This is a genomic window from Clostridioides sp. ES-W-0016-02, assembly GCF_020641035.1.
In the GTDB taxonomy this organism is placed as follows: Bacteria; Bacillota; Clostridia; order Peptostreptococcales; family Peptostreptococcaceae; genus Clostridioides.
Map to the genome: position 1 here is coordinate 230,686 of NZ_CP061362.1, position 57,671 is coordinate 288,356.

Consider the following 57,671-nt stretch of genomic DNA (forward strand, 5'->3'; position numbering starts at 1 on the left):
CTTTTTGTTTTACTGCTATTAAACATAATTCTTCTGTTTGTTGTTCTACCCAGAGTAAGGCTAATCCATTTTCTTTTACAGCTTCAACACATATTTCATGGTCCTGTTTTATAATATTTCTTAAATAAAGACCATTTATCTTTACTCTTAATAAATCCTTATCTTTTTGAGTCATATCAACATTCTCCTTTTTAAAGTTTATAATTATAAAACATGTATTTTTATATTATATTTTTGTTTAATAATTTAATAATGATGATATTTATTAATTATATGAATTTAAATAATTTGGAGAATTTGTTGAAAAACCATTATCATGATATTTTTATTATGAAATAAAAATATTGTTACTTATATAAAATGTAGTATAAAAAGAGCTATCTAAATCGAAAGATAGCTCTTTTTATATTATTCAAATTGTTCTAAAAAATCAATATAGACTTGTCTATATAAGTTTACTCTGTGAACTGCATTATATCCACGATCTTCAGTGTATATTTTGTTAAGAAATACGCCTTTACTCATATCTTCCCACATCTCATCTAAGAAAAAGGAATTACAAAGAGTAAATAACCATTTACCATTTTCTTTAATAGCAATTACATCTCTAATTTCTTCTTTAGCTTCTTCATATTCAATATTGCTAAATATAAATTTATATTTACTTTTTATCTGTTTTAATCCATTTAAATATTTAATGTCATCAAACATAATAAAGTATATTTATACACTAAAAACAAAGTTTATTTTTATAAATTAATAATTATATTATGTGTTTTATTGCTTATATAAAATATTGAGATATGATTTATATAGTGATATAATTAATTATAGGAAAGATATAGTTATTAAAACTATATCTACTCATTTTTTAAGGTGAGATTTGTACAACTTTTAAGTCTTCGGGTTGGTTAGTTTAAAAAGATAAACATTAAAAAAGGAGCTATTAAAAATGGACAGTATTGTGAATTATAAAAATAGAGGTGATTTTGGCAAGAACAATTACAGGGGGAACACAAGTGGGAAAATTATCTTAGACTTAAACAAAATATATAAATTTGACAAAATTAGTGATTATATGGCTGGTTCTTTTACAACAAAAGATGTAGCAAATTATTTAAACATATCATCAAATTGCTATGATTTGAACACTGGATTTGATTTAATTGACGATGACATTAAAGAAAGAAATGAATTTATTTTTTGGCATCCCCCATATTGGAACATAATAAAATTTTCAGGAAATGTGTATGGAAATGAAATACTAAAAAATGATTTATCTCATATAAAAGATTACTATGAATTTATAAGGAAATTAAATTTTTGTTTAACAAAGCAATTTAACACTCTTGATAAAGGGGGTAGAATAGCTATTTTAATGGCAGATGTTAAAAAGAATAAGAAGCTTTATTCCATGCTATTAGATATGACTAAACTTGGTACTATAGAGCAAATTATTATAAAGAAACAAAATAATTGTACAAGTGATAATAAAATATATTCAAACAATAATTTTATAAAGATAGCTCATGAATATGTCTTGATATTAAGAAAAGATAATCCTCTTATAGTCCCTTTTAGCATAACTAAAACAGATGTTTTTGATATAAGGGATAGCCTAAAAATAACTTGGAAAGATTTAGTTGCAAATGTTTTAGAAAGTTTAAATAAAAAAGCTTGTCTAAATGAAATATACTCTAAAATAGAAGGACATAAAAAATGTAACTCAAATAAAAACTGGAAAGAAAAAATTAGACAAACACTTCAAGAGAATAAAATCTTTTACAGAATTGACAAAGGAGTATGGGGGTTATTTTAATTAATTCTTTAATACATGTATATAATAAAAAAACTATCTATTTTAATAGATAGTTTTTTATTATATTAGACATAGTGAGTTAACTCAATTCATAGTGGTATTCATTTTCTCCTTTTACCTTTTTAAACCTAAATAAAGTATCTTTCTTTGAATATTCCATATAACTTCTATTACCCAAAATATCATACTTTTTGTTTAAAACAAGAGACTTAACAGCATCTCCATCTTCATCTAAAAAAACAATATACCTAAAATTAATTTTAGGTATTTCTTCATTAAATTCTTCCGCACATTTTGCGAAAGGTGGAACATAAGATGATTTTGATTCAAATATAGAAAATGAATAGTAAATACAAACCTTATTAAAATCTATATTTACTACATTAGCTAAATTAACGCTATTATTAGCTTCTATGCTGTTTGAAATAGTCTGTTCTAATTTATAATCTAATGTATGGGCCTCTTTAATTGCTAATTTTTTTTCATCTGCATTGTCAAAAAGAATAGCCATAGGAAGAGTCGACACCATAAAAATAATAAAAAACACTGCTGATGCAATTATATTTCCTTTTTTATTGTCTTCTTCAGAATTACAATTTGATTTTGGTTTTTCACAATTATTATCATCTAAATTCATATTATTCCTCCTTATTGGTACAGAGTATAAACTGTATCATTATTTTTATTTACCTTATTAAATTTAAAAGTAGTATTTTTAGTTAAATATTCTTTGTAACTTTTATTTCCTAATATATCATATGTTTTATCCAAAACCATAACTTTAACAAGCTCTTCTTTTTCATCTAAAAAAACTATATAATTAAAATAATCCTTTGGAATAGTGTGATTATAGTCTTTAATAGTAGATTTAAAATCTTTTATACTACTATATGATGGATAAACAGCAATCTTAGAGAATTTTATTTTAGCTAATTTCTCTAAATCAACAGCCTTATTAGCTTCTATCTCCTTAACTACTTCATCTTCTAACCTATAATCTAATTTATATATCCTCTCATTTTCCTCATATTTCATGTCAAAATGTTCTATTATATGATATACTAAATAAATAAATAATCCACCTATTACCATACAAATTAAAACAGTAATAACATCATCTTTACTGCACTTTAAATTTTTAGTCTTCATAGTTTGTTCCTCTCTTTTTTTTAAAATCAATCAAAAAACGTATTCCTTTTAGTCTTCCAGCATATAAATTTCTTCATTATTTTTATTTGAGTATTCTTTATGACTTCTATCTTTCAAAATGTCATATTTTTTACTCAAAGCTATAATTTTAACTGGCTGATTATCTCCATGTGAACTACTCCTTATTTCAATAAGGAGCTTCTTTTTATAGTCATATATAAGCTATACATTGCTCTTATATACTACCTATATGGGAAGTCCATACCCTATACTGCTACTCCTACAGAGTTACACAGCTACATATATCTTCTTTGGACTGCTTAATCCTTTAAATAGCATCTTTATTCCTTTTTTAGATTTTTGTTCATATAATCTTAATATATTAAATGCTCCTACGCTGTCTGCATTAAATAATGTTAGATTGTCTATATATAAGCCCCTTTTCTTTCTTTTATTCTTTGTTGCATACTTTTTACTTACTTTTGGTGCGAAAGGGCTTACTTGAGAAGTATAACTTTCTTTTATTTTAATTAGTTCTATACCTTCTTTCCTTAACTTATAAGAGAGCAAATTATATATTTTATCATAAGGTAATGAATGGAGCTTTTGATTATTTATTTTTCCTAAGTCTGCTTTTTCTCTTATGTTTTTTATATCTCCTATTACAACTTTATTTATATTATTAATAATGCAATATTTAACTATTTCTTTAGTTGCACTATGGAAATAATGATTTAATTGTAGTTGCTTTTTCTTATATAACCTATCTATTTGTTTAGTTGATTTAGAATATTTTATACCACTTGCTACTTGTTGTGAGTTTGATATACTTTGTAAGTGGCTTATTTTCTTGTTAAAATAATGACTTATTTCTAAGTATTTAGAACCACTTACTATAAAAGAAACTCCTTCATTATCGTAGCAAGTAAATAAATTAGAAATGCCAATATCAATAGATAAGTATTTTCCATTCTCTTTTTTTAATTCGATATTTTCCATATCATAAACAACATTAATCTGATATTTCTTATTTTTAAGAGGTTTAAATTCTATTGTTTTTATTTTACCTTCAACCTTTGAAAAGTTATTTATTTTCAAAGTTAAATATTTGGAATTGAAAGCAAATCTATCATTAAGATAATCTTTTTGTTGTTTAGAAATTGTAAAATTAATAGTATTATCATCTATTATTTCGAATCCATTATTAAGATAAGTAAAATTAAATAAATCTTTTTTATTTTTAAATCTTGGTGGATTAGGATTTTTAATCCCTTTTGAATTATTTAATTCAAAGAAACTTTTCCATGATTTTTGCAATTTATCTAATATGTCTTGTGCTGTTTGAGATGGTAAATTTTTAAACCAAAACTCATCTTTAAGTCTTTTCTTTTGCTCATACCAATTGGGAAATTCTGAAAACCCTAATTTTTTATAGTTTTTCTTTTCATAGTTAGCAATATTCCATAGCCTTGCAGATGAAAAAGCCAAAGAATTCAATACATTAAGTTCTAATTCAGTTGGGTTATAAATAATCTTTTTCGTTAAAAGCAAAATCATTTTCTCCTTTCTATTAATATTTAAAATATAATAAAATAACATCAATTCATTATAGTAGTATAAAAACAAGAACATTCATCTCATCAATAAATTGAGGAGGGTTCTGTTCTTAAGTTTTCTAAAAGTTTAGCTCATAACTCATTACTTTTTTTATACTCCATAAGCCTCTTTTTAACCACATTTTCAATATAATAATTATAAATAGTCTATTTTTTATAATTATTATAGCATATTTATTGACTATATAAAATGTATTATTATTTTTTATAGTTATATTAAAATATTAATACTTAAAAAATATATAAATATGCTAATTATAATACTTAAATATTCATTTAAAGTTATAGTGCCTAATTTATATTTTTCGATTGAAGTTAAACAAAAAAATGATAGAAATTTTAAATATAAATAAAAAGCTATTTAAACTAATTGATATATTTTTACTTATTAAAGAGTTGAAAAGAGACCAAAGTATACCTGTTTATGAATATTTATATTTTTTCTAAGTTTAATACTAAAAATTTAATTTTATATAATACGAAGTTCATATACTTTTTATATTTTATTGTTTATATAAAATATTGTTAGTTGATTTATTTAGTGATATAATCAAATTATCACTAAATATTTTTCTAAAATATATAAAGATTGAAAATAAATGATAAGGAGTATTTACTTGAGACATAATCAAGTAGAAAAATCATATGGGATACTATACAGAATTTGTTTTTGCAATAGAATTAAAAAAAGATACACCTCAAAATGTAATTAAAATATTAGAATATATGCTTGATATAGAAAATGACATCTTAGAATTACCAGAACATGATTTCTTCAATTGTTACAGATGGAGAATGCTTTTTCTTAGTGATAGTTATTATTTTAATGGGTTTACTAATTCTATATTTAAATTTAACAATATAACTGAAAGTTATTTTTTAACAGTAAGAAGTAATTTGAAAAATTATGATAATGAAATTACAAAATTCCTAAATTGGATAAAGCCATACATTGATGATACTGGGCATTCTTTTCTTGGATATATAAGGTCTGAGGAATGTGATAGTCCTAATTTAATTTATTATGATGAAATACTCCATCCTCAACGTATGTAGTATATGTGGTCTTAGAAATAAGGATGTAAAAAACTTAGCACTTAGAAAATGGATTTGCCCAGACTGTAATACACAACATGACAGGGATATAAATGCCAGCATAAATATACTAAAAGAAGGATTAAGATTAGTGGGGATGGAACAGCCCTTAGAGCCTACGAATGCTTAGTGCAAAAGTACTATCGAATAGGAATCTCCACCTTCAAATATTACCAAAGGTAGTTAAGGTGGAGTAGTTCAATATGATGAAATAAAATAATAAACAAAATAATTATTATAAACAGTATAATAACTAATACAATATGTATAAAGGAGTGTTAAACATGATATGTCCACATTGTGGAGAAAAAATAATTGAATTGCTTATATTTGAGGACCATATTAAATGCCCTCATTGTAATTATGAAGAAAAAGATATTTTTGTACTTAATGATGGGGACAAAAATAAACAGCATCTAAATAGAAAAAGTTAAAAATTATTTATGACAATTTATAGTTAATTCATTTAAAAAAGCTATCAATTAGTTTAGATAGCTTTTTTATTTATTAAAGAGTTGAGATAAGTCTGTCTATGAACATTTATCCCTTTCTCTAAATCAAACCCTCCACCTTCATTATAGATTCTATCAATAAAAGTCTCTTTAGTAATTTTATATTGGCAACCTACTGTAAATAACCATTCTTCATTTTCTTTTATTGCTATTACTTCTCTTGCTTTACCTTGTTTTTTAAAATATTTAATATCAAATTCTTCTAAGTACTTTTCCTTATCTTTTATGTATATAATTGAACGTTTATTCTTCTTTAATGCATATCTACATATCTCATCTGTTTGTTTTTTTACATATTCTAATAAGCTAATATCTCGCATTAATGCTATTAGACATAATCTTTCTGTTTGAGTCCTAACATATTTAAAGGTATCTGGTCTAATCAAGATTGCCCATAAACATATGCCTTCAGTTTGATTTTCTATATACATTAATTTATATGGATCTTTTATTATTAGTTCTATACAAATTTTTTCTGTTTTTTCTTTTATATATTTAAAAACCCATTCATTCTTATTGCGTTTATACAAATTTCTTCTGTTTGATTCTTTACATATTCTAAAGCTTCACCATCTTGTCTTACTGCTTCTATGCAAATCTCTTCTGTTTGATTTTTTATGTACTCCAAAGCCATCCCATTTTGTTTTACTGCTTCTATGTAAATTTTATTAACTTGATCTTTTGATAATAGCATACTTAAATGTTTAATTTTCATACCATCTTGTTTTACTATTTCTAAGTAATCTTCATACCTTTGATTTCTATCCAGTTTGAAATTCGATAGATGTGTTTTTATATTATTTAAAATTCTTTTGTCTTTATTCATTTTTTTGTCTCCTATTTATTATTTAATATAACATTATAAAATGGTTGGCATTATATTATAACTAAAATTAAATCTATATAAAAAAGCTATCAATTTCGATAGCTTTTTTCATTATTATTATTTATAATTTATAAAAATAAATTATATTGAAATATTTATAATTATTTAAAATTATTTTAATAAATTTATATTTATTTAAATAAATATAAATTTATTAAAATAATTTCTATTTAATAAAAATCTTTTAAAAAAATAAGATATATTTGTCTATGGAGATTAATACCTTTCTCTGCGTCAAACCCTCCACCTTCATTATAGATTCTATAAATAAAAGTTTCTTTATCAATATCTGTTTGGCAACCTATAGAAAATAACCATTCTCCATCCTCTTCTATTGCTATTACTTCTTTAGCTTCTCTCTGCTCTTTTAGATATTTAATATTGAATTCTTCTAAATATCTATCCTTGTCTTTTATATACTTAATTAAATGTCTATCTTGCTTTAAAGCTTCTTTACACCTTTCTGGAGTCTATTTTTTCCTTGATTCGATTTGCTCTTTTATATATTGAAGAGCAAGTCTATCTAACTCTACAAGATAATCATTTTTATGTTTATTTTGTTTTAACACTTCCCTAAGAATTGCATCTGTCTGATTTTTTACATATTGAAGTGCCATTATATCTTCTTTAATAGCCTCAAGACATATTCCAGGAGTCTGTTCTTTTACATATTCTAAAGCTAATCCATTTTGTCTTACTGCTTCTAAGCATATTTCTTCTGTCTGCTCTGTCACATACTCAAGAGCTAACCCATTCTCTTTTACAGCTTCAAAGCAAATCTCTTGAGTACGTTCTTTTAAGAATTCGCCTTCTAATTCGCTCCACTTTATATATTCAAGAGCACATCCACTTCGTCTTACTGCTATTAGATATAAATTATAAATTTGTTCTTTAGTTAAATTAAGTTCATCGAATCTTACCTCTTTGAGTAACAATCCATCTATTTTTATGGCTTCTATACACATCTCATATGTTTGTGTTTGTGCAAATTTCAAATCCCATGGATATTTTTTTATCCTATCTAAATCTACTATATTCATTTATATTCTCATCTCCAAAATTATTTTTTATAATATTTTATTTATATTTAAAACTGACCTGAAAAGATTAAGATAAATTTTTCTATTGATATTTATTTCTTTAACCTATAAGTTACTTTGCCCTCTTTATCCACTTTGTTAAATTTAAAAGTAGCATTTTTACTTAGGTATTCTTTATGACTTCTATTTAGTGAAATATCATATTTTTCATTTAATATCATAGTTTTAACCACTTTCTCATTTTCATCTAAAAAAAGTATATAACTAAATTTATTTTTTGGTGCTCCAGAATTAAAAGAGCTAATATTTCTTTTAAATCCCCCTAAAGTATCATAAGAAGAATGAACACTAATTTTAGAGAATTTTACTTTAGCTAACTTTCCCATATTAACAACATTATTAGATTCTATCTCATTAATAACATTATCTTCTAATCTATAATCTAATTTATATCTTAGCTCATTTTCCTCGATTTCATTTAAATTATCATCTATAATACTATTAATCATATAATTTGATAGCCCTAATAGTGCTATAGTAGTTAAAATTTGAATAGGTATATTACAATACATAATCTTATATTACACTCTCCCTTTTTTCTATTATTTTTAATATATTAAATTTAAATAATGTATAATTTTATAAGCCATTTAAAAAATCAAGATAAGACTGCCTATGAACATTTATCCCTTTCTCTGAGTCAAATCCTCCACCTTCATTATAAATCCTGTAAATAAAAGTTTCTTTGTAATGTTTATCTGACACCCTATTGTAAATATCCACTTATCATTTTCTTTTATTGCTATTACTTCTCTTATTTTACCTTGCCCCTCTAAATATTTAATATCAAACTCCTTTAGATATTTATCCTTATCTTTTATATATCTAATTGCATGTTTATTTTGTTTTAGGGCTTTAAGGCATATCTCTTCTGTTTGTTCTTCTACATATTTAAGAGCTAAACCATTTTGTGTTACTGCTTTCAAGGCATATCTCTTCTGTTTGATTTTTTATATGTGTAAGTATCATTCCATTTTCTTTTACTGCTATTAGACAAAGTTCCTCTACAGACTTAAAACGCCTGCTATGATTTTGTTTTTTCCCCAATAGTAAGAGCCATTGATTTTCTTTTACTTGATTCATATCTATTTTTTCCATTCACCTCTCCCTTTTTAATTTTATTTCATATAAATAACATTAATACGCTATTTTAAATTACAATAATTATACCATTTTTGTTGACTATATAAAATATTGCTATTAAATTTATTTAATGATATATTTAATATAGTAGAATAATAAAACTTGTAAAAGGAGATATATATGAATCTTTCTAAACTTAAATATCTGGTAGAAACTAATTTACCTATTTATTTAGGAGAAAAAATAGTTATTATTATTGATGTATTTGAATTATTTAATCTTGTTGAAGTTAAGTTTATAGACAATGATGAAACCTTTGTTGTAGATATAATCACATTAAAAGAAGAAAGTTATAATGATGAAGGAATACCTTTAAATTTAATAAAAAATGATTATGTTAAGTAGAGATAATGCTGGAGAATTATTATTAAATAAATTAGATTTAGAAATAAATGAACTGGAGTGGTTAAGATGACACATCTATAAAAAATGTTTATAAATATATTGAAAATTTTATTAATTTTAGATAGAATTAACCCTTTTTATTTCCTTAGGGTTATAGTATATTCGCAATCTATGTTAATATTCTGTATTCAAGAAGATAATATAAATTAAACCTTAGCACTATGTGTATTTGAACACAATAATTTATATTAAGATACTTTTTCAACTCTCTATTGAACCTTAAAGCTATGTGTAACAAAAAGAGTTATCTGGGATATTAGATAACTCTTTTATATCATTTAAATACCTTTAAGAAATTAAAATAGATTTGTTTGTGAGTATTTACAATTAATCAGTAATTTCTCAACATAACTCATGTCTATCACTCTTTTTTTAGATATTAACATAAATTTGTAAGTATGCCAACTACATATTAGATTATAATTAATTTTAGAAATGGCTTATTTAAATTGTTCTAAAAAATCAAGATATATTTGTCTATGAACATTTATTCCTTTCTCTGGATCAAACCCTCCATCTGTATTATAAATTCTATAAATAAATTCCTCCTTAGTAATATCTTCTTGGCAACCTACTGTAAATAGCCACTCTCCATTTTCTTTTATAGCTATTACTTCACTTGCTCCATCTTGTTCTTCTAAATATTTAATATCGAATTCTTCTAAATATTTATCTTTCTCTTTTACATATTTAATCGCATATTTATTTTGTTTTAGAGCTTCTCTACATATTTCATCAAACTGCTTCTTTACATACTTAAGTGCTCCGCCATCTTCTTTTACTGCTTCTCTACATATTTCATCTGTTTGATTATTTACATACTCCAAAGCTGATCCATCTTCTTTTACTGCTTCCATGCATATTTCATCTGTTTGATTTTCTACATATTGTAAAGCAAATCCTTTATTTCTTACTGCCTGCATACATATTTCTGGTGTCTGTTCTTTTACATACTTTAAAGCTAATCCATATTGTTTTACTGCTTCTAAACATATTTTTTGAGTTTGTTCTTTGACATATTGAAGAGCATATCCATTTTCTTTTACTGCTTCAATACAAATCTTTTCAGTTTGATTTTCTATATATTGCAAGACCATTGGTGATTTTCTTATAGCCTTTATACATATTTCATCGAGCTGTTCGTTTGAAAATTTACCTCTTAATTCATCCCATTTTACATGTTTTAAATACAAACCATTTTGTTTTACTGCTTCAAGGCATATTTTAGCAGTTTGATTATTTACAAATACTAAAGCCAATCCATTTTGTCTTACTGCCTCAACACATATTTCTTCTGTCTGTTCTTTTACATATTTTAAAGCATTTCCATTCTGCTTTACCGCTATAAGGCACATTTCCTCTGTTTGATTTTTTACATATTTAAGTGCATATACAGTCTCTTTTACAGCTTCAAGACATATCTCTGGTGCTTGGAATTTCACGTACTTTAAAGCCATTCCATTTTCTTTTACTGCTGTAAAATATAAATTATATATCTGTTCTTTAGTTAAATTAAGTTCATTAAATCTTATATCTTTAAGTAATCTACCATCTCGTTTTACTGCCTCTATACACATCTCATAACTTTGTTCTTCTGCATTTATCAAATCCCATGGATAATTTTTTATCATATCTAAATCTATACATTTCATTTAATCTTTCCTCTTTTCGGTTATATTTTATAATACTTTATTTTATTTATTATATTATTTTTCAATTATATTTATAATAAGTATATCATTTTTGTTGATTATATGAAATATTACAAGTTGATATATATAGTGCTATAATTAAATTTATTCTGAGTTAATTGATACATCTTTTGGAATACCTACATTATTGTTTTTAACTATTAGTTGGGATAGAATGACTTATGCCCTTAACACTACGTGTATTTAAAAGTTGAGATAATATTGTGTTTTATATAAATAATATAATATTTATAGTATTAATTAGTTATATAACTATAGTTAAGTGCATATAACAATATATATTAATAATAAGTATTTTCTTTTTGAAAAACTTCAAATCCATAAAGGCTCATTCTAAAACTACATTATTAAATATTAATTTAAAGAACTAATATTTTTATTGTAGAAAGGGAGGTGCTTTTATGCATTTATTCAGATTCTTGTACATAACTCTTAGTGGAGAAGACTTCTGGAGTTTTGCCATTTTGGTATATGTACTTTATAAAACTGTAAAACACTGCTTAAAATAGCAGTGTTTTTTATTACAGGTAAATAATTTATAATAAATTTTAATATTCTTGTTATTCTTTGATAACTATATTATATTTTATTGTTTATATGAATTATTGTAAATTTATTTATATAGTGCTATAATCAATTTATCAAAGATAGGCGAAATACTCTACCTTACTTGCGTTGAGGATGGAGATGCAAGCCTAAAACATTAGAAATAGAGATATAAAAAACTTAACACTTAGAAGGTTGGTTTGTCCAGGCTGTAATACACAACATGACAGGAATATAAATGTCAGTATAAATATACTAAAAGAAGGATTAAGATTAGAGCCTATGAATGCTTAGTGAAAATGGCTTATTTACAACTATCAAACCTTAACACTATGTGTGTTTAAATTAGGATAACTGACATAATGAGAAAGCTTCAAGAATAGATTAAACCTTAACACTACGTGTATTTAAACAATGCCAATAAAAGTGGTTAAAAAAAGCTATCTAAATTAACAGATAGCTCTTTTATATTATTTAAATTGTTCTAAAAAATCAACATAAACTTGTCTATGAACATTTATTCCTCTCTCTAAATCAAACCCTCCATCTGTATTATAAATTCTATATATAAACTCTTCAAGGTCTATGTCTTCTTGGCAACCTACTGTAAATAGCCACTTACCATTTTCCTTTATTGCCATTACTTCTTTAGCTTCTCCCTGCTTTTTTAAATATTTAATATTAAATATATTTTCATATTTTTCTTTATCTTTAACATATTTAATTGCATATTTATCTTGTTTCAACGCTTCTATACATATCTCTTCTGTTTGTACTTTAACATAATCTAAGGCCTCTCCATTTTGTCTTACTGCTATAAGGCATAGTTTATATATCTGTTTTTTAGTTAAATTAAGTTCATCCCACCTTACATCTTTAAGTAACAATCCATCTTCTTCTATAGCCTCAATACACATCTCATAAGCTTGCTTTTCTGCAAATTCCAAATCCCATGGACAATTTTTTATCCTATCTAAGTTCACTTCTCTCATTTAATCCACCTCTTTTTTATTTTTAACAATCATTATTAAAGATATATTTTTTAAAATTTATATAGTGATTATATTCTATTCCTTTTTGTTTTTTATAATTATTACGATAAATTAATAATATTTTTATTAATTTATTGAAATTATATTATTTTTTATTTTTTTATATTTTATTTTATAAAATTTAACTTTTTTTACTAATAAAAATTAATATTTTATAAAAACTCATATTACTATAAACATTCCTATTGATATTTATTTCTCTAATCTATAAGTTAATTCATTTTCTTTATCCACTTTATTAAATTTAAAAGTAACGTTTTTACTTAGGTATTCCTTATGACTTCTACTCCTCGAAATATCATATTTTTCATTTAATACCATAGTTTTAACCACTTTCTCATTTTCATCTAAAAAAAGTATATAACTAAAGTTATTTTTGGGTACTCCAGAATTAAAAGCCCTAATATCTCCTTTTTAATATTATTTTTTATAGAAATAGCATTAATATATTATTTGAAATCACAATAATTATACCATTTTTGTTGACTATATAAAATATTGATATTAAATTTATTTAATGATATATTTAATATATCAGAGGATTAATACTTATTAAAGGAGATAACTATGGATATCCAAACACTTAAACATAGAACGAAATTTAAACTGCCTATTTACTTGGGAGAAGAAATTATTACTGTTATTGAAGTGTATGAAGTATTTAATTTGATTGAAGTTAAGCTTAATGGAGAGGATGAAACATTTGTTGTAGATATAATCACTTTAAAAGAAGAAAGCTATAACGACAAAGGGATTCCTTTAAATTTAATAAAAAAGGAGAAAAATTATTATGTTAAATAGAGATAATACTGGAGAATTATTATTAAATAAATTAGATTTAGAAATATTTTTAAGTGATTTATTTTTTAAGTGTAAAAATGAAAATGAGCTTGAGTGGTTAGAGCAAACTATATTAGATTATATTGACCTGGTTAAAGATAAAGTAATAGATAATTATATAGAAAAATAAGAGATAAAATAAAAGATATGAAAAATAAAACTGGAATAAATAATATACAAGAATTTAATATTAGGGGGTAAAATGGCTAATATATATTGTGAAAATTATGATTGTAAAAATTACTTTGAAGATATGTGTATGCTTCAAAGAATTGAAATTAATAACTTAAAAGTATGTGAAAGCTACGTTGAAGGTAAAAATGAGCTATACCAATTAGAAATGAGTTTGGAGAAGACTACAGAGCAAAAATAATAGAAATAATAAAACTAAACTTATTAATAATATAAATTGTAAAGAAGCTATCTCAAGATAGATATAAGCCTCTTTTTCGATATTTAATCTCTGTATAACTAAAGAGTTATCAATTTAGATAACTCTCTTTACATTATTAATCCTAAATGTCTTTAATATTAACATAAATTTGTAAGAATGCCTTATTTAAATTGTTCCAAGAAATCAAGATATATTTGTCTATGAACATTTATCCCTTTTTCTGGATCAAACCCTCCATCTGTATTATAAATTCTATATATAAACTCTTCAAGGTCTATATCTATTTGGCAACCTACTGTAAATAGCCACTCTCCATTTTCTTTTATTGCTATTACTTCTCTTACTTTACCTTGTTCCTCTAAATATTTAATATCAAATTCTTCTAAATATTTATCTTTCTCTTTTACATATTTAATCGCATATTTATTTTGTTTTAGAGCTTCTCTACATATTTCTTCTGTCTGCTTCTTTACATACCTAATAGATGGTCCATATTTTCTTACAGCCTCTATACAAACCTCTTCGGTCTTCTCTTTTACAAATATAAGAGATAAACAATTTGCTTTTACTGCTTCAAGGCAAATCTCTTCAGTTTGATTCTTTACATATTCTAAAGCTTCACCATCTTGTCTTACTGCCTCTAAACAAATATATTCTGTTTGATTTTTTACAAACTCCAAAGCATATCCTCTATTTCTTACTGCTATTAGGCACATTTCCTCTGTCTGATTTTTTACATATTTAAGTGCATATACATTCTCTTTTACAGCTTCAAGACATATCTCTGGTGCTTGGAATTTCACGTACTTTAAAGCCATTCCATTTTCTTTTACTGCTGTAAGATATAAATTATATATCTGTTCTTTAGTTAAATTAAGTTCATTAAATCTTATATCTTTAAGTAATCTACCATCATATTTTACTGCCTCTATGCACATCTCATAAGTTTGTGTTTTTGCATTTTTCAAATCCCATGGATTCCTTCTTATCCAATCTATATCTATACATTTCATTTAATTTTTCCTCTTTTCGATTATATTTTTACAATACTATTTTTTAATATATTATATTATTTTTCAATTATATTTATAATAAGTATATCATTTTTGTTGATTATATAAAATATTGTAAGTTGATTTACATAGTGATATAATCAAATTTATCCTAAGTTAATTGATACATCTTTTGGAATACCTACATTATTGTTTTTAACTATTAGTTGGGATAGAATGACTTATGCCCTTAACACTACGTGTATTTAAACAACACCAATAAAAGTGGTTCTAAAGAAGCTATCTAAATTAACAGATAGCTTCTTTACTATTCAAACTCTTTTAGGAAATTAAGATATATTTGTCTATGAACATTTATCCCTTTTTCTGGATCAAACCCTCCATTAGTATTATAAACTCTATGGATAAACTTTTCTTTAGTAATATCTCTTTGACAACCTACTGTAAATAGCCATCTTCTACCTTTCTTTATAGCTATTACTTCCTGAGCACCTTCTTGTTCCTTTAAATATTTAATCATATTTTCATATTCTTCTTTATTTCTTATATATTTAATTAAATGTTTATCCTGTTTTAATGCATATAAACATATCTCTTTAGTCTGTTCTTTTACATATTCTAACGCCCATCCATCTTCTCTAACTGCTTCCATGCATATTTCTGGTGTTTGTTTTTTTACAAACTTAAGTGCTTTCCCATTCTTTTTAACTGCCTCTATACATATCTCTTCTGTTTGTACTTTAACATGTTTTAAGGCTAATCCTCTTTCTCTTACAGCCTCTAAACATATTTCTTCTGTTTGCTCTTTTACATATTGAAGTGCCCATCCATTCTCTCTCATTGCTTCTAAACAAATATCTTCTGTTTGTACTTTAACATACCATAAAGCTTTACCAGCTTGTCTTACAGCTTCTATACATATTGCTTCTGTTTGCTCTTCTACATATTCTAATGCTACTCCACATTCTTTAACTGCTTCCATACATATTTCTTCGGTTTGGTTTTTCACATATTTCAAAGCTAATCCATTTTGTCTCACTGCTATTAAACATATTTCTGGTGTTTTATTTTTTACATACTCTAAGACTAATCCATTTTCTCTTACAGCATTAATGCACATCTCATATGTCTGTTTTTCTGCATTTATCAAAGACCATGGATGTTCCTTTACCCAATCTACATCTATTTTTCCCATTTAACTCTCCTTTTTCAATCTTATTTTTATAATACTATATTTCGATTTATTATAGTATTATTTATTTTCCTTTATAATTATTGTACATTTTATATTGACTATATAAAATATTGAAACTTGATTTATATAGTGATATAATTAGTTTATCCCAATCTAATTGATGCAGTTGGAAACTATAAAAGAAGAAGTACAAGAATCTGTTTTAAAAGGAAATTTTAACATTAAAGATTATACAAAGTTTTATGTAAATGAATTAAGATTTACTGAAGTTGTTTGTATTGACATAGAGGAAGAATTTCAAGATTTTATTAATGCTTGTACAAAACAATATATGCCAGTTACTTTTGATTAAACCTTAACACTATGTGTATTTAAACCATGCTCCACCTCCTACAATATATAAGTTTTGAGTTATTAAACCTTAACACTACGTGTATTTAAATAGAAGAAGCCTTTCTAAATAAAATAGCTACAGTTAATTAAACCTTAACACTTTGTGTATTCAAACTAACGATTTGTATTTATTTTATTGTTACTTATATTAATTAAACCTTAACACTATGTGTATTTAAATAACGCCAATAAAAGTGGTTAAAAAAAGCTATCTAAATTAACAGATAGCTCTTTTTGAATTATTAAAACTTTTTAAAAATTTAAGATATCTTTTCCTATGAGTATTTATTCTTTTCTCTGGGTCAAATCCTCCATCTGTATTATAAATTCTATCAATAAAAGTCTCTTTAGTAATATTATCTTGGCATCCTACAGTAAATAACCATTCTCCATCTTTTTCTATTGCTATTACTTCACTTGCATTTCCCTGCTCTTTTAAATATTTAATATTAAATTCTTCTAAATATTTTTCCTTATCTATTACATACTTAATTGCATCTTTATCTTGTTTTAGAGCTTCTCTACATATCTCTTCTGTTTGGTTTTCTACAAATTGTATTGCCAATCCATCATGTCCTACTGCTTCCATACATATTTTTGGAGTCTGTTCTATTACAAATTCTAAAGATAAGTAGTACTCTCTTACAGCTTCTATGCATATCTCTTCTGTTTGTTCTTTTACATACTCTAAAGCTAAACCATTTTGCTTGACTGCAATTAAACATATCTCTTCTGTTTGTTCTTCTATATACTCAAGTGCATTACCATCTTCATTTACTGCTTTAAGATATAGGTTATATATCTGTTCTTTGGTTAAATTAAGTTCATCCCACCTTACATCTTTAAGTAACAGTCCATCTTCTTCTATAGCCTCAATACACATCTCATACGTTTGCTTTTCTGCAAATTCTAAATCCCATGGATAATTTTTTATCCTATCTAAGTTCACTTTTTTCATTTAATTTTTCCCCTTTTAAAATTATATTTTATAATACTTTTATTCATGTTTAATATATTATTTTTAAATTATTTTTATAATAAGTATAACATTTTTATTGTTTATATAAAATATTGTAAGTTGATTTATATAGTGATATAATTAATTTATCCCGATTTGATTGGTATATATGTTGAAATATCTACATTATTATTTTTATCTGTTAATTGGGATAAAGGACTTAGCTTAGTTGAAATGTAGTAATTTTAAGTATTTATTGATTTTACAAATAGATTCTTTATAGCTATTGAACTTTAACACTATTTGTATTTAAACGATAGACAAGTACAAGCATTAGAGAAATTAAACCTTAACACCTTGTGTATTTGAACGCATAAGTAAGAGTAATCCACTTGCAATGAGATACAATTAAACCTTAACATTATATGTATTTAAACAGCATATTAAAACTATTCTGTAACTAAAACTAAGTAATTCAACCTTAACACTATGTGTATTTAAAAGAAGCTAATCGCTTCGCATCTACATTTTTATTATGTATTAAACCTGAACACTTTGTGTATTTAAACTACATAACATTAAAAAATACAATTTTACGAAGTGATTAAACCTTAATATTATGTGTATTTAAACATCGTTACATAAAGTACATTAGCAATAGAAATCAGATTAAACCTTAACACTATGTGTATTTAAATAACGCTATATTTTTAAAAGAAACAGATTTTCTTACTAAAATTAGACCTTAACACTATGTGTATTTAAACCCTTGCAGACCTGTTATAAATGCATAAACGAGTTGATTGAACCTTAACACTATGTGTATTTAAACACTATATACTTCATTTAGCTTAGTATTCATCATTAAACCTTAACACTTTGTGTATTTAAATACTGTATAATTGGAATATTAAAAATTAAACCTTAACACTTTGTGTTTAATATAAAAGAAGCCTCTATAGCAATTATGGAAGCTTCTTTAACTTCAAACCCCATATTGTTTATTTTTATAAATATTTTTATCAATAGCAACCACCAAAAATTGTTTATATAAAATATTGTAAGTCAATTTATATAGTGATATAATTAAATTATCCCAAGCTAATTAATATAGCATTTGAAATATCTACATTCTTATTTTTAACTATTAGTTGGGATAAAAAGCTTATAGGAATTGAAACTACTGAATTGTAAGCATTTCTTAATTTTAGAAATGGCTTGTTTACAGTGATTAAACCTTAACACTATGTGTATTTAAATGTAAAACGGTTTCCTAAATTGTGGGGGTGAACTTCTATTAAACCTTAACACTATGTGTATTTAAATCAAGATAATCGAAAGAAGAATTTGCATCTATTGATATTAAACCTTAACACTATGTGTATTTAAATTGTTATTATTTCCTCCGCTTTCTGTACTATTTAAATATTAAACCTTAACACTATGTGTATTTAAATAAGTATTTTTGAAGGTGTGAAAGATTGTAGGTTTAAATTGAACTTTAACACTTTATGTATTTAAACATGTGGGATGACACCAACGATCACATTGTGCAATAAATTAAACCTTAACATTGTATGTATTTAAATTCAATTATACAAACGTAACCTGCATAACTGTCTGCATTAAACCTTAACACTATGTGTATTTAAACTATTCTACTGTTATGTCCAGCTCGTACCCATATCCAGATTAAACCTTAACACTATGTGTAAAAAAAGAAGCTTCTATAATCTCTATAGAAGCTTCTTTTTTTATCTTTCTTATTGTACTATATGGTCATTAGTGTCGTCCCACATACTGCCTCTAATCTCAAATTCAAGATTCTTTTCATCGCACAGCTTCTCTTTGCTCTTAGCAGTTCCAACCCCTGTAAGCTCTGGAGTCCAAACATCTAAGCTATAAAATCCGTCTTTTGTATTAGTCCCAGTGTAAATTTTAATAGGTTCTTCCACTCCATTTTTAGATTTTTTCTGCATTGTATATCTTAAAACTGTCTTATCTGCATTTGTACTTACAACTGTTACATCAAAAACTTTTTGGCTTCCAAAAATTCCTGTTGCAGATAAGGTCTTCCCATCTGCTGTTTTTACATATATATCTTTATAAATGTTTGGAGCCATATTCTGGTTTGTTACACTTAATCCTTTACTTGTACTTGTATTTCTTGTATCCCAAGCTTTTGGCTGTCTCGTTAAGGCATTCGTATTATATTCCACTACTACGTCCAGCTCGTACCCATATCCAGCTTTAATTTTTGCTTTTTTTCTATCTGCTACTTTAGTTAAATCTACCCAACCATAACCTTTATCTGTTGTATACTTACTCTTAAATTTAACAGATTTTATATTATATTCCTCATAGTAACTTTCGTTTTTTGTCTGGCTTGTTCCATTTGTATATCTGTAAAAATCGTATTCTCTACTTGCATCAAATTTTTTGTATTTTATATATTTTCCATTATAATTTAATGTTTTATGTGCTACATTCCAATTATTTTCTGTATTAAAAATGCTACAACCACCACTTGCAACTGGATTTATTGGAGGCAATTGTGTAGAGTAATTACTTCCTTTATTGTTTGCTTGTGTATTAAGGTCATTTTCCCAAAAATGTTTGTCTGCATTTGCATATACATTTACATTTAATTTCTTGCTACCACTTGTTATTGCAGTAATAGGTACTTTTATTTCCCTTGCTATGTCTTTGTTACTTCCTTTTTTTACATGGTCCGTAAACTGTAAAATTTGTCCATTTGGAAGTGTTATATGTGTTTTAATATCTGTTTCGAAAATTGGTGTTTGGCTCGGTGCTATTACATCAACATCATATTTCACTCCAAGTGTAATAAAACTGTCTTGGATAGGTCTTTCTTTGTCGTTGTACACTTTTACGTTGCTTACTTTTACATCATAATTGTAGAACCATTTTTTCTGTGCTGTATTATTACCTTTATTTAAATCTACAGAAACTGGAGCATTTACAGCAATTGTAGCTTCTGCACGTGGTACTTCCCACACAAAATATGGTGTTTCAAAATTCCAGCTCTCTCCTTTATCTACTCCATAAAGATTTAAAGTTTTACTATTTTTATATAGTTCACTTCCACCTTGTGGTAGGTATCTTTTTGCAGTCCAGTTAAATTTAAATGCTTTTTTAACTCTGTATCTTGTCGTATGCCCTTCACTGTCTGTTTTTGTTTGCCAGAACTCTTTAGAAGGACCATGGTAATCTACTATATATCTTATCTTATATTCTTCTCCTGGCTTCATGTAAAGGGCTTCTTTTCCATTTTTATCTATCATTTTTATATTGTTTACTTTTAAATCCCCAGGTTGTTCTTCTTCCTTACCTTCTACACCTGCAACTACATGCCCCCAGTCATTCGTTTGGTCCAAATTGTCTGTTTTATTATATACATCCCCTATGTATCCAGTAACTCTAAAAGCGGTTTTTGTATCTGCAGGTACTGTTACTTCTTTTGTTAATGTAACTGTTTTACCTGCTTCTATAAATCCCCCTCCTTTTAAAGTACCTTTAGTACTATTGCTTGGATATTTTTGTGTATAATCATTTTTTGTAGCATTATTATCCGTTGCCGTACCAACATCTATAGTATTAGGCATTGTTTTTGTAGCAACATCTCCATTATTTTTTATAGTATATTCTACCTTGTATTTTTCTCCTGGTGTTACTGTCCCTTTTCCTACAGTACTTGTATTACCACTATCATCTCTTTTAAATTGTTTTAAGACTGCCCCACTTTTATCTATTAGCTTAATATCACTAATAGTCACATCCTGTGACTGTTTTACATTTATTGGTGCAACTATAGTGTAGGCATTTAAACTACTTTTTCCTTTAAAAGTTTTATCATTCCAGTTTTTTGTTTTTACCCTATACACTCTAAAAATTGGAGTTTCTTTCCTTGGATCCGTTAAAAGACTAAGGCTGTCCATCCACACATCTGCACTTATATTACCTCCACTTACTTTTTTGCTTTGTTTATTGTTGTTTGCTACTTGTATTAAAGTACCATTTTTAAATTGTGGGTCCTTTTTAAGCAGTCTCTCTATGGCATCTTTTTTCTTTTCTTTGTATGCCACGCTATTATTGTACTCTAACCAACCGCCAAATTTTTTGCATCCTTCACCCTGCCATAATATTCCAAAATCTGACATATGTGTTTCTGTCCCAGAACCATCACAAGAAAAATATGGGTTTGTTATAACCTCTCCACGCAAGTTATATCCTAAATATCGCCATTCTCCATCTTTATCAAATCTGGCATCGTAGTTGTTTGTAACGTTGTCATTTGTCGACATTTGATACTTTTTGCGACCTTGGTAGTTAGGTTCTACATTTACCTTAGAAAAATTTGTCTGGCTTCCATTCCAATTTAAGTTCCAGTATCTGTTTCTGTAGCCAGATGTAAGAGTAGAATCCATTTTCGTGTAAAAATTTTCTTTTGTGCCGTCTGCGTCTGGAGATTTATAAACTTTCCCATCTTTATCCGCATATTGCTCGTAATACAATAAGTCAAATCCATATCCACTCTTAATTGCACTTCTGACTTTACCACCATCTTTTACGTAGGTCCTTCCACCTCCACCTACATATGCCCCATCCACATCTCCAAAAAGCGGGTTTTTGGACATTATCTGGTTTTTATGGAATTCTCCTTGTTGTGGTCTTCCATTTGCATCTTGCGTAGACATATCCCAAGTAATTCTACTGTTTTTTATTACAGTATCTCCTCCCCCTGAATCATCTCCACCCCAAGCGGAAGATTTTAGGGAATTTATATTAAATACTGTTAGTAACCCTAATAGAGCCAAAACAGGTAAAGTTATCTTTTTTATATTCATTATTTTCACTTCCTCCTAATTTTTTTATTTTATATAATATAAAGCTACTCTGTTTTTTATAACTTTTTTACATACTATTGTTTATTTGAACTACTCCACCTTAACTCCCCTTGGTAGCGTTTGAAGGTGGAGATTCCTATTCGATAGTACTTTTGTACTAAGCATTCATAGGCTCTAAGGGCTGTTCCATCCCCACTAATCTTAATCCTTCTTTTAGTATATTTATACTTGCATTTATATCCCTGTCATGTTGTGTATTACAGTCTGGGCAAATCCAATTTCTAAGTGCTAAGTTTTTTACATCCTTATTTCTATGACCACATGCACTACATAACTGACTTGATGGATATGTATTTCCTATTATAGAAATTAATCTTCCATACCAAATAGCTTTATACTCAAGCAATCTCCTAAATTCATACCAACTAACTTCACTTATTGCACTTGCTAATTTATGATTCTTAATCATGTTACTTACTTTTAAATCTTCTAAACAAATTATTTGGTTTTCTCTAATTAGTTTAGTTGATATCTGATGTAGGTAATCTTTTCTTTGATTAGATATTCTTTCATGTATCTTAGCTACTTTATTTTTTTGCTTATTCCAATTATTACTAAACTTCTTCATTTTTGATAATCTTCTTTGTTCCAACTTCAATCTATAGTTAGCTTTTCTTAACCATTTAGGATTGTTGAATATGTCTCCATTAGAACATATTGCAAAATCTTTTAAGCCTAAATCTATGCCAATATACTTATTAGATTCTTCTAATTGTTTTATGTCAACTTCACAACATATACTAACAAAATATTTACTTGTAGGTGTTTTTGATACAGTAGCATTTAATATTCGGCCATTTATATTTTTAGTAACTTTAGCCTTAACCCATTTCAATTTTGGTAGTTTAATTAAGTTATCCTTAATAGTTATGTTATTGTTCACGCATTTACTTTCAAAACTTCTTTTAGGATTTCTTTTGCTTTTGAACTTTGGAAAGCCTTGTTTATTACCTTTTTTAATTTCTCTAAAGAAGTTCTTATATGCACTATCTAAATCATCAATAGTAGCTTGCAAGCTGGTTGAATCAACTTCTTTAAGCCATTCATATTCTTTTTTAAGTGATGGAAGCTTTTTAATTAAATCATACTTTGAATATGACTCACCTTCATTTTCATATTTTTCTTTTTGAAGTGCTAACATGTGATTGTACACAAACCTTGAACATCCAAAAGATTTTTCTATTATTTCTTTTTGAGTTTGATTTGGATATATTCTAAACTTAAAAGCTTTCATCTGTATCATTTTTTCACCTCCTTTAGTTTTTTATATTACAGGCTTTAATCTCCATCCTACTTACGTTGAGGATGGAGTATTTCGCCTATTATTGATAAATTATATATCTTCTTCTTATTTAGATTAAGTTCATCCCACCTTACATCTTTAAGCAATCCCCCTTGTCGCTTTACTGCTTCTATACACATCTTATAACTTTGCTTTTGCATGTGTGCCAATCCCCAGGGGTATTTTTTTATCCACTCTAAATCTGTTTTACGCATTTACCTATCACCTTTTTATTTTCATAACATTATATATTATACTTTAATTTTATTTATAATAATCATACCATTTTTATTGTTTATATAAAATATTATAAGTTAATTTACTTAGTGATATAATATAAATTATCCCAAGCTAATTTATGTATATATTGAAATATCTATATTTTTATTTTTAACTATTAGTTGGGATAAAAAGCTCATAGGAATTGAAACTACTGAATTATAAGATTTTCTTAATTTTAGAAATGGCTTGTTTACAGCTATTAAACCTTAACACTTTGTGTATTTAAACCCCAATATAATGGTGACCCAGAAGAATTCCAACATTATTATTAAACCTTAACACTTTGTGTATTTAAACCTGTAACGCCTTTAGTTACTAATGTATCTATAATATATTAAACCTTAACACTTTGTGTATTTAAACTCATTTGTGGCTTTATAGCCTTATTTAAATCTTCATTAAACCTTAACACTATGTGTATTTAAACTTAATTACTAACGTATCCCCTGCTCTTAACACTATGTGTATTTAAACCAGAAAAGAGTATAAAAGACAACTATATGTAGAATTAAACCTTAACACTATGTGTATTTAAACTACGTACATATATAAATTAAAATTAAACCTTAACACTATGTGTAATTAAGAAGAAGCTATCTATTAATTTAGATAGCTTCTTCTTAATATTATTCAAACTCTTTTAAGAAATCAACATAAGTTTGTCTATGAACATTAACACCTTTCTCTAAATCAAATCCACCATCTTCATTATAGATTCTATCAATAAAAGTCTCTTTGGTAATTTTATATTGGCAACCTATTGTAAATAACCACTTATTATATCTTTTTACTGCGAATACTTCTCTGGCCTTTCCTTGCTTTTCTAAATATTTAACACCAAATTCATCTAAATACTTTTCTTTAGCATTTACATACTTAATTGCACATATATTCTGCTTTAAAGCTTCTCTGCATATTTCATCAATCTGTTTCTTTGAGAATCCATCCCATTTTATATACTCTAAAGCTAATCCATTTTGCTTGACTGCCTCTAAACATATCTTTGGTGTTTGTTTGTTTACATATTGTAGACTACTTCCATTTTGCTTGACTGCTTCTATACAAATTTCTTCGGTTTGATTCTTTACATAATATAAATTCCAGCCCCAATTTTTTACTGCAATTAGACACATTTCCTCTGTCTGATTTTTTACATATTCTAATGATCCACCATAATTTCTTACTGCTAATAAACATATTTTATCTATTTTCTCTTTTGATAATTCATCAAACTTCACATATTTAAGAGTCCCACCATCTTTGAATACCGCAATAAGATATAGATTATATAACTGTTCTTTAGTTAAATTAAGTTCATCAAATCTTACATCTTTAAGTAAATATCCATATTGTCCTACTGCTTCTATACACATTTCATAAGTTTGCGTTTTTGCAAATTTTAAATCCCATGGAAATTTTCTTATCCACTCTAACCCTATTTTCTCCATTTATCTATCCATCCTTATTGTTATTTTTTATAATACTTTTTTATATATAATATACTATTTTTCAATTTTATTTATCATAATTATATCATTTTTATTGACTATATAAAATATTGTAAGTTAATTTATATAGTGATATAATATAAATTATCCCAAGATTATTAATATAATACCTACTTTCTATTTTTAACTATTGGTTGGGATAAAAAGATTAAATTAATTGAAACTACTGTATTATAAGATTTTCTTAATTTTAGAAATGGCTTGTTTACAGTGATTAAACCTTAACATTATATGTATTTAAACATAACAAAAATAAATAGGAATAACAAAATTCGATAATTAAACCTTAACATTATATGTATTTAAACTTATTATCAAACCATATATCTCTATAGATACCCATATTAAACCTTAACATTATATGTATTTAAACTATATAACAATCTGATTTATCTACAGTGATTAAACCTTAACATTATATGTATTTAAACATAAATTCAAAGGGGGATTGAAATGAAAATAGTAAGATTAAACTTTAACACTATGTGTATTTAAACGCTATATACTTCATTTAGCTTAGTATTCATCATTAAACCTTAACACTATGTGTATTTAAACGATTATAAATAATCCGAGGATGGTGAAAATTAAACCTTAACACTACGTGTATTTAAACATCGCAACTACACAAAGATATATAAGAGTATTAAACCTTAACACTTTGTGTATTTAAACATAGAGAGCATTAATTTGCAAAAATTAAACTTTAACACTATGTGTAATAAAAAAGAGCTATCTATTAATTTAGATAGCTCTTCTTGTATTATTCAAACTCTTTCAAGAAATCAACATAAGTTTGTCTATGAACATTAATACCTTTCTCTAAATCAAATCCACCATCTTCATTATAGATTCTATCAATAAAAGTCTCTTTGGTAATTTTATATTGGCAACCTACTGTAAATAACCATGTTCCTTCTTCCTTGATGGCTATTACTTCTCTCGCTTCACCTTGTCCTTCTAAATATTTAATATCAAACTCTTCTAAGTATTTTTCCTTATCTTTTATATATCTAATTAAATTCCTATCTTGCTTTAGAGCTTCTCTACAAATCTTATCTATTTGTACTTCTGATAGCATATGCCACTCTACATATTGAAGCGCTAATTCATTCTTTTTTAATGCTTTTATACATATCTCTGGTGTCTGTTTTTTTACATATTGAAGAGCTGAATAATCTTGTTTCACTGCTAATATACACAATTCTTCTGTTTGTTCTTTTACATACATTAAAGCAAATTCCCTATTTTTAACTGCTTCTTTACACATTTCTGGTGTTTGTTCTTTTACATACTGTAGAGCCATTCCATTATTTCTTACTGCTTTAATACATAACTTATGGACCTGTTCTTTAGTTAAATTAATTTCATCCCATCTTATATCTTTAAGTAACAGCCCATTTTTTCTATAGCTTTAAGGCACATTTCATAGGTTTGAACCTTAGCATATTTTAAATGATTCTTATTTCTATTTATTATTCCTAAACCCATCTCCTGATGTTTTATTAAATTATTTTCCTGTTTAGTCATTGTATCCTCTCCTTATGTTTAATTTATTTTCTATAAAACTATATTTTCACATTATAAATATAGTAAATTTTTCTATTTTTTATAATTTTATTTTCATGATACTATAGCTAAATTTAAGATGAACTTCTCTACTGAATTACAGAAAAATCGTGGTTTAATAATTCTTTGGTTGACTTCTGTAGAGTCGCCTTCTAAACTTATATTAGACATATATTTTAGAGGGGGAATAACTAATGTTACAGGATTTAATTGATTTATACTCACTTCCAGTTTTACCAATAGCATGGTTTTTGGAATTAATAACTATGCATACCTTTTCTCGTAGGGTATATTTATGGATTTCTTTATTTATTTGGATAATATTATCCATCTTATTGATTTGCAAGTTCTTTCTACATAGTAAATTTGGATATAATTTAAGAATTAAAAAAAGAGACCTTGCAAAACTAAAACTGAGAAGAAAATTACAGGATAATGTTATTAAAGAAGAAATATTATCTACACTTAGAGATTATAACTTGGAAAAAGGACCTATCCCTAAACTTAGAGATATTCCAGAAAGTAAAAATTTAAAGCTTGATTTAATAGAGAAGCAAGATATGCTTAAAAATGAACTTGAATACATAGCAAGATATAAAGAAGAAAAAACTAACTTAAATTTTGATGAGTATCTAAACTTAGATACATTAAATTATTCTAAGTTAGATTTCCCTAAATCCTTAGCTTGGTATGAAGAAGATGTTGAATATCTAAAAGAATTTCTTCCAATCGATGTTAAGGGCTATTATGATACTTATTCATCATTAAACAAAATGATTAGAGAATATAATTTTGAGATAAATGATATACAAAAAAACTTAGCTATTATAAATAAAGGAGTTAAGGGAGAAGAAGCTGTAAAAAATGAATTAAAATGGTTTAATGATAGATACAAGGTCTTAGAAAATATAAATATACTAATTGATAAAGAAAAACATGAGACTTCTGAATCTGATTTTATAATAATAAATAAAAATGGAGTATTTGTTATAGAAGTTAAAAACTATGGTTCTACTGGAGATACATTAATAGCTTCTTCAGATGGGAACTGGTACATAAAGGATAAATATGAGAACGTAGAACCCATAAATAATATAACTTCCCAGAATAATAGACATTGTGGTATAAACCAATACTTAATAAACAGAGAACTTAAAAATAGAGGCTATAATTTAGAAACAAAAATTGACTGTACTTCTATAATAGTTATTGCAAATAAAGAGATTATTATTGAGAATAATACTCCTAATACTGTAATTAGGCCATCTGAGATATTAAATATTATTAATAATCATAAACCTAACTTTGAACTGAATGAAAAATTACAAAATGAAATAGTTGATATACTTAAAGAATATAGTATAGATGCCTCTAAGTTTCCTGCTGTATCAAGAAAAGATAAAGTTGAAGCTTTACTTTATAATATAAACATATTAGAACCTGGTATAAAGGCTACTGCCAAAATTGCAAACAATTATTATATGAACTATTTGAGATAAGATAATACTTGTATTACAATTACACATATAATATTATTCTTATATAAAAGAGACTACAAACTATTTGCGTTAGGGTGTCTCTTCATTTAATAAGACTTAGTCGTTAGTTTGAAGAATCACCTGAATGGCCGTTCAGGTGATTCTTAATTTTTTGTGACGTTTTTTAATACATACATCTCTTTAATAAACTTATTTAAACCTTAGCTTATTGTGAATTCAAACAACATATGATATAATTAAAATTAGAAGCTAATCATTTTTGGAATTTAAATATAAATTTAAATTCAACTTGTAGGTCACTCTTTGCACGAGAGTGGCTTTTTGCCGTTTTAATTTACTTACAATATATAAAGAGTCATCTAATGATGAATCTTTATATATTTAAAAACTCTTTCAAGAAATCAACATAAACTTGTCTATGAACATTAATACCTTTCTCTAAATCAAACCCTCCATCTGTATTATAGATTCTTTCTATAAATTCATCCTTAGTTATTTTATATTGGTAACCTATAGCAAATAGCCACTCCCCATCTTCTTTTATCGCTATTACTTCTCTTACTTTACCATGAGCTTCTAAATATTTAATCCCAAACTCCTTTAAGTATTTTTCTTTATCTATTATATACTTTATTGCAAGTTTATTTTGTTTTAGAGCTTCTTTACATACCTCATATATTTTATTTTCTACATATCCAAGAGCTAATCCATTTTGCTTGACTGCTTCAGTACAAAGCTCATTAGACTGTTCTTTTACATACATTAAAGCTAATCCATTCTCTTTTACTGCCTCTAAACATATTCCTGGAGTTTGTTCTTTTACATCTTCAAGAGCATATCCATTTTGTCTTACTGCTATTAGAGATATCTTCTCTATTTGTTCTTTTGATAATTTAGCCAACTTTACATATCTAAGAGAGTTTCCATTTTGTTTGACTGCTTCAGTACAAAGCTCATTAGACTGTTCTTCCACAAGCATTAAAGCCCTTCCATTTTGTTTAACAGCCTCAAGACAAAGTTCATATGTTTGATTACATTCTAATTCGTCCAACTCTACATATCTAAGAGCGAATCCATTTTCTTTCACTGCATCTAAATATAAATTATATATCTGTTCTTTGGTTAAACTGAGTTCATCCCACTTTACATACTGAAGAGCATATCCATTTTGTTTTACTGCTTTAATACAAATCTCAGGAGTTTGATTTTTTACATACTTAAGTGCCTTACCATCTTGTTTGACTGCTTCCATACAAATTCTGGGTGTTTGTTCTTTTATATACTTAAGTGCTAATCCATTTTCCCTAACTGAAAGAAGATATAAATTATAAGTTTGTTCTTTGGTTAAATTAAGTTCATCCCATTTTACATCTTCAATTAATAACCCATCTTGTCTTACTGCCTCTATACACATCTCATAGCTTTGTTTTTCTATAAATTCTAAATCCCATGGGAATTTTTTTATATACTCTAAATTATTTTTATTCATATATATACCTCTATTTTATTTTTTATATTAATTATATCATTTTTTTGTTTATATAAAATATTGTAACTTTATTTATATGGTTATATAATTAAATTATCCCAATCTAATTGATGTATATGTTGAAGTATATACATTCTTATTTTTAGTTAAAATAAAAAACTTAGATTAATTGAAGTTACTGTATTATAAGCATTTCTAAAATTAAGAAATGGCTTATTTACAGCTATTAAACCTTAACACTATGTGTAAAAAAAGAAGTTACCTATAAATTAGATAACTTCTTTTTATTTATATTATTTATTATAAATGTCTACGTAGACTCCCATGCTTCCATTTTTAATTTCCACTTTCTTGCCATCCATCTCTAAAACTTTGTCTTCAAATTTTCCTTTTACAATATTAAAAAGTTCTTCTCCTCTATTTGGTAGAAGCAGTTTAAAGCACTCTTTTACAGAAGAATCAAACTCTTCAGAATTAGCGAATAAGCCAAATCCAACTACATTATCTTCTGCATTTACAATTCCTAATTCGTTATACCAATCTCCCTTGGTAGACTTCTGCTTATAATTATAAGTTGTTTCACCCTCAAGTGTCCACCCAAGTCCAGGTAATTTATTTCTAAACTCTGCATTTGTAATAGTTCCAGGAGTCTCTTCTCCTTTTAATATATTTAAAATTTCTCTAAAAACATTTTCATTCCCTCCATCGCCGACTTGTGTAACTTTACTAAATTCATGTTTTTTTATAAAATTTTTCTGACTTGTACTTAAAGCTTTGTCCGCTAAAAGCACTGGAGAATCTTCTTTTGCTCCTACAGGCCCTACAGAAAGTGCATCTATTAGGTCTCCCTCTCCTAACATCCCGTTTTTTGCAACAAATACATTATTTAATGCCTTATCTGCATAAAAATAATCCATTACTTTTGCATTAGTATCTGTTCTGTCTGTACCAGCAAATTTAATTACATTCTTTAATTTATTTACTATATTTTTAGAAATAGAACTTTCTCCACCTACTACATAAGTTTTATTAAAAGTTTTTGCATAATCTTCTATATTTTTATTTAAAGTATCTTTCTCTGCAAATAAAATTGCAGTGTTACTTTTAGCTGGAGATGCTATACTTACTGCATCTGCAAGACCTTTATATCCATTTACAACTGCAACAGAATCTACATTTTCTAACTCTTTTGCTATTTTTAAACTTGTATCTATTCTGTCTGTTCCACCAATTCTTTTTACATTTATATTTAAATTATTAAGTTCTTTTTCTACATTTGCACTTATTGTATTTGTACTACCAATTATATAAATGTTTTTAACACCTAATCTTTTTATTTCTTCTTTTGTTTTAGTATTTAGCTTATCTTTTTCTGTTAAAAGTACAGGTGCATTTTTTGCTGTAGCTAAAGGTGCAGAACATAAAGCATCTGCAATTGTATTGCTATTTATTAAAACGGCATTTTCTGCATTTTGCCATTTATAACTACTTATTTTTAAACTTGTATCTATTCTATCTTCCCCTGCAAGCACTAATTCTTGTGGTGCCATGGCAGAAGAACCCATCATTGTAGCTCCTAAAGCAGAAGATCCAGCTAAAGCTACTATCCCTAATTGTTTTATTTTTTTCATTTTATTTCCCTCCATATCCCCTCTATTTATAGTAAACATTATATAATACATACTATAAAAAATATGTAAAATATTGTCACTTAATTATAAATAAGGGAGTCTATCTATTTATATAAGTTTTTTTATAAAAAAACTGTTCTATTTTCTTATTTTAATAGTAATTTTTTTACCAATACATTATATACAAAACAATTTATCTTATAACATCTCTTTCGTGAAAGTTGCCTTTTTATATAATATTAACTTTAATTATATAATATGTATTTATTTGGAAATTGTCAATATTTTTAATGAATTTTATTGATTATATAAAATATTGCAAGTTAATTTATATGGTGATATAATTAAATTATCCCAATCTAATTAAGGTATTTATTGAAATATCTATATTCTTATTTTTAACTGTTAGTTGGGATAAAAAGCTTAGATTAATTGAAGCTACTGTACTATAAGCATTTCTAAAATTAAGAAATGGCTTATTTACAGCTATTAAACCTTAACACTATGTGTATTTAAAACATCTTCCTTTGTAAAATCATACTCACTAAGAATAATTAAACCTTAACACTATGTGTATTTAAACAATATCTGCATATGTAACAAGTTATGCAAGAATTTTATTAAACCTTAACACTATGTGTATTTAAACTCTTTTTCTAAGAACATTGCTAAAGGTAGATTTTTAATTAAACCTTAACACTATGTGTATTTAAACAATACTTTGTTTAATTTACTATAAATATCATCTTCAAATTAAACCTTAACACTATGTGTATTTAAACTCAAAATCTACAATTATTCCATATTTTTCTTTTAAATTAAACCTTAACACTATGTGTATTTAAACCGAGTTCAAACAACAAGGTTTTATTGATATTAGCATATTAAACCTTAACACTATGTGTATTTAAACCCAATAGTTTATTCTATAGTAAAAGAAATACTTAATATTAAACCTTAACACTATGTGTATTTAAACAAAGAGGTTATACCTATTTTTATTTTTTCTGGGTTTATTAAACCTTAACACTATGTGTATTTAAACAAACATTACTAATGAAAGGGTATTAGAATTTACATAATTAAACCTTAACACTTTGTGTAAAAAAGAAGTTACCTATAAATTAGATAACTTCTTTTTATTTATATTATTTATTATAAATGTCTACATAAACTCCCATGCTTCCATTTCTAATTTCGACTTTCTTGCCATCCAACTGTAAAGTTTGGTCTTCGAATTTTCCTTTTACAATATTAAAAAGTTTTTCTCCTTTATTTGGCAGAAGCAACTTAAAGCATTCTTTTACAGAGCTATCAAATTCTTTGGAATTGGCAAATAAACCAAATCCAACTACATCGTTTTCTGCATTTACAATTCCCATTTCTACGTCCCAATCACCTTTGTCAGTTTTTTGCTTATATACATATGTTGTTTTGCCATCTTTCATCCAACCTAAGTCTTCCAGTTTATTTCTAAACACCTCATTGCTAACACTCAAATCCACATCATTCTTATCTTCTTCTTTTTTATCCTGGTCCTTTACATTTATAGCATTAATTTTAATTCCATTATTATCTTCTTTAAATCCTAAATAATTAACCAATATTTCTTTTGGGATAAGAAAATCATCTCCATCTTTTTTTAATTTTTGGTCATCATCAGGAATATTAAATTCTTCTTTAGAAACTGAGTCTTTAATCTTCTTAGTTTTTATAGGCAACATATATCCATTAACATAAACATATGGTGAATTTTCATAAAATGTAAATAAATTATCATTTAAATTTAATGAATACCCTGAGCCGTATTTTTCACTTTCTACCTTAGTTCCCTTTTGACCCAATTTATTGGCCAGATCAAAAATTTTAATCTCTTTATCTACTGTAGGTTTTATAGTTATCTCTTCTGCATTTATAGTTAAGCATTGACCTAATACACAACCCATAATTAGACCAGCTATAGTTATTTTTTTTATATTTTTATTCAATTTAAAACACCTCATTTTTATCTATTTTAATATCATTGTATGTATTTTTTTATAAATTGTCAATAAATTTTGATATTTTTATTGTTTATATAAAATATTATAAGCATATTTATATAGTATGCATTCTTACTCTTAGCTATTAAATATTATTTATATAAATCAATTTCACTGTACTATAAGTATTTCTTAATTCTAAGAATAGCTTATTTATATCTCTGAACCTCCCATGACTAAAGTCACAGGGTTCCTGTTTCATAGAATTTCGCATACTAAAATATGTCTTACCAATTCTCCACAGGCTATCCCCGTAGTTCCTACGGTTCTTACATACGTTATTTATTTTAAACTCTTATTAGTCTTAATCCTTCTTTTAGTATATTTATACTTGCATTTATATCTCTATTGTGAGTTTCATTACAATAAGGACAAATCCATTCTCTTATATTTAAATCCTTAATTTCCTCGTTTTTGTACCCACATTTATTGCATATTTGTGAACTTGCAAAGAATTTACCTACCTTTACGATTTGTCTACCATACCAATTAGCCTTATATTCTAATTGACAAACAAATTCTGACCATGACACATCAGAAATTAAACGAGATAATTTACGATTTTTAGTCATATTCTTTACTTGTAAATCTTCTATGCAAATAATATCATTCTCTCGTATTAATTTAGTAGATAGTTTTTGTAGAAAATCCTTCCTTTGATTAGCTATATGTTCTTGAAGTCTTGCAACTTTTAACCTTGCTTTATTTCTATTTAAACTACCAATTGTTTTTCTTGATAATTCTCTTTGTAATTTAGCAAGTTTATTTAATGACTTTTGAAGATACTTAGGATTTTCTATAAATTCTCCACAACTTGAGATACAAAACTCTTTAATTCCTAAATCTAAACCTATCTGATTATTAGTATTTTCAAATGCTTCAATATCTATATCAGTACAACATAGTGATACATAATATTTACCACTTGGTTCTTTGGATACAGTAGCATTAAGAATTCTACCTTGAGGTACTTGTTTATCTCTTACTTTAACCATACCAAGTTTAGGTAATTTTATATATTGACCAAGGTGCATAATATTTCCATTTGTAAAGTTAGTTCTATATGAAAATCTATTAGTTTTCTTTGATTTAAATTTAGGAAATCCTGTATTTTCCTTAAAGAATTTTTTATATGCGTTTTCTAAATCTTTTAAAGTGTTTTGTAGTGAAAATTTGTCAGGCTCTTTAAGCCACTCTAATTCTTTTTTTAAATTGGTCAAATCAGAACTGCACTGTTTATAAGTAAAAGTTTCTTTATTGTTTTCATAAACTTCTATTTTTTTAGCAAGATACTTATTATATACAAATCTACAACATCCAAAAGTTTTGTTAATTAGCTCTTGCTGTTTTTTATTTGGATACATTCTAAACTTATAAGCTTTTTCCACTACTATCACCTCACTTTAATTGTTTTTTATGATTATTAATATACATATCCGAGTAACTTCTATTTTTCATCACCCATTATAATATTAACAAACGTAATTATTTAAAACAATTATTTGGAAGGTTTTTATATTTATTTTTTAAATAACATATATAAGAACTGTAAGCCCTTAACTTTTATCATTTTTGAGGTTGTCGTTCACATAAGTTCGCTACTACCTATGCAGTTCTCTTATGAACTTCTTACACTTTCATGCAAACACAGACTATATCTTATCCTTCGGCATTATCCGTTAAGGTCTACCCACTTCCACTACCGATAACTTGTAGTGTACTTCCCTCAAGAGGAATAGTCGTTGAAGTTTCTCCTACTTAGGAGCTTACCTGCTGGTTGCCCATTTTAAAGTACTTAGGGTTTAACCTTATATCATCTAACCAATTTTTTCTACTTTCGTAACTTTCACACTTAGGTTTATTTCATCCTTATGTTTTAGTTTGGTTAGTTTTAGGGGTTTCCAGCAATTCAAGTAGTATTGGATAGGTTCTATCCTATCTCTACATATAAGTTTCCCTATATGCTGACTATTTTAGCTACTAACTCATGACTAAAGTCACGAGTGTGCGTAGCTATTTTTTAATCAAACTTTAACACTTTGTCTATTTAAATTAATGTACTTTTATCTTTCTTAGATTTGTAGTATAATGGAAGCAAGAAGAACTACAATCTATTGTTAGTAGAGTGGAGTTCATAATTCAAAAAATAATATAGAACTATTCAACATCGAAATCGTCCTGACTGGCATCAGGACGATTTCTTAATTTTGATGTTAAAACAAGACTTCATAAAGAAAAAAGGACTATCTATTAATTTAGATAGCTTCTTCTTAATATCATTTAAACTCTTTCAAGAAATTAAGATATATTTGTCTATGAACATTAATATCTTTTTCTGGGTCAAACCCTCCACCTTCATTAGTAAATAACCATTCTCCATTTTCTTTTATAGCTATTACTTTCTGAGATTATTTTTGTTCTTCTAAATATTAAATATTTTCTCATATTTATCTTTATTTTTTATATACTTAATTGCTTACTTATCTTTCTTTAAAGCATATACACATATCTCATAAAAAAAGAGTCATCTAAATAATAGCTAACTCTTTTTTATTATTAAACTTTAAGCTATACAATCTTCAAATTGATGTCCACAATCTTTACATTTTATAACTAAAGTACAAGTATACTCATAATCACAAATATAAGGATTTAATACCAAACCTTCTTTTTGTTCTATTACTTCTATATTTTCACTATTACATTTTTCGCACTCCATAAAATCGCTCCTTTATTTTAATTATTTAAATATAATCATAGCACTATACTCATCACTACTATAAGGAGCCGAACTTCCTTTTCCAGAATATTTAATATCTATAACTTTATCATTTTTACACTCAGATAAAGCTTTATTTATTTGTTCTTGTAGTGTATAACTATTATCACTTGTATATATTGATACTCTCATATTTATCTCCCCTTTTACTCTCATTTTGGATTATTTATTAACTACATCAAAATTTCCCTTTGCTAATTGATCATTTAATTCATCTAATGTTGATATCGCACTGTCATAATAGAATTTATATTTGTCATTTATTTCATTTAAAACATGAAATTTGTTTTTTAAAAATTCAATAAGTTGTGATTTAGAAATATATTCTCCATTAGCATAATTCTTATATACATTATCTTTTTCTTCCTGAAGTTGTTTAAAATATCTATAATCTTCAGCATTTATTTCTCCATGCATAATTACTCCACCCCTTTTTCTAATAAAATACAATCTTATTAGTATATACATTCGTTAAAATATTCAATTGTATAATCATGTGCACACCCATTAACTTCTACTGTTATTAAATCTATAGAATCGATACCTAAAATTTTATACTTTTTACCTTTTTCTAATCCAAAGTCATTTATATTTGCTATTACATAATCGCCTACCTTAACCTCAACATTTTCTGAACAACTGTCATACATATTTAATAATGCTCTCATAATAATTCTTTCCTCCTATAATATTGAATATCTATTTCTAATATCAAATTTATATACTTCCTCCACATAACATTCCTTTATCTATCTCCTTTTTAGTTTTTATATTTATAACACTATGTTTTGTAATAAGTATATTATTATTTGTTATTTTTTATAATTATTATAACATTTTTATTGACTATATAAAATATTGTAAATAAATTAGCTTAGTGCTATAATTAAATTACCTCAAGATTATTAATGCAATACCTACTTTCTATTTTTAACTATAGATTAGGTAATACTACTATCTTGTGAACATTTCTTAAATTAAGAAATGAATTATTTTAACCTTAGCACTTTGTGTATTTAAATTAGTCTTTTTTTTATTCAATTTTTTTGATGCAATAATTAAATTAAACCTTAACACTTTGTGTATTTAAACAACTACACTAATACGTTAGTAGATTAAACCTTAACACTATGTGTATTTAAACAAAGATTCATAAAAAATTTAAGGAGAAATTACAATAATTAAACCTTAACACTATGTATATTTTAAGTATAGTTTTTTATATAAATAGGGATATCTAAATTAAAAGACATCCCTAAAAATCAACTTCTTATCATCATAATATATGGTTTCATTATTCTCTTTTTATTCCCAATCAAAATTTTCACATTTTAAGAACTGCTTTCCATCATCTAAACAAACCGATTTAAACTCAATTTCTTTATCTTTAGAATTACAATATCCTTCATCATTCTTAGCACATGCTAATTGATCACACTTTATATAGTATTCGTTTTTCTCCATTTTAGGATGATATACAGGTGTTGAGCCAGCTACAATTTGTCCACAATGTTTACACATCCAAATCTTACAAGTATACTGCTGACTTCTTGTTGTAATCAGCTCACAATCTTTAACTCTTGAAAACAGGTGCCTAAATATACATCTTAAACTTTTAATAATAATCACCACCCTCTTATTTTTTTGTATCATATACAATATCAATCAGATCTCCATAAAAAAGGCAAAAGGGGACACGCTACTTCAGTGGTGTGAGGAATTTGCCCTCTTTCTATTAAGCAAGAGTCTTCAACTCATATCTATAACCATCACCCTTTTGTGTTAGTTTTAAATATTTATGGTTTACATCTATCTGTTTGCCATGTTTCTTTGAATAGATTGCAAATATACCTGTACTTCTACAGCTTACATTTGATACATATTGACCTATATATTTCCCTTTTGGGATATTGGCTTTTACCATATCTCCTGATTGATAGCCAAAGAACTGTTTTTGTCTTGGTAAATATGCTCTTGGAAAACCATATTTATTTAATAATGTTCTACTTCTTGTACCTCTTCCTATTGATTTTATATATAACTCCTTCAACCCTTTGTGTATTTTGATTTTAGGAGTTTCCTTAACACACAAAGCATCATAGTAATGAGTTTTAGGCAAGTTAGCTTTTACTCTATTATGCTTAGTTACTCCTCCAGTAGATACCACTACGTTAGAAGTTAATTTATACATTTCTCTTAAAATAGCATTTCTACTACTATTTACTTTAGCAGTATCTTTTAGACTTACTGGTTTATTAGTTTTTAAGATTAAGTTTATATTTTTTACTCTTTCTTTATCTAACTTTGATTTACTTAGCGATTGTACCCATTCATCAAGTGTATTATTACCTTTTTCTTGGTTACAAGTTCTACAAGCTAAGGTTAAGTTTCTAATAGAATTTGAACCTCCTCTTGATTTAGGATACTTATGCTCAATTTCTAATTGACGGTCATTCGTGAGTCCTTTACAATATTGACATGTATGGCCATAAGTATATAATAGATACTCACGAATCTCATACCCTAAGAGAGTGCCTTGTTGATAATCTACTCCTTCAATTGAAGGATTTAGCATTAATTGAGTATCAAACCTTACTGTTTCTATATAGATTGTCTCTATATAGCATAACTTTTTAAGTTTTATTATAAAATTTTTAACATTATCCACTATGCTTTGAATTGATGGTGGTAACCATCCTTCAAGTCGTTTGCGATTCAAAAATCTTGGTGCTCTATACCTTGTTTTTCTATTTCTTCTTGTCCTTCTAAATGCTCTACGAGCTTCTAAGTTTTGTTTAATTTTATTCGCTCTATGCTCTATGGTTGCAAGAAGTACAACTTCGCCATTAGGTTTGTGAAGTGCTACTCCTGTTTGTTTAGCTCCTGGGTCTAATTTAATAATTAAACCTTTAGGATTAGCTTCTTTTAATTCTTTTAATCTAATAGTGAAGGGAAACTGTTTATGAACAACAGCCTTTCCTTGTTTAAGTAATTTTCTTGCTACAGCAAAGTGACAAGGAGTCAATGGTTTTTTGTTTTTATTAATTACAAACACCAAATAAAAAACCTCCTTTAAGAGTAAACTCTATGAAGTTAAGAAATTAACTTCATGGGTAACGCAGTTAGAAACTGCTCTCCTCGATAATATTATTAAGGCTTGATAGCATATTACACTGTTTGTACCCATAAACTGTTTAATAATATGCAACAGAAGCTACAAACTGGAGAAGCATTTGTAGGTGTTATGACCTTAATAATGTAGTTTAAAACTCAATCTGGTCAATATGACTTGTAGATAACTTCAAGCCTACCTCTTTAGAGGTGGGTTATTGACATCTGCTCTTTCATACAAAAGCTCTTGATTCCTTTCTTTTAATTCTTCTGCACAATCTATACAACAACATTTCACAATTTGTAATCCTGGATCATATATTATTACTTGATATTCTTCATTTAAAGCACCATCGCAATTATAACAATTTTCAATTTTCATAGTATTTCTCCTGTTAATATTTCTCTTACTATTTTATTAGAGTATTTATTTCTAATTCTTTTTTATATAAATATTTTATTAATTATTTACAATATTATATTTATTATCTTCTCTCCATCCGAAATTATATGGTTTTATAATGTTAGATATTATATCTTTACATAAAAGCATATAATCTTTTATTTTATTTTCTGATTTATCTAAAATCCATTCTAATACATCACATCCACTACAACTTCCATAACCAACATATGTCATAAGATATTCACGTTCATCGGGCTGATATGTTTTTTTAGGTATTAAATATAATAAAGTACCTTGATAATGTCCATTATCTATTTCAGTTATATTGTCACTATCCCATTTATCATCCTCATCTATATCATCATTCAAAATATATTTTACAGATAATTTAACCAAATCTTCATAACTACAATAACTATCACTATTAATGAAATCAGACTCTAACAATGCTTCTCGTAATCTTGTTTTATTTTTTATCCACTTTTCTTTGCAATATTTTATCATTTAAATCTCCTTTTATATATTTTTAATCTTTATTTTTTTTATTTCGTCCATATATCCTGTTCCATTACAATGAGGGCATAATTCTAATGGTTTATTGATTATTTCTATAGCTCCTTTTAACCATGTATCAACTTTTTCTTTTAATTCATTCTCATTATTTGCATACATAGCATCTATTGCTGTATATCCATCATAATTACGCTGATTATGAGTCATTGAAAATATTTCTACTTCTTTATATTCTTTAATTCCATAATGAATCTTATTACGTTCTTTTTTAGTTCTTGCAAAAACATTCTGATAAGTTATTTTTTCTGGCGTTAATAATGGTACTATTTTTTTAACAGTAAAACAGAAATCATAATCAGATGTTATTTTAGCTTTACTTAAATCTATATTCTCTTTTATATATTGTCTTGTTATGTCAAACATTTGTTTTGAAGTAAATTTACATGGCATTGATGATAACATTAGTTCTGGAAAAATTATTTTATCTAATAACTGATGTTTTACATCTGTATTTGTTATTTTATATACAGAATTGCTTTTATAGTTTTCTTTATCACCAGTAGCCTCATATTCTATCTTATTTGGCATTTCAAAACTATCTAATTCCATAATTACTTCTATTTTTACATTTTCTACTTCAACTAATCTAAAAGGACGTTTATCTCTTTTAATAGAATAAAATTCAGATATATCAAAATCAAGTTTCCCCCTATCTTCTCTTCTTATTATTTCAGGGAACTTTTCACATATCAGATTTTTATTATCAATTTCATATCTTTCATTTGTATACTCTATTAACTCAGTTTCAATTTTTTCTGGATATTTATCTATAACATACCAATTTTTACAATATGTTTCCTTTGGCTTTTCTTTATCAAAATATAAATCTGTTAGCTTAGTTCTATGATAGCTATAATCATGCCCTTGAAACACCTCGCAATCAGTTATAAAGCATTCCTTATTTGTCTTTACCATATAAATATTCATCATAATTACCCTCCATACATAATTTAATTTTTACAACTTAATCTATTTGGCTTATAAAGAGCTTCCTCTTTTATCTATTACATGTCATTTTTTAATTTAAATCACAATAATTGTATTGTTTATATAAAATATTATAATTATATAGCCACTTAGTTTTTATTGAAATTCCTTCAAGAAATCAAGGTATACTTGTCTATGGACATTAATATCTTTCTCTGGGTCAAACCCTCCACCTTCATTATAGATTCTATCAATAAAAGTTTCTTTAGTAATATCTCTTTGGCAACCTACTGTAAATAGCCATACTCCATTTTTTTTTACTGCCAACACTTCTTTTGCTTCTTCTTGTTCTTTTAAATATTTGATGTTAAACATATCTTCATATTTTTCTTTATCTTTAACATATCTAATTACATATTTATCTTGTTTTAATGCATATATGCACATTTCCTCAGTTTGATTTCCTACAAATTGTAATGCGAAGCCATCTTGTCTTACAGCTTCAATGCAAATTTTATCAAGCTGTTCTTTTGAGAATTTACCTCTTAATTTGTTCCATTTTACATACTTTAAAGCATATCCTCTATTTCTTACTGCTTCTATACAAATCTCTGGTGTTTGTTCCATAACATATTCCAGAGCATATCCAAATTCTTTTACTGCTGTAAGATATAAATTATAAGTTTGTTCTTTGGTTAAATTAAGTTCATCAAATCTTACATCTCTAAGTAGCATCCCCTCTTTTTTTACTGCCTTTATACACATTTCATAAGTTTGTGTTTTTGCATTTTTCAAATCCCATGGATGTTTTTTTATCCAATCTACATCTATTTTTTTCATTTGACTCTCCCTTTTTAAATTTTATTTTTATAACACTTTTATTTATATTTATTATATTATTTTTATTTTTTTTTATAATAAGTATATCATTTTTATTGTTTATATAAAATATTGTAAGTTAATTTATATAGTGATATAATATAAATTATCCCAAGCTATTTTATGTATATATTGAAATATCTATATTTTTATTTTTAACTATTATTTGGGATAAAAAGCTTAAATTAATTGAAACTACTATATTATAAGATTTTCTTAATTTTAGAAATGGCTTGTTTACAGCTATTAAACCTTAACACTATGTGTATTTAAACCTTCTTTTATTAGCATGGTGAGTTAGGCAAATTTTAAAATTAAACCTTAACACTATGTGTATTTAAACCTATCATTGTGGTGGTTATCCAGCTCATCTACATAAATTAAACCTTAACACTATGTGTATTTAAACAATCTTTCTACCATAGATAAATACCACCTTTAATATATTAAACCTTAACACTATGTGTATTTAAACGTTGCATTATTATTATATACTATTGATATATTTAAAGATTAAACCTTAACACTATGTGTATTTAAACCCTATTTTTTTTCTTTCTATTACATAATAAGAAGCTTATTAAACCTTAACACTACGTGTATTTAAACTATAATTTAGGTCTTATATTTTCTTTTGGTCTATCAAATTAAACCTTAACACTATGTGTATTTAAACAATGTATCTAATTCATTTATTATAATATTATCCATTATTAAACCTTAACACTATGTGTAATTAAGAAGAAGCTATCTAAATTAATAGATAGCTTCTTTACTATTCAAACTCTTTTAGGAAATTAAGATATATTTGTCTATGGACATTAATATCTTTCTCTGGGTCAAACCCTCCACCTTCATTATAGATTCTATAAATAAAAATTTCTTTGCTAATATTATCTTGACAACCTACTATAAATAGCCATCTCCCATCTTCTTTTATTGCTATTACTTCTCTTACTTTACCCTGCTTTTTTAAATATTTAATATTAAATTCTTCTAAATATTTTTCCTTATCTATTACATACTTAATTGCATGTTTATCTTGTTTTAGAGCTTCTCTACATATCTCTTCTGTTTGTTTTTCTACAAATTGAAGTGCTAATCCATTTTCTTTTACTGCTTCTCTACATATTTCATCTGTTTGATTATTTACATACTCCAAAGCTAACCCGTTCTCTCTTACTGCTTCCATGCATATTTCATCTGTTTGATTGTTTACATACTTTAAAACATATCCTCTATTTCTTACTGCCTCTAAACATATCCTTGGCGTTTGTTCAATAACATCTTCTAAAGCTAAGCTATCTTGTCTTACAGCTTCCATGCATATTTCATCTGTTTGATTGTTTACATACTTTAAAGCATATCCTCTATCTCTTACTGCCTCTAAACATATTTCTGGTGTTTGTTCAATAACATATTCAAGAGCATATCCATATTCTTTTACTGCTGTAAGATATAAATTATAAGTTTGTTCTTTGGTTAAATTAAGTTCATCAAATCTTACATCTCCAAGTAGCATCCCATTTTTTTTTACTGCCTCTATACACATTTCATAAGTTTGTGTTTTTGCATTTTTCAAATCCCATGGATGTTTTTTTATCCAATCTACATCTATACATTTCATCTAATCTTTCCCCTCTTTTTAATTTTATTTTTATAACACTTTTATTTATATTTATTATATAATTTTTAATTTTTTTTATAATAATTGCACTATTTTTATTGATTATATAAAATTTTATAAATTAGTATATATACTGCTATAATTAAATTAGCATAAGATAATTAACATAATAGCTACTTTTTATTTTTAACTATTAGTTGGTATAAAAAGCTTACATTAGTTAAAATTACTGAATTGTAAACATTTTTTAATTTTAGAAATGGATTATTTAAGCCTTAACACTTTGTGTAACAGAAAAAGATATCTAAATTAACAGATATCCATTTTCATATTCTCGAATCTCTTTTAAGAAATCAAGATATACTTGTCTATGGACATTAATATCTTTTTCTGGGTCAAACCCTCCACCTTCATTATAGATTCTATATATGAATTCTTCTTTAGTAATGTTGATTTGACACCCTACAGTAAATAGCCATCTCCCTTCTTCTTTTATAGCTATTACTTCACTTGCTTCTTCTTGTCTTTCTAAATATTTAATATCAAATTCTTTTAAATATTTATCTTTATCTTTTATATATTTAATTGCATGTTTATTTTGTCTTAAAGCTTCTCTACATATTTCATCAAGCTTATCATCTATATACGCAAGTGCCAATCCATCCTGTTTTACTACCATTAAACACATCTCAATGAATTGTTCTTTTGTGAATTTGTCCCAATTTACATATTCTAAAGCTAAACTATTTTGTTTGACTGCTTCAATACATATTTCATAGAACTGATTATTTACATACTCTAAAGCCTCACCATCTCGCCTAACTGCTTCCATACATACTTCTGGAGTTTGCTTTTTTACATACTCTAAAGCCTCACCATCATTTCTAACCGCCTCTATACAGATTTCCATAGTCTGTTCTTCAACATATTCAAGAGCAAGCCCATTATTTCTTACTGCTATCATACAGATTTCTTCAGTTTGATTTTTTACATATTTTAAAGCTAATCCGTCAGTTTTTACTGCTATTAAACAGATTTCATTAATCTGTTCTTTTGAAAGTCCGCTTTCTAATTCACTCCACTTTACATATTCAAGTGCATATCCATCATTTTTAACTGCTGTAAGATATAAATTATAAACCTGCTCTTTAGTTATATTGAGTTCATTCCATCTTATATCTTTGAGTAACAATCCATCTATTTTTATGGCTTCTATACACATCTCATATGTTTGTGTTTGTGCAAATTTCAAATCCCATGGATAATTTTTTATCCTATCTAAATCTATATATTTCATTTATATCTCCTTTTTATTCAACTATAGAAAAGAATGCTATTTGTAAAATAAAACCAACAATAATATAGGTAAAAGCAAGTGGAAAATCAAATAGAATAAGAATAGCAGGACTCAACAAGATCATAGTAAAAAAGAATATAATTGTTGAATTATAGAACTTATGTAAGAAATAATATAAATATACTTCTTTTGGAATGGACTTAATAGATAATGTTCTTTTATTAGTTTCAATATCTTTTAAGAAATCAATGTAAGCTTGCCTATGGATATCTATCCCTTCCTTTAGGTTAAATAATTCTTTTTTAGTAATATTTTTATAATCACCTATAGAAAAAAGCCATTCTCCTTTTTCTTTTATTGCTATTACTTCCTTTATATCTTCTTGTTCTTCTAAATATTTAATTTCAAATAAATCTAAGTACTTTTCCTTGTCTTTAATATATTTAATTGCATGTTTATTTTGTCGTAGAGTTTCTATACACATCTTAGGAGTCTGATTTTTTACATATGCTAAGACTTCTTCATTTTGTCTTACTGCTATTAAACAAATTTCATCTATTTGTTCTTTTGATAATTTATCTAACTTCACATATTTAAGAGCTAATCCATTTTGTATGACTGCATTGAAACATAATTCATAAAACTGTTCCTTTGTTAAATTGAGTTCATTCCATTTTATATCCTTAAGCAACAAGCCATTTTGTCCTATAGCCTTAAGACATATTTCATAAGTTTGTTCTTTAAAATCTTTCAAATCCCATGAATTTTCTATTATATTATTTGATTCCATCCTCATAAGGCTTTCTCCTTTTCAACTTTATCTATAATATATGAATTATATTTTTCTTTTTGTACAATATATTATATCATTTATATTGATTATATAAAATATTTTAAGTAGGTTTAAAGTATATATATTTATTATTTTTAGTCATAGATTAGTAAAAAACATTAATATTATATATATAACAAAAAAGGCTATCTAAATTAATAGATAGCTTTTTAAAGTTGATTAAAACTTTTGATATAATTTTTTAAACATAGTTATGTATTTGTTGAACACCCCTCTACGATATAAAAATCTTATCGTTGCAAACAACATAACTCCTATAAAGAACCATGACCAGAAAAACTCACCACTCAAAAGTATGTACAAAAATCTAAATGGATGAATCCCAAACATAAAAACACTTCCTTTTTATTTTTTATTTTGTTTAATAAACTTTTTTATTTATGTAATATGTCCTATTATAGTAATTGTTTTTAATTTTTATAATTTCCAAGGCTTAAAATTTCTTGAATTTGCTATTTAAAAATAAATAAAAGACCATCTTTAATTATTTAAAATGGCCTTTTATCTTTCATATATGTATTTTAAAGTTAATCATAAATTCATATCTATTTCCAAAAATCTAATTTCTACAAAATCAATAGCATTCTTGTTCTGTTTTACAGCTTCTTTACAAATTTTCAATGTTTGTTTATATACAAATTCTAAAGCTAACCCATTTTCTCTCACTGCTTCTAAACAGATCTCTTCCGTTTGCACCTTCGCATACTGAAGAGCTAATCCATTTTGCATTACTGCTATTAGGCACATTCCTTCTGTTTGTTTTTCAATATGTTCTAAAACCATACCATCTCTTCTTAATGCCTCAAGACAGATATTTAGAGTCTTATTTTTTACATACTTAAGTGTTTGTGGGTCCTGGTTGATTGCAATTAAACACATTTCTTCTGTCTGTTTCTTTATATAATAAAGAGCTTCAGCTCTTTGTCTTACTGCATTTAAACACATCTCTTTTGTTTGTTTTCTTATGAATTGAAGTGCCCTTGGATTTTGCTTTAATGCTATTAAACATAGTTCTTCTGTTTGCTCTTTCACTTGCCTAATAGCTAATCCATTTTCTTTTACAGCAATTACACAAAGTTCTGGTGTTTGATTTTTTACATATCTAAGAGAATATGAATCATTTTTTACTGCGATAAGACAGATTTCATCGAGCTGTTCTCTCACAAATTTAAAAGCTCTCCCTTTATTACTAACTGCTTCTAAACAGATTTCTTTGGTTTGCTCTTTCACATACTCAAGTGCATATCCATCATCTCTTACTGCCTCTAAACAGATTTCATCAATCTGTTTCTTTGAAAATTTGCCTTTTAATTCGTCCCACCTTATGTACTTAAGAACCAATCCATTTTGTCTTACTGCCTCTATGCATATCTCAGGGGTTTGTTCATTTACATATTGCAATGATGAAGGTCTTTGTTTAACGGCTTCCATGCAGATATCATAAGATTGTTCTTTTGAGAATTCATCCCATTTTACATATTTAAGAGAGTTTCCATTTTGTTTGACTGCTTTAAGACAGATTTCATTAAGTTGTTCTTTTGAGAATTCATTCCACTTTATGTATTCAAGAACTAATCCATTCCGTCTTACTGCCTCTATACATACCTCTATTGCCTGTTCTTTAATATCTTTTAAATTTCGAGGATTTTTTTTAATTTTTTTTAAATCCATTTCTAATTGAGTCATTTAACCAGTCTGCTACTCAAAATAAGGTCAAATACATCCATATTGATAAAATTTCTTCTTTATAGAAGCTCGTTTTGTCTACTTACTTTTGAATGTTTTGATGAGTAGCTACTCCTTTTTTTTATATTTTTTACTTTCAAACTTCCATATTTTCTTTGAAAGTTTTCTTATTAGTTTATTTTTGGTATTTTCCAATCTTCAATATATATAATTGCTTGTTTATTTTGTCTTAATGCTTCTCTACATATTTCTTCAGTCTGATTCTTTACATACTCAAGTGCTAAGCCTTTTTCTTTTACTGCCATAGGACATAAGTTATTAACCTACTCCTTGTTAAAATTCAGTTCATCCAGCCTTATATCTTTAAGAAATAATCCATCTTTTTTATAGATTCTATGTACATTTCATAAGTTTGAGTTTGTGCATCTTTTAAATCCCATGGATGTTCTTTTATCCAGCCTATATATATATCTTCCCTAAGCATAATATCTCAATAATATAGTTCTTTTTGTATTTCTAATTATATCATCTTTTGATTTTGATATAAACTGTTTTCAAACAAGGTATCAACTACTTTTTAGTGTGTATAATAGTCAGTAATAACTTCCATTTATAAACAAAAAAAACTATCTAAATTAATAGATAGTTCTTTTTTTTATATTTAATCAAAATCCTTCAAGAAATTAAGATATATTTCTCTATGGACATTTATTCCTTCTTCTGGATCAAATCCACCATTTTCATTATAAATTCTGTATATAAACTCTTCAAGGTCTATATCTTCTTGGCAACCTATATCAAATAGCCACTGACCATCTTCTTCTATTGCTATTACTTCCTGAGCACCTTTTTGTTCTTCTAAATATTTAATATCAAACTCTTCTAAATATTTTTTCTTATCTTTTATATACTCAATTAAATGCTTATCCTGTTTTAAAACTGTTTTACATATTTTATCAAATTGATCCTCTGATAATCCTTTTCTTTTTACAAACCTAATTGCAGATGGATCTCTTTTTACCTTCATCCCATCTTACATCTTTAAGTAACAGTCCATTTTTTTCTATAGCTTTAAGGCACATTTCATAGGTTTGAACTTTAGCATATTTTAAATTAATAGGGTTTCTATTTATTACTTCTAAATCTATTTCCTGATGTTCTATTAAAGCACTCTCCTGTTTAGTCATTATATATTCCCCTTTTTAATTTATTTTCTATAAAACTATATTTTCTCACTATAGATATAGTAAATTTTCCTATTTTTTTATAAATAAAGTTAAAAAAATAAGATATCAATTAATTTAAACATATTTTTCATTATAATTATTTATAATTTATTTTTATTAATTTTATTATAATATTTATAATTATTTATATTGATTTATAAATATAATTTTTTATTCTATATAATTTAAATAAATTCCATAAAATTTTTCAATAATCTAAAGTATATTTCTCTATAAATATTTATTTCTAACTTTAAGTTAGATTCCCATATCTTCATTATAGATTCTGTTCTTTTAACCATATATTTAGAATATCTTCTTTTACATACTCAATAGCCTCTGCACTTCGTTTTACTGCTTCTAAACATAATTTATAAGCTTGTTCCTTTGAGAATTTATCCCAATTTACATACTTAAGAGCCTTTCCATTCTTTTTCACTGCTTCAAGGCATATTTCTTCAGACTGGTCATTCATGTATTTTAGAGCCCTAACATTTTGATTTAAAGCTTCAATACATATTTCATTGTTTTGGTCTTCCACAAATATAATTGCCCACCAATTTTGTTTTACTGCTTCAAGACATATTTTTGAAGTTTTATTCTTTACATACTCAAGAGCCATCCCATTTTCTTTTACTGCTATTAAACATAATTCTTCAGTTTGTTCTTCTATAAATTTCAATCCTTTTCCAAAATTCCCAAGTGCATTTAAATATAGATTATATATTTGTTCTTTATTTAAATTAAGTTCATCTAACTTTATCTCTTGTATTAACCAACCTGAACTTTTTACAACTTTAAGACACGTTTCATAAGTTCTAAGGTCTAAATTTAATTCAATCATTTATATATCCCCTTTATAATATTTCTTAAATATTTTTTATTATAATTATACCATTTTTGTTGTTTATATAAAATATTATAAATTTGTTTCTATAGTTATATAATTAGTTTATCGTTAAGCTAATTATATAGGATTTGAAATGTCTACACTCTTTTTTAATTATCTGATAGTATAAAAAGTTTAAAAGAATTGAAGTTGATGTATAGTAAGCATTTTTTTATTTTATAAATAGCTTATTTACAGTTATTAAACCTTAACACTATGTGTAATAAAAAAGAGCTATCTAAATTAATAGATAGCTTCTTTACTATTCAAACTCTTTTAAGAAATCAACATAAACTTGTCTATGAACATTAATACCTTTCTCTAAATCAAATCCTCTACCTTCATTATAGATTCTATCAATAAAAGTCTCTTTGGTAATTTTATATTGGCAACCTATGGTAAATAACCATTTACCATTTTCTTTAATGGCTATTACTTCTCTTACTCTACCTTGTTTTTTTAAATATTTAATATCAAACTCTTCTAAATATTTTTCTTTATCTATTATATATCTAATTAAATGCCTATCTTGCTTTAGAGCTTCTCTACAAATCTTATCTATTTGTACTTCTGATAACATATGCCACTCTATATACTCAAGAGCTGAGCCATTTTGTCTAATAGCTTCGATACAAAGTGCTGGTGTTTGTTTATCTACATATCGAAGTGCCATTCCATCTTGCCTAACTGCCTCAAGACACAACTCTTCTGTTTGTTCTTTTACAAATTGAAGGGCAAATCCATTCCCTCTTACTGCTATTAAACATAATTCATATGTTTGTTCTTTTGAGAATTCATCCCATTTTACAAAATTTAAAGCCATTCCATCTCGTTTAACTGCTTCTATACAGATTGCATAACTTTGTTCTTTTAAGAATTCTCCCCACTTTACACTCATTAAAGCTATCCCATCTCGCTTAACTGCTTCTGTGCATATTTCAAGAGTTTGATTTTTTACATGATACAAAGCTAATCCATTTTCCTTTACTGCTTCTATATATAATTTATAGGCTTGTTCTTCTGATAATATATTCCAATTTACATACTTTAAGGAATTTCCATAATTTTTAATTGCTATTAAACAAAGTTCAGGAGTTTGATTTTCTATATATTCTAATGCTCCACCAAAGTTACTTACTGCTTCAAAATGTATTTTATTTACTTGCTCTTTTGATAATCTATCTATCTTTACATGTTTAAGTGCATTACCATCTTGCTTGACTGCTATTAAACATAATTCTTCGGTTTGTTCCTCTATATACTTAAGTGCTTCTCCATTTTGCTTAACTGCAATAAGATATAAATTATATATCTGTTCCTTAGTTAAATTTAGTTCATTTAATTTTGCATATTTAAGTAACAACCCTTGTCGTTTTATTGCCTCTACACACATTTCATAAGTTTGGTTTTTTGCATATTCAAATTCCCATGGTAATCTTTTTATCTCTTTTAAACTTACTTCTCTCATTTACATATCCATCCTTATATTTATTTTTATAATACTATATATCTTATTTGTTATATTATTTTTCAATTTTATTTATAATAATTATATTATTTTTATTGATTATATAAAATATTGTAAGTGTACTTACTTAGTGATATAATCAAATTATCCCAAGATTATTAATATAATACCTACTTTCTATTTTTAACTATAGATTAGGATAAAAAAGCTTATATTAGTTAAAACTACTATCTTGTGAACATTTCTTAATTTAAGGAATGAATTATTTTAACCTTAGCACTTTGTGTATTTAAATTAGTCTTTTTTTGCTATTTAGTTTTTTTGATGCAATAATTAAATTAAACCTTAACACTTTGTGTATTTGAACCACTCCACTTGTCAAAAATATAGAACTTTTATATAATTAAACCTTAACATTTTGTGTATTTAAATTTTTATATTTGTGGTATAATAAAAGCAAGAAGAACTACAATCTATTTCAAACAAGAGTAGAGTTCGTAATTTAAACAATTAGTAATTATTTAAATCTATGGAATTTGATTTTAAAATAAAGTTCCCAACCACTCTTAGCTCCAACTTTGAGTGCAGAAAAACTACCCTTGCAAGGGTAGTTTTTTACTGTTTTAATATATATAATATAGAAAAAAGAGATATATTAATTTAAATTTTTTATCAAACTACAGGTGTACTTAAATTAAATTTGTGATATAATAGAATTAATAAATCAATTTATTTTTTGAAACCACTCTTAGGTGTTTGGGTGGTAAAGAAGGTCACTCCGCCCAGGGTGGCTTTCTTATTTTTTTGCAGATATACTGATTCCTAATATATGATAATTTGAATCTGAATACTTTAAATTAGAAAGACAATTATAATAACATACATTATAAAGATAAATAGATGAATAATTTAGCTTAAGTAAGATAGCACCAGAAAAAACCACAGTAGAAGAGTAAAAGAACTATCTTAAATTAATAGATAGCTCTTTTTATATTATTCAAATTGTCCTAAAAAATCAAAATATATTTGTTTATAAATATTTACTCCTAATCTCAAATCAAATCCACCACCTGTATTATAAATATAATCTACAAACTCTTTCTTAGTAAGATCTTCTTTATAACTTATAGTAAATAACCACTCTCCATTTTCTTTTATTGCAAACACTTCACTTGCATCTCCTTGAGATTCCAAATATTTAAGGTCAAACATTTTCTCATATTTTTCTTTATCTTTAACATATTTAATCGCATATTTATTTTGTTTTAGAGCTTCTATACATATCTTAGGAGTTTGCTCTGTTACATATTCTAAAGTTAATCCATCTTCCATTACTGCTATCAAACAAAGTTCTTCTATTTGTGCTTTTGAGAAGCCCCCTTCTAATTCATCCCAATTTACATACTTAAGAGCATTTTCATTATTTTCTAAAGCAATAAGATATAAATTATACATTTGTTCCTTTGTAAAATTGTACTCATCCCATTTTATAAATTCAAGCATTAATCCATTTCTATTTAAAGCCTTCTTACATGTTTCATAATTTTGTTTTTCAACTTTTTTTAAATTTAATTCTCTACTATTCATTTATTCTTCCACCTTTTTAATTTTATTTTTATAACACTATTTTTTATTTATTATATTACTTTTAATTATATTTATAATAAATACATTATTTTTATCGTTTATATAAAATATTATAAATCAATTTATATAGTGCTATAATTAAATTATTCCAAGATAATTGATGCATCATTTGGAATGTCTACATTCTTATTTTTAACTGTTAGTTGGGATATAACCGTTTATCCTAATTGAATTTACTATATTTTAAGCATTTCTAAAATTAATAAATGACTTACTTACATCAATTAAACCTTAGCAGTATGTGTATTCAAACCACTATTTAATTAAGTTTCTTAGCTCATTCATTGCTGTTAAACCTTAATTAACACTACGTGTATTTAAACTGCATATAAAAAGCTATTTATTAATTTAAATAGCTTTTTATATTATAATTATTTATAATTTATTTTTTTAAATATTTAAAACTATTTTTAAATATTTCTAATTATTTCTAATCATTACTAATTATTTTAAATTATTTCTATGAATTTATAATTATTAAAAAATATAAATTTATATTTTTTAATATTTAGTAGAATATTAATTCACTTGTAAGTGATAAATATCTCCAGTCTCTATGAATCTTTTTAAAATAAACTCTATATTCTTTATTATATATATTTTTTATAATATCCCCATCTTTTTTAATTTTATATAATATATTATATCATTTTTATTGTTTATATAAAATAAAAGAAGCTATCTAAATTAATAGATAGCCCCTTTTATTAGTTAAGTTGTTCTAAAAAATCAACATATACCTTTCTATGAGTATTTATACCTAATCTTAAATCGAAACCTCTTCCTTCATTATAAATTCTATAAATAAACTCATCCTTAGTAATATTATTTTCATGCCCTATAGAAAATAACCACTTATTATTTTCCTTGATAGCTATTACTTCTTTTATATTTTCTTGGTTTTTTAAATATCTAATATCAAACTCTTTTAAATATTTATCCTTATTTTTTATATATTTAATTGCGGTTTTGTCTCGTTTTAGAGCTTCTCTACATACTTCATCGAACTGATTTTCAATATATTTAAGAGCTAATATATCCTTTTTAACTGCTTCAATACATATTGCTTCTGTTTTATCCTCTAAACTATTAAGCAATAAGACATCTTTTTTTATTGCTTCAATACATATTTCATCTTTTTGTTCTTTTGAGAATTTGCCTTTTAATTTATTCCACTTTATATACTTAATAGCATATCCATTTTGTCTTACTGCTTCTATACATAAGTTATATATCTGTTCTTTAGTTAAATTAAGTTCATCCCACTTTACAAATCTAAGAGATAAACCATTTTCCCCTACAGCATTAATACATATTTCTGGTGTTTGTATTTTTACGAACCTAAGAGCATATCCATTTTGTTTTACTGCTTCAAGACATAGTTCTTCTGTTTGATTTTTTATATACTCAAGAGTTAATCCGTTTTTCTTTAAAGCAATTAAGCAAAGTTCCTCTGTTTGATCTTTTACATAAAATATATAATCTCCATGTTGTTTTACTGCCATTAGGCACATTTCATTAAGCTGATTGTTTACATACTGTAAAGCTTCTCCACATTGCCTTATAGCCTCCATACATATTTCGGGAGTCTGTTTTATCACATACTTTAAAGCCCTCCCATTTTCTTTTACTGCCTCTATACATAAGTTATATATCTGCTCATCAGTTAGATTAAGTTCATCCCATCTTACATCTTTAAGCAAATATCCATTTTCCCCTATAGCATTAATACACATCTCATAACTTTGTTCTTCTGCATTTATCAAATCCCATGGATGTTTTTTCACCCAATCTAAATCTATACATTTCATTTAATCTTTCCTCTTTTCGATTATATTTTTACAATACTATTTTTTATTATATTATATTATTTTTAATTTAAATTATAATAATTATATCATTTTTATTGTTTATATAAAATATTGCAAATATGTTTATATAGTTATATAATCAACTTATTCCAAATTAAGTAATATAAATTTAATATTTTTAAGTATTAGTTGAGATAGAAAGTTTAAATTAATTAATTTAAACTTTCTATGTATTTAAAATTACTGAATTAAACATTAATATTCTGTGTAGATATCTGAATTAACATATATCTTTTTTATTCAAATTGCTTTAAGAAATCAAAATATACCTGCTTATGAGTATTTATAGCCTCATCTAAATTAAATCCTTCATCATAAGAGATATGTTCACAACACATATATTCAGGACAAATATAATCATAGCAAATATAATCTACAAACTCTTTCTTAGTAAGATCTTCTTCACATTCTATAGTAAACAACCACTTTCCATTTTCTTTTATAGCTATTACTTCTTTTGTATTTTCTTGTTCTTTTAAATATTTAATATTAAATTCTTCTAAATATTTATCCTTATCTTTTATATATTTAATTGCATGTTTATCTTGCTTTAGAGCTTCTATACATATCTCATCTGTTTGTACTTTAACATACTTTAAGGCTAACCATTCTTTTTTTACTGCATTTAAGCACATATTTTCTGTTTGTGATCTCACATATCTAAGTACTTTTTCATCATTTTTAACTGCTTCCATGCAGATTCTATCCGTTTGCTCTATTACCCAAAATAATGATCCTCCATTTTGTTTAACTGCTTTTAAACATATTTCTTCTGTTTGCTCTTTTACATCTTCAAGAGCATATCCATTTTGTTTAACTGCTTCCATACATATCTCTTCTGTTTGGTTTTCTACAAAAAATAAAGCTAATCCATCTTGTCTTACTGCCTCCATACATATTTCTGTAGTTTGTTCTTTTACATATTTAAGAAATAAGCCATTTTGTCTTACTGCCATTAGACACATCTCTTCTGTTTGGTCTTCTACAAATTCAAAAGATTCTATATCTTGTTTTAATGCTATTAAGCATATTTCTTCAGTTTGGTTTTCTACAAAAAATAAAGCCCTACCATTTTGTCTTACTGCTTCTTTACAAATTTTTTCTGTTTGATTCTTTACATATTGCAGTGACCATCCATTTTGTCTTACTGCCATTAGACACATCTCTTCTGTTTGTTCTTCAATATAACTTAAAAAATAATAATTAATTTTTATCAACTCTAAATATACTGATTTTGGATATTTTTTTATGTATTTCAAGTCTTCTTTTATATTATTTTTTATACCTTTTATATATTCTATATAAATCTCTGTAAGTTGTTCTTTTGTCAGATTAATATAAGCAATCCTACTTATAGCCATTGGATTTTGTCTAACTGCTTCTATACATAGTCTAAATGTTTTATTTTTTACAAACCCTAATGCAAATCCGTTCTCTCTTACTGCTATTAAACATATCTCTTCTGTTTGTTTTTCAACATGATTTAAATATTGTCCATCTTTTCTTACTACTTCCATCCAAACTTTCTCTGTACGATTTCTTAGTTTAATATGACTAAAAACCTCTACTCTTTGTTTAATTGCTTCTATACATAGTTTCTCAGTTTGGTTATCTACAAATCCAATTGCATATCCATTTTGTTTGACTGCTTCAATACAAATCTCTTCTGTTTGTTCTTTTACAAACTTTAAAGCTTCTCCATTCTCTTTTACAGCAATAATATATAAATTGCGTATCTGTTCATTTGTAAAATTACACTCATCCCATTTAACAAATTCAAGAGCTAATCCACTTCTACTTAAAGATTCTTTACATATTTCATAATTTTGGTTTTCAACTTTTCTCAAACTCATTGGATCTCTTTTTACTCTCTCTAAGTCATATTCATACATTTTCATTTTCGTTTCTCCCCTTAATATTCCTTAAAATTATTATATCACTTTTACTTTTCCTATCTTTCTTCAGTTCAAAATAAAACCTTTTAAAATTTATCATAAACAAATAAAATAAAACTAAATATATATAATTGATATACACATATATCAATATAATTATAATTTGAACTTACCATACTAAATAGTAATTATCTACTATCTATATTGGAAATCTTATATATATCTTTAACAACCAATTGATAAATTATATAATGTACATATAAAAATATAAGAAAGGTGAAATTAATATGAACAGTTTAGTGACAGAAAACCATGGGGAAATAATATCTTATTATGATTATCAAAATAAAGTACTTATCTCAACTATATGTATTTTAGAAGTCTATTTTTCTAAAATCACAAATAAACATTTAATACATCTAAATTGTAGGCGCAAAGAAGATGTTACTTTGGCACAATTGAGTTTGATCTATGAATCC

Annotated in this window: 56 protein-coding genes, 5 pseudogenes and 2 CRISPR repeat arrays (2 of these 63 only partly in view); of the genes and pseudogenes, 12 read left to right on the forward strand and 49 right to left on the reverse strand. The window is 25.9% G+C overall.

Annotated elements, in window-relative coordinates; translation table 11 throughout:
* On the reverse strand, window positions 1–175 hold the 5' end (the start) of the coding sequence (locus IC758_RS20620; RefSeq protein WP_227825250.1) for a DUF4116 domain-containing protein. It extends 305 nt beyond the left edge of the window; the window shows 175 of its 480 coding nt (coding positions 1–175); it begins with the start codon at window positions 173–175; its stop codon lies off the left edge, out of view.
* Window positions 176–408: 233 nt separating this feature from the next.
* Window positions 409–711 carry a hypothetical protein gene (locus IC758_RS20625; RefSeq protein WP_227825251.1) on the reverse strand — a complete coding sequence of 101 codons (303 nt, stop codon included), beginning with the start codon at window positions 709–711 and terminating at the stop codon, window positions 409–411.
* 241 nt (window positions 712–952) lie between these two features.
* On the opposite strand from IC758_RS20625, the gene IC758_RS20630 reads away from it, so the two are divergent.
* Window positions 953–1,819, forward strand: coding sequence for a DNA methyltransferase (locus IC758_RS20630; protein ID WP_227825252.1), 867 nt, complete (start codon window positions 953–955; stop codon window positions 1,817–1,819).
* A 79-nt stretch (window positions 1,820–1,898) separates the two neighbouring features.
* Here IC758_RS20630 and IC758_RS20635 read toward each other — a convergent pair whose 3' ends face one another.
* The 3 genes from IC758_RS20635 to IC758_RS20645 form a co-directional block, all read right to left on the reverse strand.
* Entirely contained in the window at window positions 1,899–2,456 is a 558-nt protein-coding gene (locus IC758_RS20635) for a hypothetical protein (protein ID WP_227825253.1), read from the reverse strand.
* 11 nt (window positions 2,457–2,467) lie between these two features.
* Window positions 2,468–2,968: a hypothetical protein gene (locus IC758_RS20640; protein WP_227825254.1), complete on the reverse strand. Its 501-nt coding sequence runs from the start codon at window positions 2,966–2,968 to the stop codon at window positions 2,468–2,470.
* A gap of 288 nt (window positions 2,969–3,256) precedes the next feature.
* Window positions 3,257–4,519 (reverse strand): transposase, encoded by a 1,263-nt coding sequence (locus IC758_RS20645; RefSeq protein ID WP_227825255.1) that lies wholly within the window; start codon window positions 4,517–4,519, stop codon window positions 3,257–3,259.
* Window positions 4,520–5,229: 710 nt separating this feature from the next.
* On the opposite strand from IC758_RS20645, the gene IC758_RS20650 reads away from it, so the two are divergent.
* The 3 genes and pseudogenes from IC758_RS20650 (at window position 5,230) to IC758_RS20660 (ending at window position 6,113) form a co-directional block, all read left to right on the forward strand.
* Complete coding sequence (locus IC758_RS20650; RefSeq protein ID WP_227861005.1) at window positions 5,230–5,640, forward strand: hypothetical protein; 411 nt, start codon at window positions 5,230–5,232, stop codon at window positions 5,638–5,640.
* Window positions 5,633–5,809: pseudogene (locus tag IC758_RS20655) on the forward strand (zinc ribbon domain-containing protein); the annotation flags it as partial. The gene IC758_RS20650 and the pseudogene IC758_RS20655, both read left to right, overlap by 8 nt.
* A 154-nt stretch (window positions 5,810–5,963) precedes the next feature.
* The gene (locus IC758_RS20660; RefSeq protein WP_227825257.1) at window positions 5,964–6,113 is read left to right on the forward strand and encodes a hypothetical protein; all 150 of its coding nucleotides are present in this window, start codon (window positions 5,964–5,966) and stop codon (window positions 6,111–6,113) included.
* A gap of 53 nt (window positions 6,114–6,166) precedes the next feature.
* Here the strand turns inward: IC758_RS20660 and IC758_RS20665 are convergent, their stop codons facing one another.
* From IC758_RS20665 to IC758_RS20685, 5 genes and pseudogenes are all read right to left on the reverse strand, one after another.
* Entirely contained in the window at window positions 6,167–6,721 is a 555-nt protein-coding gene (locus IC758_RS20665; RefSeq protein ID WP_227825258.1) for a hypothetical protein, read from the reverse strand.
* On the reverse strand, window positions 6,679–7,017 hold the full coding sequence (locus IC758_RS20670; protein WP_227825259.1) for a DUF4116 domain-containing protein: 339 nt from the start codon (window positions 7,015–7,017) through the stop codon (window positions 6,679–6,681). The genes IC758_RS20665 and IC758_RS20670 overlap by 43 nt, the downstream gene beginning before the upstream one ends.
* A gap of 230 nt (window positions 7,018–7,247) precedes the next feature.
* Window positions 7,248–8,117, reverse strand: a pseudogene (locus IC758_RS20675) (DUF4116 domain-containing protein).
* A gap of 92 nt (window positions 8,118–8,209) precedes the next feature.
* Window positions 8,210–8,689 (reverse strand): hypothetical protein, encoded by a 480-nt coding sequence (locus tag IC758_RS20680; RefSeq protein WP_227825260.1) that lies wholly within the window; start codon window positions 8,687–8,689, stop codon window positions 8,210–8,212.
* A 67-nt stretch (window positions 8,690–8,756) separates the two neighbouring features.
* Window positions 8,757–9,272: pseudogene (locus IC758_RS20685) on the reverse strand (DUF4116 domain-containing protein); the annotation flags it as partial.
* Window positions 9,273–9,440: 168 nt separating this feature from the next.
* On the opposite strand from IC758_RS20685, the gene IC758_RS20690 reads away from it, so the two are divergent.
* Window positions 9,441–9,665 (forward strand): hypothetical protein, encoded by a 225-nt coding sequence (locus IC758_RS20690; protein WP_227825261.1) that lies wholly within the window; start codon window positions 9,441–9,443, stop codon window positions 9,663–9,665.
* Between the two features lie 500 nt (window positions 9,666–10,165).
* Here the strand turns inward: IC758_RS20690 and IC758_RS20695 are convergent, their stop codons facing one another.
* Window positions 10,166–11,377, reverse strand: coding sequence for a DUF4116 domain-containing protein (locus tag IC758_RS20695; protein ID WP_227861006.1), 1,212 nt, complete (start codon window positions 11,375–11,377; stop codon window positions 10,166–10,168).
* Between the two features lie 765 nt (window positions 11,378–12,142).
* On the opposite strand from IC758_RS20695, the pseudogene IC758_RS21300 reads away from it, so the two are divergent.
* A pseudogene (locus IC758_RS21300) lies at window positions 12,143–12,277 on the forward strand (zinc ribbon domain-containing protein); the annotation flags it as partial.
* Window positions 12,278–12,453: 176 nt separating this feature from the next.
* Here IC758_RS21300 and IC758_RS20705 read toward each other — a convergent pair.
* Both IC758_RS20705 and IC758_RS21105 read right to left on the reverse strand, forming a co-directional pair.
* Window positions 12,454–12,975, reverse strand: a complete 522-nt coding sequence (locus IC758_RS20705) for a DUF4116 domain-containing protein (RefSeq protein ID WP_227845153.1) — start codon at window positions 12,973–12,975, stop codon at window positions 12,454–12,456.
* 252 nt (window positions 12,976–13,227) lie between these two features.
* Window positions 13,228–13,356 carry a hypothetical protein gene (locus IC758_RS21105; RefSeq protein ID WP_255631002.1) on the reverse strand — a complete coding sequence of 43 codons (129 nt, stop codon included), beginning with the start codon at window positions 13,354–13,356 and terminating at the stop codon, window positions 13,228–13,230.
* Between the two features lie 246 nt (window positions 13,357–13,602).
* On the opposite strand from IC758_RS21105, the gene IC758_RS20710 reads away from it, so the two are divergent.
* From IC758_RS20710 to IC758_RS20720, 3 genes are all read left to right on the forward strand, one after another.
* Window positions 13,603–13,836, forward strand: a complete 234-nt coding sequence (locus IC758_RS20710; protein WP_009899328.1) for a hypothetical protein — start codon at window positions 13,603–13,605, stop codon at window positions 13,834–13,836.
* Window positions 13,826–14,005 carry a hypothetical protein gene (locus tag IC758_RS20715; protein ID WP_227845154.1) on the forward strand — a complete coding sequence of 60 codons (180 nt, stop codon included), beginning with the start codon at window positions 13,826–13,828 and terminating at the stop codon, window positions 14,003–14,005. The genes IC758_RS20710 and IC758_RS20715 overlap by 11 nt, the downstream gene beginning before the upstream one ends.
* 72 nt (window positions 14,006–14,077) lie before the next feature.
* Entirely contained in the window at window positions 14,078–14,248 is a 171-nt protein-coding gene (locus IC758_RS20720) for a hypothetical protein (protein WP_227845155.1), read from the forward strand.
* Between the two features lie 182 nt (window positions 14,249–14,430).
* Here the strand turns inward: IC758_RS20720 and IC758_RS20725 are convergent, their stop codons facing one another.
* Together IC758_RS20725 and IC758_RS20730 are read right to left on the reverse strand one after the other, a co-directional pair.
* Complete coding sequence (locus tag IC758_RS20725; protein ID WP_227825262.1) at window positions 14,431–15,282, reverse strand: DUF4116 domain-containing protein; 852 nt, start codon at window positions 15,280–15,282, stop codon at window positions 14,431–14,433.
* Between the two features lie 307 nt (window positions 15,283–15,589).
* Window positions 15,590–16,477 (reverse strand): DUF4116 domain-containing protein, encoded by an 888-nt coding sequence (locus IC758_RS20730; protein ID WP_227825263.1) that lies wholly within the window; start codon window positions 16,475–16,477, stop codon window positions 15,590–15,592.
* 166 nt (window positions 16,478–16,643) lie between these two features.
* On the opposite strand from IC758_RS20730, the gene IC758_RS20735 reads away from it, so the two are divergent.
* Window positions 16,644–16,829, forward strand: coding sequence for a hypothetical protein (locus tag IC758_RS20735; protein ID WP_227825264.1), 186 nt, complete (start codon window positions 16,644–16,646; stop codon window positions 16,827–16,829).
* A 258-nt stretch (window positions 16,830–17,087) separates the two neighbouring features.
* On the opposite strand, the gene IC758_RS20740 is transcribed toward IC758_RS20735, so the two are convergent.
* The 6 genes and pseudogenes from IC758_RS20740 to IC758_RS20765 all read right to left on the reverse strand — a co-directional run bounded on the left by IC758_RS20740 (window position 17,088) and on the right by IC758_RS20765 (window position 27,358).
* On the reverse strand, window positions 17,088–17,828 hold the full coding sequence (locus tag IC758_RS20740; RefSeq protein ID WP_227825265.1) for a DUF4116 domain-containing protein: 741 nt from the start codon (window positions 17,826–17,828) through the stop codon (window positions 17,088–17,090).
* 1,763 nt (window positions 17,829–19,591) lie between these two features.
* On the reverse strand, window positions 19,592–22,696 hold the full coding sequence (locus IC758_RS20745; protein ID WP_227825266.1) for a hypothetical protein: 3,105 nt from the start codon (window positions 22,694–22,696) through the stop codon (window positions 19,592–19,594).
* A gap of 157 nt (window positions 22,697–22,853) precedes the next feature.
* Window positions 22,854–23,999 carry an IS200/IS605 family element RNA-guided endonuclease TnpB gene (gene tnpB, locus IC758_RS20750; protein WP_227824891.1) on the reverse strand — a complete coding sequence of 382 codons (1,146 nt, stop codon included), beginning with the start codon at window positions 23,997–23,999 and terminating at the stop codon, window positions 22,854–22,856.
* A 47-nt stretch (window positions 24,000–24,046) separates the two neighbouring features.
* Window positions 24,047–24,253, reverse strand: coding sequence for a hypothetical protein (locus IC758_RS20755; protein ID WP_227824892.1), 207 nt, complete (start codon window positions 24,251–24,253; stop codon window positions 24,047–24,049).
* Between the two features lie 693 nt (window positions 24,254–24,946).
* Entirely contained in the window at window positions 24,947–25,768 is an 822-nt protein-coding gene (locus IC758_RS20760; protein WP_227824893.1) for a DUF4116 domain-containing protein, read from the reverse strand.
* A gap of 823 nt (window positions 25,769–26,591) precedes the next feature.
* Window positions 26,592–27,358: pseudogene (locus IC758_RS20765) on the reverse strand (DUF4116 domain-containing protein).
* 233 nt (window positions 27,359–27,591) lie between these two features.
* Between IC758_RS20765 and IC758_RS20770 the strand changes: the two are divergent.
* Window positions 27,592–28,896 (forward strand): nuclease-related domain-containing protein, encoded by a 1,305-nt coding sequence (locus tag IC758_RS20770; protein WP_227845160.1) that lies wholly within the window; start codon window positions 27,592–27,594, stop codon window positions 28,894–28,896.
* Between the two features lie 373 nt (window positions 28,897–29,269).
* On the opposite strand, the gene IC758_RS20775 is transcribed toward IC758_RS20770, so the two are convergent.
* From IC758_RS20775 to IC758_RS20900, 28 genes are all read right to left on the reverse strand, one after another.
* Complete coding sequence (locus IC758_RS20775; RefSeq protein ID WP_227845161.1) at window positions 29,270–30,385, reverse strand: DUF4116 domain-containing protein; 1,116 nt, start codon at window positions 30,383–30,385, stop codon at window positions 29,270–29,272.
* A 293-nt stretch (window positions 30,386–30,678) separates the two neighbouring features.
* Entirely contained in the window at window positions 30,679–32,016 is a 1,338-nt protein-coding gene (locus tag IC758_RS20780) for a cell wall-binding repeat-containing protein (protein WP_227824895.1), read from the reverse strand.
* Between the two features lie 488 nt (window positions 32,017–32,504).
* Window positions 32,505–33,127: direct repeats of the CRISPR family, unit length 30 nt; unit sequence ATTAAACCTTAACACTATGTGTATTTAAAC.
* Between the two features lie 37 nt (window positions 33,128–33,164).
* On the reverse strand, window positions 33,165–34,004 hold the full coding sequence (locus IC758_RS20785; RefSeq protein ID WP_227824896.1) for an S-layer protein: 840 nt from the start codon (window positions 34,002–34,004) through the stop codon (window positions 33,165–33,167).
* Window positions 34,005–34,345: 341 nt separating this feature from the next.
* Entirely contained in the window at window positions 34,346–35,455 is a 1,110-nt protein-coding gene (tnpB, locus tag IC758_RS20790; protein WP_227824897.1) for an IS200/IS605 family element RNA-guided endonuclease TnpB, read from the reverse strand.
* Between the two features lie 1,166 nt (window positions 35,456–36,621).
* Window positions 36,622–36,777, reverse strand: a complete 156-nt coding sequence (locus tag IC758_RS20795) for a hypothetical protein (protein ID WP_227824898.1) — start codon at window positions 36,775–36,777, stop codon at window positions 36,622–36,624.
* A gap of 21 nt (window positions 36,778–36,798) precedes the next feature.
* Window positions 36,799–36,969 carry a sporulation protein Cse60 gene (locus tag IC758_RS20800; RefSeq protein ID WP_227824899.1) on the reverse strand — a complete coding sequence of 57 codons (171 nt, stop codon included), beginning with the start codon at window positions 36,967–36,969 and terminating at the stop codon, window positions 36,799–36,801.
* Between the two features lie 30 nt (window positions 36,970–36,999).
* Entirely contained in the window at window positions 37,000–37,254 is a 255-nt protein-coding gene (locus IC758_RS20805) for a hypothetical protein (protein ID WP_227824900.1), read from the reverse strand.
* A gap of 38 nt (window positions 37,255–37,292) precedes the next feature.
* Complete coding sequence (locus IC758_RS20810; protein WP_227824901.1) at window positions 37,293–37,505, reverse strand: hypothetical protein; 213 nt, start codon at window positions 37,503–37,505, stop codon at window positions 37,293–37,295.
* 637 nt (window positions 37,506–38,142) lie between these two features.
* On the reverse strand, window positions 38,143–38,466 hold the full coding sequence (locus IC758_RS20815; RefSeq protein WP_095903858.1) for a hypothetical protein: 324 nt from the start codon (window positions 38,464–38,466) through the stop codon (window positions 38,143–38,145).
* Between the two features lie 106 nt (window positions 38,467–38,572).
* On the reverse strand, window positions 38,573–39,892 hold the full coding sequence (iscB, locus tag IC758_RS20820; protein ID WP_227825041.1) for an RNA-guided endonuclease IscB: 1,320 nt from the start codon (window positions 39,890–39,892) through the stop codon (window positions 38,573–38,575).
* A 252-nt stretch (window positions 39,893–40,144) separates the two neighbouring features.
* A complete protein-coding gene (locus tag IC758_RS20825; protein ID WP_227824902.1) occupies window positions 40,145–40,330 on the reverse strand; it encodes a hypothetical protein in 186 nt (61 codons plus the stop codon).
* 78 nt (window positions 40,331–40,408) lie between these two features.
* The gene (locus tag IC758_RS20830; protein WP_227824903.1) at window positions 40,409–40,858 is read right to left on the reverse strand and encodes a hypothetical protein; all 450 of its coding nucleotides are present in this window, start codon (window positions 40,856–40,858) and stop codon (window positions 40,409–40,411) included.
* A gap of 12 nt (window positions 40,859–40,870) precedes the next feature.
* On the reverse strand, window positions 40,871–41,854 hold the full coding sequence (locus IC758_RS20835) for a hypothetical protein (RefSeq protein WP_227861008.1): 984 nt from the start codon (window positions 41,852–41,854) through the stop codon (window positions 40,871–40,873).
* 156 nt (window positions 41,855–42,010) lie between these two features.
* On the reverse strand, window positions 42,011–42,694 hold the full coding sequence (locus IC758_RS20840; RefSeq protein WP_227824905.1) for a DUF4116 domain-containing protein: 684 nt from the start codon (window positions 42,692–42,694) through the stop codon (window positions 42,011–42,013).
* Window positions 42,695–42,978: 284 nt separating this feature from the next.
* A CRISPR array of direct repeats spans window positions 42,979–43,475; the repeat unit is 30 nt; unit sequence ATTAAACCTTAACACTATGTGTATTTAAAC.
* A gap of 33 nt (window positions 43,476–43,508) precedes the next feature.
* A complete protein-coding gene (locus tag IC758_RS20845) occupies window positions 43,509–44,360 on the reverse strand; it encodes a DUF4116 domain-containing protein (protein WP_227824906.1) in 852 nt (283 codons plus the stop codon).
* Between the two features lie 304 nt (window positions 44,361–44,664).
* Entirely contained in the window at window positions 44,665–45,657 is a 993-nt protein-coding gene (locus tag IC758_RS20850; protein WP_227824907.1) for a DUF4116 domain-containing protein, read from the reverse strand.
* Window positions 45,658–45,670: 13 nt separating this feature from the next.
* The gene (locus tag IC758_RS20855) at window positions 45,671–46,453 is read right to left on the reverse strand and encodes a hypothetical protein (RefSeq protein ID WP_227824908.1); all 783 of its coding nucleotides are present in this window, start codon (window positions 46,451–46,453) and stop codon (window positions 45,671–45,673) included.
* Between the two features lie 216 nt (window positions 46,454–46,669).
* Window positions 46,670–46,840, reverse strand: a complete 171-nt coding sequence (locus IC758_RS20860) for a hypothetical protein (protein ID WP_009899159.1) — start codon at window positions 46,838–46,840, stop codon at window positions 46,670–46,672.
* A gap of 201 nt (window positions 46,841–47,041) precedes the next feature.
* Window positions 47,042–48,196, reverse strand: coding sequence for a DUF4116 domain-containing protein (locus IC758_RS20865; RefSeq protein WP_227824909.1), 1,155 nt, complete (start codon window positions 48,194–48,196; stop codon window positions 47,042–47,044).
* Window positions 48,197–48,366: 170 nt separating this feature from the next.
* Window positions 48,367–48,501: a hypothetical protein gene (locus IC758_RS21110; protein WP_255613220.1), complete on the reverse strand. Its 135-nt coding sequence runs from the start codon at window positions 48,499–48,501 to the stop codon at window positions 48,367–48,369.
* Window positions 48,502–48,551: 50 nt separating this feature from the next.
* Window positions 48,552–48,680, reverse strand: coding sequence for a hypothetical protein (locus IC758_RS21115; protein WP_255613219.1), 129 nt, complete (start codon window positions 48,678–48,680; stop codon window positions 48,552–48,554).
* Window positions 48,681–48,857: 177 nt separating this feature from the next.
* Window positions 48,858–49,223 (reverse strand): hypothetical protein, encoded by a 366-nt coding sequence (locus IC758_RS20870; RefSeq protein WP_227824910.1) that lies wholly within the window; start codon window positions 49,221–49,223, stop codon window positions 48,858–48,860.
* A complete protein-coding gene (locus IC758_RS20875; protein WP_227824911.1) occupies window positions 49,192–49,383 on the reverse strand; it encodes a hypothetical protein in 192 nt (63 codons plus the stop codon). The genes IC758_RS20870 and IC758_RS20875 overlap by 32 nt, the downstream gene beginning before the upstream one ends.
* A gap of 316 nt (window positions 49,384–49,699) precedes the next feature.
* A complete protein-coding gene (locus IC758_RS20880) occupies window positions 49,700–50,266 on the reverse strand; it encodes a DUF4116 domain-containing protein (protein WP_227824912.1) in 567 nt (188 codons plus the stop codon).
* A 307-nt stretch (window positions 50,267–50,573) separates the two neighbouring features.
* A complete protein-coding gene (locus IC758_RS20885; RefSeq protein ID WP_227824913.1) occupies window positions 50,574–51,779 on the reverse strand; it encodes a DUF4116 domain-containing protein in 1,206 nt (401 codons plus the stop codon).
* A gap of 993 nt (window positions 51,780–52,772) precedes the next feature.
* Window positions 52,773–53,366, reverse strand: coding sequence for a DUF4116 domain-containing protein (locus IC758_RS20890; RefSeq protein WP_227824914.1), 594 nt, complete (start codon window positions 53,364–53,366; stop codon window positions 52,773–52,775).
* 767 nt (window positions 53,367–54,133) lie between these two features.
* A complete protein-coding gene (locus IC758_RS20895; RefSeq protein WP_227824915.1) occupies window positions 54,134–55,237 on the reverse strand; it encodes a DUF4116 domain-containing protein in 1,104 nt (367 codons plus the stop codon).
* 296 nt (window positions 55,238–55,533) lie between these two features.
* A complete protein-coding gene (locus IC758_RS20900; RefSeq protein WP_227845176.1) occupies window positions 55,534–57,195 on the reverse strand; it encodes a DUF4116 domain-containing protein in 1,662 nt (553 codons plus the stop codon).
* Between the two features lie 284 nt (window positions 57,196–57,479).
* Between IC758_RS20900 and IC758_RS20905 the strand changes: the two genes are divergently transcribed.
* Window positions 57,480–57,671, forward strand: partial view of a hypothetical protein gene (locus IC758_RS20905; protein WP_227824917.1) — the 5' end (the start) only. The gene runs 504 nt beyond the window's last position; 192 of the gene's 696 nt are visible here — the first part of the coding sequence; the start codon lies at window positions 57,480–57,482; its stop codon lies beyond the right edge, outside the window.

Coding starts and splice junctions, on each gene's coding strand:
- IC758_RS20810 (WP_227824901.1), bottom strand. CDS start 37,505: ATGAGAGCATTATTAAATATGTATGACAGTTGTTCAGAAAATGTTGAG.
- IC758_RS20720 (WP_227845155.1), top strand. CDS start 14,078: ATGGCTAATATATATTGTGAAAATTATGATTGTAAAAATTACTTTGAA.
- IC758_RS20650 (WP_227861005.1), top strand. CDS start 5,230: ATGGGATACTATACAGAATTTGTTTTTGCAATAGAATTAAAAAAAGAT.
- IC758_RS20630 (WP_227825252.1), top strand. CDS start 953: ATGGACAGTATTGTGAATTATAAAAATAGAGGTGATTTTGGCAAGAAC.
- IC758_RS20800 (WP_227824899.1), bottom strand. CDS start 36,969: ATGAGAGTATCAATATATACAAGTGATAATAGTTATACACTACAAGAA.
- IC758_RS20860 (WP_009899159.1), bottom strand. CDS start 46,840: ATGTTTGGGATTCATCCATTTAGATTTTTGTACATACTTTTGAGTGGT.
- IC758_RS20670 (WP_227825259.1), bottom strand. CDS start 7,017: ATGAATAAAGACAAAAGAATTTTAAATAATATAAAAACACATCTATCG.
- IC758_RS20710 (WP_009899328.1), top strand. CDS start 13,603: ATGGATATCCAAACACTTAAACATAGAACGAAATTTAAACTGCCTATT.
- IC758_RS20730 (WP_227825263.1), bottom strand. CDS start 16,477: ATGGGAAAAATAGATGTAGATTGGGTAAAGGAACATCCATGGTCTTTG.
- IC758_RS20880 (WP_227824912.1), bottom strand. CDS start 50,266: ATGATTGAATTAAATTTAGACCTTAGAACTTATGAAACGTGTCTTAAA.
- IC758_RS20775 (WP_227845161.1), bottom strand. CDS start 30,385: ATGAATAAAAATAATTTAGAGTATATAAAAAAATTCCCATGGGATTTA.
- IC758_RS20705 (WP_227845153.1), bottom strand. CDS start 12,975: ATGAGAGAAGTGAACTTAGATAGGATAAAAAATTGTCCATGGGATTTG.
- IC758_RS20895 (WP_227824915.1), bottom strand. CDS start 55,237: ATGAAATGTATAGATTTAGATTGGGTGAAAAAACATCCATGGGATTTG.
- IC758_RS20845 (WP_227824906.1), bottom strand. CDS start 44,360: ATGAAATGTATAGATGTAGATTGGATAAAAAAACATCCATGGGATTTG.
- IC758_RS20715 (WP_227845154.1), top strand. CDS start 13,826: ATGTTAAATAGAGATAATACTGGAGAATTATTATTAAATAAATTAGAT.
- IC758_RS20795 (WP_227824898.1), bottom strand. CDS start 36,777: ATGGAGTGCGAAAAATGTAATAGTGAAAATATAGAAGTAATAGAACAA.
- IC758_RS20865 (WP_227824909.1), bottom strand. CDS start 48,196: ATGACTCAATTAGAAATGGATTTAAAAAAAATTAAAAAAAATCCTCGA.
- IC758_RS20760 (WP_227824893.1), bottom strand. CDS start 25,768: ATGGAGAAAATAGGGTTAGAGTGGATAAGAAAATTTCCATGGGATTTA.
- tnpB (WP_227824891.1), bottom strand. CDS start 23,999: ATGATACAGATGAAAGCTTTTAAGTTTAGAATATATCCAAATCAAACT.
- IC758_RS20780 (WP_227824895.1), bottom strand. CDS start 32,016: ATGAAAAAAATAAAACAATTAGGGATAGTAGCTTTAGCTGGATCTTCT.
- IC758_RS20825 (WP_227824902.1), bottom strand. CDS start 40,330: ATGAAAATTGAAAATTGTTATAATTGCGATGGTGCTTTAAATGAAGAA.
- IC758_RS20875 (WP_227824911.1), bottom strand. CDS start 49,383: ATGACTAAACAGGAGAGTGCTTTAATAGAACATCAGGAAATAGATTTA.
- IC758_RS21110 (WP_255613220.1), bottom strand. CDS start 48,501: ATGGCAGTAAAAGAAAAAGGCTTAGCACTTGAGTATGTAAAGAATCAG.
- IC758_RS20725 (WP_227825262.1), bottom strand. CDS start 15,282: ATGAAATGTATAGATATAGATTGGATAAGAAGGAATCCATGGGATTTG.
- IC758_RS20690 (WP_227825261.1), top strand. CDS start 9,441: ATGAATCTTTCTAAACTTAAATATCTGGTAGAAACTAATTTACCTATT.
- IC758_RS20660 (WP_227825257.1), top strand. CDS start 5,964: ATGATATGTCCACATTGTGGAGAAAAAATAATTGAATTGCTTATATTT.
- IC758_RS21105 (WP_255631002.1), bottom strand. CDS start 13,356: ATGGTATTAAATGAAAAATATGATATTTCGAGGAGTAGAAGTCATAAG.
- IC758_RS20835 (WP_227861008.1), bottom strand. CDS start 41,854: ATGAATATTTATATGGTAAAGACAAATAAGGAATGCTTTATAACTGAT.
- IC758_RS20805 (WP_227824900.1), bottom strand. CDS start 37,254: ATGCATGGAGAAATAAATGCTGAAGATTATAGATATTTTAAACAACTT.
- IC758_RS20745 (WP_227825266.1), bottom strand. CDS start 22,696: ATGAATATAAAAAAGATAACTTTACCTGTTTTGGCTCTATTAGGGTTA.
- IC758_RS20855 (WP_227824908.1), bottom strand. CDS start 46,453: ATGAGGATGGAATCAAATAATATAATAGAAAATTCATGGGATTTGAAA.
- IC758_RS20890 (WP_227824914.1), bottom strand. CDS start 53,366: ATGAATAGTAGAGAATTAAATTTAAAAAAAGTTGAAAAACAAAATTAT.
- IC758_RS20900 (WP_227845176.1), bottom strand. CDS start 57,195: ATGAAAATGTATGAATATGACTTAGAGAGAGTAAAAAGAGATCCAATG.
- IC758_RS20640 (WP_227825254.1), bottom strand. CDS start 2,968: ATGAAGACTAAAAATTTAAAGTGCAGTAAAGATGATGTTATTACTGTT.
- IC758_RS20870 (WP_227824910.1), bottom strand. CDS start 49,223: ATGAAGGTAAAAAGAGATCCATCTGCAATTAGGTTTGTAAAAAGAAAA.
- IC758_RS20755 (WP_227824892.1), bottom strand. CDS start 24,253: ATGCGTAAAACAGATTTAGAGTGGATAAAAAAATACCCCTGGGGATTG.
- IC758_RS20740 (WP_227825265.1), bottom strand. CDS start 17,828: ATGAAAAAAGTGAACTTAGATAGGATAAAAAATTATCCATGGGATTTA.
- IC758_RS21115 (WP_255613219.1), bottom strand. CDS start 48,680: ATGCTTAGGGAAGATATATATATAGGCTGGATAAAAGAACATCCATGG.
- IC758_RS20770 (WP_227845160.1), top strand. CDS start 27,592: ATGTTACAGGATTTAATTGATTTATACTCACTTCCAGTTTTACCAATA.
- IC758_RS20840 (WP_227824905.1), bottom strand. CDS start 42,694: ATGAAAAAAATAGATGTAGATTGGATAAAAAAACATCCATGGGATTTG.
- IC758_RS20635 (WP_227825253.1), bottom strand. CDS start 2,456: ATGAATTTAGATGATAATAATTGTGAAAAACCAAAATCAAATTGTAAT.
- IC758_RS20830 (WP_227824903.1), bottom strand. CDS start 40,858: ATGATAAAATATTGCAAAGAAAAGTGGATAAAAAATAAAACAAGATTA.
- IC758_RS20680 (WP_227825260.1), bottom strand. CDS start 8,689: ATGTATTGTAATATACCTATTCAAATTTTAACTACTATAGCACTATTA.
- IC758_RS20885 (WP_227824913.1), bottom strand. CDS start 51,779: ATGAGAGAAGTAAGTTTAAAAGAGATAAAAAGATTACCATGGGAATTT.
- IC758_RS20625 (WP_227825251.1), bottom strand. CDS start 711: ATGTTTGATGACATTAAATATTTAAATGGATTAAAACAGATAAAAAGT.
- IC758_RS20850 (WP_227824907.1), bottom strand. CDS start 45,657: ATGAAATATATAGATTTAGATAGGATAAAAAATTATCCATGGGATTTG.
- IC758_RS20695 (WP_227861006.1), bottom strand. CDS start 11,377: ATGAAATGTATAGATTTAGATATGATAAAAAATTATCCATGGGATTTG.